The sequence below is a fragment of the Acinetobacter sp. YH18001 genome (assembly GCF_013416975.1).
Lineage (GTDB): Bacteria > Pseudomonadota > Gammaproteobacteria > Pseudomonadales > Moraxellaceae > Acinetobacter > Acinetobacter pseudolwoffii.
On sequence record NZ_VPEU01000018.1, the window covers coordinates 1 to 54679 of the forward strand.

Consider the following 54679-nt stretch of genomic DNA (forward strand, 5'->3'; position numbering starts at 1 on the left):
GGTAAACGCCATAAGAATGAATGAGTCTACAAATAGTTTATGAGTGACAAACGAACCCATTGCCCTACCTGTTCCACCACCTACAAGGTCATAGTTTTCAATCTCAGAGTAGAAAGAACAACAAAATAGAAAGGATTAATACCCCTTCTCTTCTTCGACAAAAGTCTAATAACTAAATCTTGCTCTGGATAGTCATTTTTTCACCATTTTAAGACTTTTTTTATATCTAATAATACTTTTTTAATATCAAAATTTTTTATTTATACATTTTAGCTCTTAATATTTCAGTTTAAAAAGATCAAGAAATTATAGATTTCTACATTATTTACACGTTTTATTTGCCAGCCTATTGACTGAATGGCCGAACAAGAAGAAATTATGCGATTCTCCACATATGGCTTTTACTTAATCTGTGCTTATGCTAAATAAATTCATTGGCGAATCTGCATTTAAACTTGCGGGTTGGCAATATCATGTCGAACCAGATGTACTCGAAGACAAACAGGTCATTATTGGCTTTGAACATACTTCAATGATGGATGCGGTGCTGTCGATTGCCCTCTTCCAGATTTATGATCTTAAAGTTCATACCTTGATCAAAAAAGAACTATTTAAAGGACCTTTCAAACCGCTATTAAAAGCTGTCGGCGGTATTCCTGTTGACCGCAAGGCCAATAAAGATATCGTGACCCAGATGGTGGAGCATTTTCAGAATAATGAAAAGTTTAATCTGGTGATTGCACCAGAAGCGACACGTGCCAAGCAAGGTGAAGCACGTAAACCGATCCGTACCGGCTTCTGGCATATTGCCAAAGCTGCCAATGTGCCGATTGTGTTGCTATATGCCAATTCCAGAACCAAACAAGGTGGCATTTTAGGCAAGATTTATCCAACAGATCTGGCTCAAGATCTGGCCTTAATCAAACAGCTCTATAAAGATAAAGTGGATCTGGATATTGTCATTCCGGAATAAGCTCAGTAACAGTGCTCGACATGAACAGATCCTTTGCTGTTCATGTCCTCCTAAAGCATTTGTATAAATTTGAAAAATAAAATCAAAAACTGCACTATAGCATTCCCCTTTTCTATCAATTTAATACAATTTTTTTGTTTTATCCTGAAATCTCAAATCCAGACACTTTTTTTTAAAAAAAAGCTTATGGTAGAATTTCGGCATTCTGATAGGCATACAGCCAATCTACAAGGAGCAAAGTTCGCATGGCGGGTCATTCCAAGTGGGCCAATATTAAGCATCGTAAAGCAAAACAAGATGCGAGTCGTGGTAAGCTTTTTACCAAATATATTCGTGAATTAACCACTGCGGCAAAACTCGGTGGTCCAGATGCAGGTAGCAACCCTCGTCTGCGTGCGGTGGTTGAAAAAGCATTATCTGTAAATATGACACGTGATGTGATCAACCGTGCCATTCAACGTGGTGCGGGTGGCGAAGATAACGACGACCTGAAAGAAGTGACCTATGAAGGTTATGGTGTAGGTGGTGTTGCTGTTCTGGTAGAGACCATGACAGACAACCTGAATCGTACTGTTCCTGATGTTCGCCATTGCTTCTCAAAAACCAATGGTAACTTAGGTACTGCCGGTTCAGTGGCTTATCTGTTTACCAAACGTGGCGAGATCACTTTTGAAGATGTTTCTTTAGAAGATCAAATCATGGAAGTAGCTTTGGAAGCAGGCGCGGAAGATATTGAAATTGCTGAAGATGAAATTCTGGTAATTACCACGCCTGAAAGCTTTGGTGATGTACAGGATGCGCTCACTGCAGCAGGTCTGAAGTCTGACAATGCTGAAGTGGTGATGAGCCCTTCAACCAAAGCTGAAATTACAGATGTTGATCAAGCCAAAATGATTTTGAAAATGATCGATATGTTTGAAGATTTAGATGATGTTCAAAACGTATATACCAACGTAGAGTTTACTGATGAAGTGATGGCGCAATTAGACGCTTAAGCTTGATCAAAACTAAAAACGCACCCTTGGGTGCGTTTTTTATAGTTGTCTACTACTCTCGCCTAGGATCAAACTTTATTGAGTAATCCGCTACAGTTAAAGACATTATATTCTTTAATGACAAAGCTCGAATGCAGTGCAACCACATGCTCAATTTTCCCGATACGCTTGAGTAAAATTTCACTATAATTTTCCATATCTCGCGCCACTACTTCGACAATAAAATCCGCAGACTGGCCGGTGACCAAAAAGGCATTAATCACTTCGGGAATACTTTCCAGTTCTTCCAGAAATTTAGCAAAAGTATCACTATCATGTTTACTTAGCGACACCTGTAACAGTACATGCAGCGTGAAACCTAATTTCTGATAATTAATTTCACGCTTTAAGCCACTGATAATATTGTGATCGATCAAGTGTTTGATCCGGCGATGGACTGAACTCACAGATAAATTTACCCGCTCTGACAGTTCATTCAGATTGACATCCTCATGGGTCAATATTTCTAGAATATGTTTATCGAAACGATCCAGTTCCATTTTTATACTCTTTCTTAATAATCAATAAAAATAGCAAAATATTGCGCTCTCCCTGTTATACAATATTTATTTATTTTTCACAAAGTTTTCATATTCTGAAAATATTTTCCAAATCTTCTGCCATTTTATAAAGTAACTTTCAATCCTGAACCAGATAACCGTTAATCATATAATTCTAAAAAATGACCAATGGTAATTTCTATTAATTATTTATTTTTTAATAGTTTAAGTTTAATTAGTCCAGCAAAATACAAGCCAGACCTTCAAGTACCCGCACAGTTCAGCCACTTATCTTTTACAAGTGTATAGAAATAGATTAAAACAAAGCCGCACTAAAAATAAAAATAGCATTTTTCAAAAATATTAAATAAGGAATGCTCATGGCTTCTAAAATTTTAAGTTTGATTAAAACCAAGGTGAGTCCTGTCTTAACGGCTGAAACACAAACTAAAAGCCTGTTAGGTGGCTTATTCGCTGGAACAGCCTCAGGTACGCTTAGCAATCTCATTGGCAGTCTAAACAGCTCTAATTCACAACCTTCCGTGAGCTCATTATTAAACAGCCTTCTCTCTGGACATAGTCTGAACAGCGCAAATCTGAGCAATTTATTAACTCAGTTGTCTGGTTCAAATGCTTCGAAGTTAGATATTCAGAGTCTGATCAGCAGCTTAACCCAATCCAATGGGGGCAGTTTTAATATTGGCCAGATCACCAATTTGTTGAATGGCCTAATGGCGAACAATAGCAGCAATCTGGATATTGGTGCTATTTCCAAACTCGTCGGCGGTCTCATCGGCGGTAATGGCGAGATTGATATTACACAAATCGTTCAGCTGGTCAGCGGCCTGATCGGCGGTTCTGGTGGTTTAGGTAATATCGACATTGCTGCAATTGCAGATCTGGTCAGCAAGCTCATCGGTGGTAATGGCGAGATTGATATTGCACAAATCGTTCAGCTGGTTGGTGGTCTGATTGGTGGGTCTGGTGCACTGGGTGATATCGACATCGGCGCGATTGCAGATCTGATCGGCGGTTTAATCGGCGGCAATACAGGCAATGATTTTGATATCGGTGCTATCACAGATTTAATTAGCGGTTTTGTCGGTGAGAATGCAGCGGGGGATTTTGATCTCGATGGCTTTACCGATTTACTCAGCGGCCTGATCGCGAATGGCTCAAATGGCATAGATTTAGGAGGATTATTGGGTAATCTCAATCTAGATAGTGATCTGGATCTGGGTACTCTGATCGAAGGAATTTCCTCTGCTTCAAACGGGTTTGATCTAGGTAGCATTGTCGGAGGCATTGGGCAATTGATTGATAATAGCTCTTCGATTGAATTACCTGATCTAGGTGATCTGGTCCAAGATGTGGGTGCCACAGATTCCAATATTGACTTGTCTGCTATTCTGCCTGACACTCAAGATACGATTCAGAATATTGGCAGTGGTGGTGGTTCATCCAGCTTTGATTTTGGTTCACTTCTCAATAATTTTACTAAAAATATTGATATCGACCAGACTAATCCTTGGGGTTAGTCATCATCTCATTAAAAACGCGCTTAATGCGCGTTTTTAATTTTAGGATTTGCCTTGAAGCTTATACACCACGCCAGTCTACCCGTGCATTACGCTCAGTCCGATAAATACGACAAATATATTCACCCAAAGGCAACGCATTTAAATGTTGCTGATAATCACGATATTCTTCGGACAAGGTTTCAAAATTTTCTTTTTCCCACGGCGTCCCCGGAATCGCCAATAATGGAGCAAGCATAGAGCAGACAGCAATATCCGCCAGACCTAAACGATTTCCGACAAAATAATATCCACCTTGACTAACCAGCATCTGATTGAGTTGCTGTACAGTGACATCAATATGCTGTTTGGATTCCGCCACAGTTTCCTCATTCAATGCATAACCCTTGGCGACCATCGCTTTTAATAAAGGTTTAGAAAATTTTTCAAACTGGCGCAAATAGCCCTGCTCACCAATTAAAATATCGAGAGATTCATGATCGGAAGTCAGCGCTTGAGAGAGCATCCAGCGGCGGACATGACGACCCAGCTCCAGAGTAATTTCATTAATTTCTAAGGCTTTATTTCGAAAATGTCCTTCAGCATACAATAAACGATGTTCTGGATAAGTATCATCCAGATAAAGCGCAATCTGGGTTGAATCTGCAATCCATTTGTCCTGATCGCGCAAAATAGGCAGACGATTCTGTCCTGTTTTCAGTCGGGCAAAAGCCCGATGTACGCCGGGAATCAGGTTGTGAGCAACATAGTACAGCTCTTTATGGTCCAGCATCCAACGTGCTTTTTCGCAAAAGTGAGATAAAGGAAACTGGTATAAAGTTCGCATGCATGCTCCATGTTTATCGTTATTGGATCAGGGCGTATAGGCCGCTGTTTTATTCAGATACTTTAGTCACTCAATTTTAGAAAAACAATGTGATTTTTATCCAAAAGTACAATACTGGCTGATTATTCCTCTATATTCGGCGGACTCATAATAAATCCGGGAAAGCTCAGCGGAGCTTTTAAGTTATAAGAAGCATTTGATTGCAATAAACCACAAGTGCATGACCTGACTTTAGCCGTGCTTTCATGTAAAATCGGGGGCAATTTTTATATAACGCTTTTGTGAGTTATTTCATGGGTTTTAATTGCGGTATTGTCGGCTTGCCGAACGTTGGCAAATCTACACTTTTCAATGCTTTAACCAAAGCTGCTATTGCTGCAGAAAACTTCCCGTTCTGTACCATTGAACCAAATACCGGCATCGTGCCTGTTCCTGACCCACGTTTAGACAAATTGACAGCAATTGTTAAACCGCAGCGCGTGATTCCAACGTCTATGGAATTTGTGGACATCGCAGGTCTGGTCGCTGGTGCTTCTAAAGGTGAAGGCTTAGGTAACCAGTTCCTGGCCAACATCCGCGAAACTGATGCAATCGCTCACGTGGTACGTTGTTTTGAAGATGAAAACGTCATTCATGTGAATGGTCGTATTGATCCACTGGATGATATCGCCACGATTAATACAGAACTCGCGCTTGCAGATCTCGACGCGGTGGCGAAAGCGATTACCCGTTTGACTAAATCTGCCAAAGGTGGTGACAAAGAAGCAATTGCTACTAAAGCAGTATTAGAAAAAATCCAGCCTTTACTCGATGAAGGCAAACCGGCTCGCGCAGCGGATCTGGATGATGACGAACGTAAACTGGTACGTGGCTTTGGCTTAATGACGCTTAAACCAACCATGTATATTGCCAACGTTGCTGAAGACGGTTTTGAAAATAACCCGCATTTGGATGCAGTGAGAAAATTGGCTGCTGAAGAAAATGCAATTGTCGTACCTCTTTGCAACCAGATTGAAGCGGAAATTTCATTGCTTGAAGATGAAGACCGTGCTGAATTCCTGGAAGCGATGGGCATGGAAGAACCTGGTTTAAACGTGGTGATTCGTGCAGGTTATTCACTACTTGGCTTACAAACTTACTTCACCGCAGGTGTACAGGAAGTTCGTGCCTGGACTGTGAAAGTTGGTGCAACTGCACCGCAAGCCGCTGGTGTAATTCATACCGACTTTGAAAAAGGCTTTATCCGCGCAGAATGTATTGCTTATGATGATTTCGTGCAGTACAACGGCGAAGCGGGTGCAAAAGAAGCCGGTAAATGGCGTCTAGAAGGTAAAACCTATATCGTTCAGGATGGCGACGTTTTACATTTCCGTTTTAACGTCTAAGTATTTGCTGTGTGAAAAAGCCCCTTCTGGGGCTTTTTTATTACCTAGGAAATAAGATGACCGAGCGTAGAAAACTTACAGGCAACGCATAATTCACACATATTAACAATAATGATAATTATTCTCATATAAAAATATTAAATTCAGGCGTATGTTAAATCTAATGAAAAATAACATGACTTCATTCTAGCAAAGGAATCCTGACCATGAGCTATACCCTGCCTGTACTGCCATATCCCTATGATGCCCTAGAGCCTCATATCGATAGCAAGACCATGGAAATTCATCATAGCAAGCATCATCAAACCTATATTAATAATATCAATGCAGGGATCGCAGGAACCGAATGGGAAGATTTATCGGTCGAAGCCTTAATTAGCAAATTCAATGAAGTACCGCAGCAATTAAAACAGAACGTGATCAATAATGCCGGTGGACATGCCAATCACTCCCTGTTCTGGACAGTCATGAGTCCAGACGGTGGCGGCCATCCAGAAGCTGAAATTGCAAAGGCCATTGAACATGAATTAGGCGGATTCGAGGCATTTAAAGACACCTTTACCCAGGCAGCACTGAGCCGTTTTGGTAGCGGTTGGGCCTGGCTGAGTGTTGCGCCAGATCAAACACTTATTGTAGAAAGCAGCGCCAATCAGGACTCTCCACTGATGCATGGCAATATTCCCATTTTAGGTCTGGATGTCTGGGAACATGCCTATTATTTGCACTATCAAAACCGTCGTCCGGAATATATCTCGGCTTTTTTCAATGTCGTGAACTGGCAAGAAGTGAATCGTCGTTATCTGGAAGCATTGAACACGCTTTAGCTTTAAATATTTAAGGAGATCGACCATGTCTACACCTATTCTGATTAAACGCATAATTGGCAGCACACTCCTGATCTGTGGTGTATTTGTGATTTTATTAGAACATGTGTGGATACCCTCTTTTTAGAGTCTTGCTGTTGTCTCATCCTAAAAAAGCCAGTCTGAATGACTGGCTTTTATGCTTATAACTAAATGGCTAAAGGTTTATTGCATATTAGCAATCGCGGTGCCTTTTTGTTTGGGATCAGTATTTCCCAATTCAGGATTATCAATCGCATTCTGACATTGCAGTTTATCCCGCTCATAATCCGCCTGCTTTTGTTCCAGACTGCTGCCATTGTCGATCACGGTACGCGCCCAGATTTCCAGACTGGTTAAGGCTTTACGGCACAAGGCATATTTACCTTCAGTCACCGAATCGGTCATTTTGACATTAATACGCCAGTCTGTGCTCAGCTTACGTGCCGGTTGACGCACCTGGGTTTCCAGCTGATCCACTTCTTTATGATAAACCAGTGGATCGACTTTATTGATCAGTTGCCATGCCGCATTGGCATAGGTGGTCGCATCATTCGTCAGTTTAGGTGCCGGTTTAATTTCTGGCTTATCAGTCGATTGACTGTCATTCCCACACGCTTGTAACAACAATGCAGTGCTCATTAAAGCAGCTGTCAGCATCGTACGTGTCTTGAACATCCACATATCAGGCTCGCCAATTTAAACATTTCGGCACTATGCTATTAAATTCACGTAGAATACACAATCTTCATTTGACCCATCGTTCAACTCTCCTTCAAGGTGTGTCGTGTCTGAACAGAATCAACTCGCTACGCAACCTGCTGGCTTCTGGCAAGGTGCAAAAGATAGCCAAGCGATCATCTTCACTTATTTACCAGTGTCGTTTGCTTTTGGCGTTTCAGCCACTCAGTTTGGCTTTACGGCTTGGGAAGCGCTATTTCTTTCCTGCTCGATGTATGCAGGTGCCAGCCAGTTCCTTGTGGTCGCACTTTTAGGCAGTGGCACATCTATCTGGATGACGGCATTAACGGTGATTGCCCTAGACATTCGGCATTTGCTCTATGGCCCTGCGCTGCAAAACCTGATTCAAGACCGGCTGAATTTAAAGAAAACCGCGATCTGGTCTTGGGGTCTGACCGATGAGGTTTTTGCTTCCGGCATGATCAAGCTCTCGCAACGGCGTCAGGAATGGTCTGAATCCTGGATGCTGGGTTTAAGCCTGTTTAGCTGGATGTCCTGGGCATTGGGATCTTTTCTCGGTGGTTTATTTGCCGATCAGGTCAGCAATCTGCCGCAATTCTTGCAAGCGGCTCTAGACTTCCTGTTACCTGCGCTGTTCCTGAGTTTCCTATTGGCTGCTTTTGAGAAGAAACATACTTTTGTTGTGGCTGTCACCATTCTGGTTTCTGCTGTGGCCTGTTACTTTATTGATCTGTCTGCCGCGATTTTCATTGGCATCAGTTCTGGTATTTTTGCCGGCCTGTTCAAGCACTATATCTTAAAACAGCCAGATCCTGAACATGCAGGAGATCAAGCATGAATCTAGAGATTATTCTGGTCGGCATTGTCGTCGGGATCGCCAATTTCGTCTCACGCTTCGGGCCTTTTTTTGTGATTCAGAAATTTCAGCAAGGCTCACAAAAACGCGGAGCATTGTGGCTAAAAATTGCCTTGGGTTCAATCGGCATTGCGGCAATCAGCTCCATGCTGGTAGTTGCTACCTTACCGCCATTATTAGCAACACCGAATAAAAGTATTGCGATGCTGGTCGGATTTATCGTACTCACTGCGCTTTACTTTAAATTCAAACGCATCGTGATGGCGACCCTGACCGCAGCACTGACCTATGGTCTGGTTTATACTTATGTGCCGATGACGTTTTAAGCTTGAACTGACTGATCAATCAAGATAAAGACTTATGCTATATGGAATAGCATAGGTCTTTATTATATAAAAATAATTAGCTGATCCCTATTATTTTTCCTGAAAGAAAAAGCTCAAATAAAATCATTTCCGTATTCTTTTATACTTTTTTAATACTCGACCAGTTGTAGATAGAAAAAAGCTATTGCCAAAACAGGATATACCGTCTTCAAATCAGTCTGACAGATCAGTGACATGACAATTACGCCTTACTTACATCCAGAAAAACTTTATAAATAAAACTGTTGGACAATATCACAATTTTGTATGAATCTTGGCTTAACTGCCGGCTCAGTTCTGCTATGCTAAAAGTCCATAAAATCAAGCATGGATGACACACATGAGCGTGACTATTGGTACTCCCCTGCAAGCTTCTGCCTATAAAGTTCTATTATTGGGTTCTGGTGAACTGGGCAAGGAAGTGGTGATTTCACTACAACGTCTTGGGGTCGAAGTTCATGCTGCTGACCGTTATGAGCATGCACCTGCCATGCAAGTCGCGCATTATTCCTATACCTTGAATATGGCCGATGCTGAAGAATTAAAACAATTGATCCATCAAATCCAGCCACATTTAATCGTTCCTGAAATTGAAGCCATTGCCACACAAGTACTGGTTGACGTTGAAGAACAAAATATTGCGACCGTCATTCCTTCGGCTAAAGCGGTCAATCTGACCATGAACCGCGAAGGCATTCGCCGTCTGGCCGCAGAAGAACTGGGGCTGCCAACTTCAGCGTACCGATTTGCTGACAGTTTAGAGTCCTTCCGTGCTGCCTGTGATGATGTCGGCTATCCAAACTTTGTCAAGCCGGTCATGTCCTCTTCTGGCAAAGGCCAGTCTCGGGTAAAAAGCTTTGCAGAGGTAGACGCGGCTTGGGAATATGCGCAAACTGGTGGACGCGTCAATCAGGGTACGGTGATTGTCGAATCGCAAATTGACTTTGATTTTGAAATTACCTTATTGACTGTTCGTGCAAAAAATCCGGCAACCGGCGAGATCGAAACCTCTTATTGCGATCCGATCGGACATCGTCAGGACTCGGGCGATTATGTCGAAAGCTGGCAACCTCAGCCGATGACTCCGGCAGCGCTAGAGGAATCTAAACGCATTGCCCACAAAGTCACCACAGCACTGGGGGGTTGCGGAATCTTTGGTGTAGAACTCTTTATCAAAGGCGACCAAGTATGGTTTAGTGAGGTTTCTCCTCGTCCACACGATACCGGACTGGTAACACTTGCCTCTCAATTCCAAAGCGAATTTGAATTGCATGCACGTGCGATTTTAGGCCTGCCGGTCAATACCACACGGCATAGTGTGGCTGCCAGCGCGGTGATTTATGCCGGGGTAGATGATCGTAATCTTTCATTTTCTGGCCTGAATCTTGCTTTAGCAGACGGCAATACTGATTTGCGCCTGTTTGGCAAACCTGAAGGCTTCGAACGGCGTCGCATGGGCGTTGCGACTGCACGTGCTGAAAGCATTGAACAGGCACGCGAACTGGCACTTCAGGTCGCAAATCAAGTTAGCATTAATCAAAACTAAGCTGAAATACCAACGGACCACTGTTCATGATCAATACCTTACCTCTGCTGAATTACATTAAAAGTAACCATGACATTAAAGCCATCAATCAATGGCGTAGTGATGTCGAAAATCAGCTACAGGAGAGTTTTGAAAATGGACAGTCGATTCGGGATATTATTCTGGCACGTTCCAATCTGATTGATGAAGCACTGCAATTTCTCTGGAAATATGCCGAACTGGATCAAACCGATTTGGCCCTGTTTGCTGTCGGAGGTTATGGTCGCCGTGAAATGCTGCCTTATTCTGATGTCGACCTCATGATCCTGTCAGAAGACGAGATTAGTCCAGAGCAGGAACAGCTGATTTCTACCTTCATTTCATTACTCTGGGATGTCGGTAATTTCAAACCGGGGATCAGCGTGCGTACCATCAATGATTGTGTCAGTCAGGCCAGTAGTGATCTCACCGTTGCCACTACGCTAATCGAAGCACGCCTGATTATTGGCAATGAGAACCTGTGCAAATGGCCACGGCGCATCGTGTCACGCACCTGGACCGATAAAACCTTCTTTGATGCCAAAATGGATGAGCAGCATAAACGCTATGCTCAGCACAACAATACCGAAAGCAATCTGGAACCGGATATTAAAAATGCACCGGGCGGTATCCGCGACATCAACCAAATCGGCTGGATTGCCAAACGACATTTCCGCGTCAACCGGATTTATGATCTGGTACATCTGGGTTTTATTTCAGAATTTGAACTGGGTGTGCTCGAAGAAGCTGAAAGTTTTCTCTGGGAGATTCGCCATCACCTGCACCGCCTGACCAAGCGTGACGAAAACCGCTTATTGTTCGATTATCAGCGTGATATTGCGGCTAAATTCGGCTATGTGCGTGATGAGGCGCATCATCCGAACTATCCGATCGAACAGTTCATGAAGCGCTATTATCGCAGCGCACAGCAAGTCTCTACACTCAATGAAATGCTGTTGGCCTACTTCAATGAATCTGTGATTACCCCACGTTTACCGCAATATGAACGCCAGATTGAGGAAATTAATGAAAATTTCAAACTGGTCGATGGCAAGTTAGCAGTTCAGCATCACAAGATTTTCTCGGAAAATCCAAGCGCGATTCTGGAAATTTTCTACCTGTTGGCCAATCGTCCTGAAATTCAGGGCATTCGTGCGCGTACCTTACGCCTGCTGACCTTGGCAGGAAAACGCATTGATCAGGATTTTCGTGATAATCCGGTGCATCAGGCGCTGTTTATGGCGATTATCCGCTCACCGCATCGACTCTACGACACCCTGGTGACGATGAAGCGTTATGGCGTACTGGGTAATTACATCCCGGCCTTTGGGCAAATTCTGGGCCTAATGCAATATGACCTGTTCCATATCTATACGGTCGATGCACATACCTTATTGTTGCTACGCAATTTAAATCGCTTTAAAGCACCTGAATTTGCCAAGGAATTTCCTGTGGTCAGTTCAGTGTTCCAGCGCCTGACCCGTCGTGACATTGTATATCTGGCAGCTCTTTTTCATGATATTGCCAAAGGTCGTGGCGGTGATCATAGTGAGCTTGGAGCAGCCGATGCCATTAAATTCTGCCGTAGCCATGGCTTTACCGAACGCGAAAGTAATCTGGTGGCCTGGCTGATCCAGAATCATCTGGTGATGTCTGTGACTGCGCAGAAAAAAGATATTTCCGACCCGGATGTGGTCAAAGAATTCGCAGAAAAAATGGGCGATATGGAGCATCTGGACTATCTGTATACCCTGACAGTTGCTGATATCAATGCCACCAATCCCAAGCTCTGGAATACCTGGCGCGCATCCTTGATGCGTCAGCTCTATACTCAGGCGCGTGATGTGATCCGTTCTGGTCTCGGCCGTCCGGTCGATTATCAGATGCTGATTGAAGACACCAAGTTTGAAGCCAGTGAACGTCTGGTCGAGCATTTCTCGCTCTATGATGTTGAAAAAGTCTGGCAGGAACTGGGTGATGATTATTTCCTGAAAGAAACCGCGGATGAAATTGCCTGGCATACCCGCGCCATTTTACAACATGGCGATAATCCTGCGCCTTTGGTGCTGATGCGGGCGCATCGAAAATATGCTCAGGATGCGGTACAGATCTTTATTTATACTCAGGATAAACCGAACCTGTTTGCGACCACAGTTGCCATTCTGGATCGTATGAATCTGGATGTTCAAGATGCGCGGATTATTACCGCGACCAAAGCTTTTAGTCTGGATACCTATGTGGTGCTGGATCGCTTTGGTACCTTACTCACCGACCCTGAACGGGAAGCCACCGTCATTGAAGCCCTGAAAGACGCTTTGAGCCATTCAGATGAATATCCGGGTCTGATGCAACGCCGCATTCCGCGTCAACTCCGTCATTTCGATATTGAAAATACAGTCGATATTACGATGAATGCGGCTCTGGATCAGAATATGGTCGAAATTGCGACTCTGGATCATCCTGGTTTACTTGCCAAAATTGGCGGTTTATTTATGATGCAAGGGCTGGATATCCACTCTGCCAAAATTGCCACACTTGGCGAACGTGCTGAAGATATTTTCTTTGTCACCAAAAAAAATGGCATCCCGATGAGCCCGACTGAGTCTCAAGAATTTGCAGCTGCACTTAAAGCTGCCCTGGATGAGGCTTCGCATCAGGTCAGCGGTCAACACTAACACTCTGCTCGGTAACATATTTCATGAACTCTAGCTTGTCTTTATTGCACCCTTATCCCTTTGAAAAGTTAAATCGGCTTTTTGCGGATATCCAGCCTGCAAATATGCCATTAATTCCCCTGTCGATTGGCGAACCAAAGCATCCTGCACCGGAGTTTGTGAAACAGGCGATTATTGATAACTTTAAACATTTATCGACTTATCCCAACAGTAAAGGTCTTCCCGAACTACGTGAAAGTATTGCCAACTGGTTAAGCCGCCGCTTTAAGCTGAATAGCATCAGTGCAGACAGCAATATCCTGCCCGTTTCCGGTACACGTGAAGCAATTTTCTCTTTTGTACAAGCCTTGGTGAACCGAGAAGAGGCACCTTATGTGGTGATGCCGAACCCGTTCTACCAGATTTATGAAGGTGCGACGCTGCTCGCAGGTGCCAAACCTTATTTCATCAACTGTACTGAGGAAAATAATTACCTCGGTGACTTTGATGCCGTTCCGGCAGAAGTCTGGGAAAAAACCGCATTATTATTTGTCTGCACGCCGGGCAATCCAACGGGTGCGGTGCTGTCTAAAGAACAGTTTAAAAAGCTGATTGCGCTGTCAGATCAATACAACTTTGTCATTGCTTCAGATGAATGCTATTCGGAATTGTGGTTTGATCAGGCACCTGTAGGTTTACTGGAAGTTTGTGCTGAAATCGGTCGTGATGACTATAAAAACTGTGTGGTATTCCACTCGCTGTCTAAACGTTCCAACCTGCCGGGCATGCGTTCAGGTTTTGTCGCCGGTGACGCAACTTTACTAAAACCGTATTTGCAGTATCGTACTTATCACGGTGCAGCGATGCCGGTACAGCACCAACTGGCTTCTATTGCTGCCTGGAACGATGAAGCCCATGTGGAAGACAACCAGGTGCAATACCGCGCCAAATTTGATTTGTTCCAGCAAGAACTCGGTCACCTGCTGCCACTGAAAAAACCGGATGCCGGTTTCTACTACTGGCTCAAAGTCGACAATGATGAAGCCTTTGCCAAAATGCTGATGGAAAAAGCCCATATTAAAGTTCTGCCGGGCCGTTATCTGTCTCGTAATACTGAACAAGGTAATCCGGGTGAAAATCATGTACGTTTAGCTCTGGTTGCTGATCTGGCACAATGTGAACAAGTCATTCAACGTCTAAAAGCGATTCTCTAGATTTAAGTCATAATCAAAAAAACCACTGTAAATACAGTGGTTTTTTTATAAAAATGCAATACGATCAATTTTAATCCAGCACTCAAAAATTCTTTCATGTCTCAAAATAAAGTTTAGAGTACTTTTTCGATTTCAACTTCAAGATCTTCAGGCTTGGTCGTCGGTGCAAAACGGCTCAAAACCTTACCATCACGTCCAATCAGAAACTTGGTAAAGTTCCATTTAATCCCATTTCCTAAAATACCTTTGGAATTATTGGTCAAATAACGGAAGATGGCATGCGCTTCAGGGCCTTTAACATCCACTTTGGAAAACATCGGGAAAGATACCCCGTAATTTTTCTGGCAAAACTCACCAATCTGTTCATTGGAACCTGGATCCTGACCGCCAAACTGGTTGCATGGAAATCCTAAGACCTCCAGACCTTGATCTTTATATTTCTCGTAAAGCTTCTCTAATCCTGAGAATTGTGGGGTAAAGCCACATTTACTTGCTGTATTCACGATTAAAAGTACCTTGCCTTCATAATCTGCAAGCTGTTTGCTTTTACCATCTAACAATTCAGCTTCAAACTGATAAATGCTGGTCATGGATAGGTTTCCTCATCATTTTTTTCTTGTGTTTCTAATTCTAAAGAAGCCGAGTTTACACAATAACGTAAGCCCGTCGGTTCTGGACCATCAGGGAAAACATGCCCTAAATGTGCGTCACAATGATGACAAACAATTTCAGTTCTGACCATCCCGTGTGAAGTATCAGGTAATTCTTCTATGACTGAACTGCTCAGGGGACGGTAAAAGCTTGGCCAGCCACAACCACTGTCAAATTTGGTTTCTGAAGTAAATAAAGGTTCACCACAACAGCGACATACGTAAACACCATCTTGTTTGGTATTCCAGTATTTCCCGGTAAATGCGGGTTCGGTTCCCTTTTGGCGTGTAATACGGAACTCTTCAGGTGATAACTCTCTTTGCCATTCTCTGTCTGTTTTATTGAGTTTTCCCATGATTGCGTACCTTTTTATCTTGCTATTTAAAATAGGATAATCCTATATTTACGTGATTCAATTTAAAAATTCTAGTGTTTATTTAACAATTTACAAAAGACCTATAATAGCCAAAAAAGCAAAAAGTAAGCAAATATGCGGAAACAAAGTAAGCAACTTATGTACTAAATACTTTTTTGTGAGCAAATTTAGTGTTAAGCTTAGTCATATTCTTGCTCAGGATTAAAAAATGTCGCAAAAAAAGAGCGTGATTTTTAAAAATCTGTTACCTGTGATTAAACAGTATCAACAGCTAGGATTCACCCATGAAAGAATTGTTGCTTTACTCAGAGATGAACATCATCTCGATCTGGTAACAACTGAGACATTTAAAAGTTATTTATACCGTTATGCAAAAGTGACCTCCACTCTTTCCGAGAACATCAAAATGCCGAACACTCTCCAAACCCCTCGCGAAATTAAGAAATCGTCTAAGCTCGAGCATGTTTGCTACGACATTCGCGGGCCTGTGTTACGAGCGGCCATCGAGATGGAAGAAGCGGGTCATAAGATTATCAAACTGAATATCGGCAACCCCGCCCCATTCGGTTTTGAAGCACCACAAGAAATCATCAATGATGTGGCTTTAAATCTGCCAAATGCCATTGGCTATACAGATTCTAAAGGGATTTTCCCGGCACGTAAGGCGATCTGCCAGTATTACCAGCAAAAAGGCATTCTGGATATGCACGTCAATGACGTCTATATCGGTAATGGTGTGTCTGAACTGATTGTCATGGCCATGCAGGGCCTATTGGATGATGGCGATGAAATGCTGATTCCAATGCCGGATTATCCGCTTTGGACTGCGGCAGTCAATCTGTCTGGCGGTACGGCGATTCATTATAAATGTGATGAAGAAAATCACTGGTATCCCGACATTGTCGATATGGAAAGTAAAATCACGCCAAATACCCGTGGTATTGTGATTATTAATCCAAACAACCCGACCGGTTCGGTTTATCCGCGTCATGTCTTGCAACAGATCGTGGACTTGGCCAAGAAGTATGACCTGATTTTATTTGCTGACGAAATCTATGACAAAATCATCTATGACGGTATCGAGCATGTCGCTGTAGCTGCCTTGGCAGGTGATCAGATTTGTGTATCATTTAACGGTTTATCAAAGGCTTATCGTATTGCTGGCTTCCGTTCTGGCTGGATGGCCATTACCGGCAATAAAACACGTGCAGCAGACTATATCGAAGGTCTGGACATGCTGGCATCTATGCGCCTGTGTGCCAACCATCAGGCGCAATATGCAATTCAGACTGCACTGGGCGGCTATCAGTCCATTAATGACCTGATTCGTCCGGGTGGCCGTTTGTATGAACAGCGTAATATTGCCTGGGAAATGCTGAACGAGATTCCTGGGGTGTCCTGTGTCAAGCCTGAGGGTGCGATGTACTGCTTCCCGAAACTGGATCCGAACGTTTATCCAATTCAGGACGATGAAAAGCTAATGCTGGACTTGTTACGTGCCGAGAAAGTACTTCTGGTTCAAGGTACAGGCTTTAACTGGCCGACACCGGATCATTTTCGTGTGGTGTTCCTGCCGGCTGAAAATGAACTGCGTGAAGCGCTTACCCGTGTTGGCCGTTTCCTTGCCAAGATGCGTTAACTCCTGAAATAGACAACATAAAAAAACCGCATTTCTGAATGCGGTTTTTTTATTTCTCTCCATATTCAAAGTTTCGACTTATAACATTTTAAAAAGTACAAAGACTTCCTGAAGCACAAATTCCTGCACTCAACGGTTTCTTATCAAGTGATTTCTCCTTAATCACGAAGATTCATGTTATTTTTTAACCAAATATAAAACTTTATGAGTACACGGATGTCCTCACACACAATTAAACTCAGCCTGTTTCTCTGCCTTAGTATGTGCTTGGGGATTGGCATTCTTCGTTTCTCTTATACTGCGCTGTTACCGGGTACACGAGAAGCCTTTGGCTGGAGTACAGATTTTGCCGGGCTTTTGGGCAGTGCCAATTTACTGGGCTATTTAATCGGTGCCTATACCGCCATGCGTCTGCCTCAAGACCGCAGTATGAGCAGGTATATTCAAATTTCAGCTTTTGCCGGTATGTTCAGTCTGATGTGCTGTGCATTTTCTGGTTTCTCTGAAGTTTGGTATATCTTTTGGCGCGTGATTTCAGGAATCAGCGGCGGGCTGATGATGATCTTATCGCCAAGTGTAGTTGCGCAGTGCTGTGAGCTTCAGGATCGTCTTAAAATCAACTTTATCGGTTTTAGCGGAATCGGATTAGGTGTATTAATTGCAACCCTGTTTCTGCCTTATCTGGATCAGATTTCCATACAGACTGCCTGGCTGATCTTATGTGGCTTTGCCCTGCTCATTTGTCTATGTTTAAGTGGACTTATCCAAAAATTTAAGCCTTATTTGTCCGTACAAGCACCTTCGACTACCTCCAAGATATCTTTGAGTAGCGTCTTTTATAGCTTACTGGCTGTCTACGCGTGTAGCGCCTTTGCCTATATACCGCATTCGCTCTTCTGGATTGATTATTTAAGCCAGCAGTTGGAATTGAGCTTGTTCTGGATTAACTTCAACTGGATTCTTTATGGATTTGGTAGTGCTTTAGGTGCCTTCAGTGCTTATGCACTGGCCAGAAAATTCGGTAATTTTGCTGCCCTAAAAATTCTTTATAGTCTTTATATTGTGGCTATTTTTATTGCGACTCTAGAGGGCCAAGCATTGCTCACGTTGAGCTCTTCCTTTTTGACCGGCATGCTAAACCCTGCTGTGGTCTTCCTGACCTCTTATACCATTTTGCAACTGTATGGGCTGGCGTATAAAAAACTCTGGAGCATTGCCACCTTGTGTTTCGCCTCTGTTCAGCTGATTGGCGGACTCAGTTTTAGTGCGCTGCAATATTTTGGTTTGAGCTATCATCAACAGTTCATATTAGCTGCATTTGTTCTTTTATTAGGAACATTGCAATTATTCTGGTGTACCCGTCCTGCCAGATTCACTCCTGAAACACAACCCCATCCAGTTTCTGCTCAAGGAGAAGGCACGAAATAAGGATATGGATTGGTCGCCCCTTGCCCGCTCAGATAAATCCCGTAATGTAGATGTGGCGGAGTATTTTTGGCATTTCCAGTATTGCCGACATAGGCAATCACTTCGCCCGCTTCCACCCAGTCGCCTTCCTGAATATGCTCAGCATAATCATTCAGATGCGCATAGTAATGCTGACTCATATCAGGCCCTGTCACCCAGATAACTTTCCCGCCCAGATTATTGGTGCCAATTTTACGTACAATCCCTTGGGTGGCACTTAAGACAGGTGTGCCACGTCGAGCAAAAATATCTGTCCCTTCATGTTTACGGCCTGCACTGCGCGCGGCTCCCCACGTATCATTAATTTGACGGACTGTAATACCTTCGACCGGAATCTGTAACGGTGCTTCTAATTGAGTCTTTTTCAGTTGCCAATAAAGATAAGGACTTTTCCATCCTGCTGCTTCACCTGAAGGTGGTGGCTGACAGGCGGTCAAGACAAAGCATACAGATAAAATTAAGCTTAAAATCCGAAAAAATTTCACCAATATTATTCGCATTTATTTTAGAAAGATGGTTTTTATCTTAAGCAGAACAGCACAATTTAAAGTCGTAATCTTGTAATTTTTTGAATGATATTTTTATAAAATCAATGATATAACAACGCCCTTATGTAAGGGCGTTGTTATGGAAGGTAGCTAGCAATTACTTACGTTTTTTTGCACGGGAGGGTTTGGCTGGTTGTTGCTGTTGCTGTTGTTGCTCTTCATTCTGAGCGCTGTCCTGCTTGTCCTTTTGTTGGACCTGCTTATGTTTCGCTTTAGATTTGGCCATATTATGTACTCCTTCGGAGAAACGTCTCTATCACTGGAAGTTCCATTGATCACTCTAACGTTTTTGGAAAATATGCCAATCATCGAGCTGTATCCAAATACGTCAATGTAATAATAGGTTGGCTAAGTGATTCAACTCAGAACAAATCCTGTTCTGGCTCACTACAATCTTTACGCAAAGTTGCAGCTTGATACTCATTTTAACTTTTGGGCGTTTATCAATCAGAATTTAAGAAAATTTAATTCCCCTGAGAAACCTGCGATTAATATAGGTTTTAATTAGGAGAATCAGGCTTTAATGAGTTAAGTATATCTGCAATAGTAGGATGATCAAATTCAAAAAAAGCTCGCAGTCTTGCGCTTGACCTCCAGCGCAAGACTGCGTGAATGTTCGCTCTTTGGCTATTTTTTTATAGCTAAAATCTTCTTTATGATCAGGTCAGGACTTCTTTCTAGTAGTTCATGTTTAACGCACAATTTAGTTCAAGGTGATTCTAGTCATGTCCATTTTTTCTCTTTGATTAACTTGATAACCTTTTTTACTTCTGACAGATTCGATATCTATCTGATCCAAGCATTTGAGGGCTTACTACTCTATGCTTTTAAACTGCAACATCTACCACAGCCTGCATTGTTGGTGTAATATCAGCACCAATTTCATTCCCTTTGATACATGGGACAATTAGATTATTTGCTAGGTTGAGGGACAGGTTTGCATTAACGGTAATTTGGCACCATCCGCAGGTACTACGATCTTTTGATATTCTATTCTTCATATTTTTCCGAATGCTACTGACAAACCTAAAAATAATTGCCAATTAGGCAATACTTTCAACTGTTCTTAACGCATAATATTCTAATCCAGATTCGTTGTTTTTGAGATTTATACGGGAAATAACCAAATTTCCCTTTAAAATAAGCCTCTACATTTTTTAAGTTTATGTAATTATAGAAGTTATTTCCTATGAAAATCGTCATTTTAAACAAACCCTATGACGTCCTCTCCCAATTCCGCCCAGATGAAAAACACCAAACCATGGCTGATTTCATCGACGACAAAGATTTACGTCTTGCTGGTCGTCTGGACATGGACTCAGAAGGTCTGGTTTTTTTAACAGATCACGGTGGTCTGAACCAGTACATCACCAATCCTGCCAATAAAAAGTTTAAAACCTATATGGTGCAGGTTGATGGTGATGTCACCGAAGAAGCACTTGAGCAGCTTCGTAAAGGTGTGGAACTTAAAGATGGCATGACCCTTCCAGCCAAAGCTGAAAAAGTATCTGAACCGGAATGGTTGTGGGAGCGTAATCCTCCTGTACGTTTCCGTGCATCTGTCCCAACGTCTTGGGTTGAGATTTCAATTTGTGAAGGCCGTAACCGTCAGGTTCGTCGTATGACCTCTGCGGTGGGCTTCCCTACACTGCGTTTAATCCGTACTAAAATTGGTGATATTGACCTTGTACGTATGGATATTAAACCGGGTGAAACCAAAGAAATTGAACCTTTACTTTATCCAGATTTCCAGAATGTTCCTGCTGAAGAGCCATACCGTTCACGTTCTTATGTGAAAAAACCGGGTGGTACGGGTGGTAAGCCAATGGTTCGCAAGAACAAAGATGGTTCAGTGAAAAAATCAGGTACCAAACGTATCTGGCAAATGGACGAAAGCGAAAAGCCGAAACGTCGTACCAATGGTACAACTCGTCCAAATACCAAAGCACCTCGTGGTCGCGGACGCGGTCGTGGTTAAAACCCAGTCTGCTCATCAGGTAGGGACAGGCTAAAGATCACGCCAGACGGTGTATTTTCTACAGTTGTCTGCCCCTGATGGAGCTGCATGATCGACTGTACAATGGCAAGGCCCAGACCACCCGTCTGGGCTTTTTCGTGCCGGCTGTCATCGATCTGATAAAAACGCTCAAATAAATGCGGATGGTGCTGCTCTGCAATCCAGACTTCTGGCGTCAACACTGATATTTTAATCCTGTGGTTGAGTCGCTGTGCAGACACAATAATCTCACTCCCAGGCTGACCATAAGTAATGGCATTGCTGATCAGATTGGCGACTGCGCGCTGTAACAATACGGTGCTGGCTGTCAGACTTAAATCTGGCGGAACATCCACTTTTAAATGCATCTGCTTCTCTTCGGCCAGAAAGCTGAAGTACTCAAGCAATTCTTGCAGCATGTCATTTAGATTGAAACGCTGTTTTTCAATCGCATATCCGCCATGTTCTACCCGGGCGATAAACAGCATACTTTCAATCATCTGGCTCAGGCGTTCGTATTCTTCCAAGTTGGAATAGAGCAGATTTTCCAGCTCAGCAGGTTCGCGCGACCGCGATAACAGAATCTGTGTCTGCCCGATTAAATTGTTTAATGGGGTGCGAAGTTCGTGTGAAATATCCTCAGAAAAACGTGCCAGCTGCTGATACGCAGCCTGAATATTAGCGAGCATATCGTTCATGGCCTGACGCAGCTCTTGAACCTCAAGCGTATTACTCTGAACATCGATGTGCTGATTGGGCTGCTGAATATTGACCTGTGCTGTAGCCAGCATCAACTGGCGCATGGACTTGAGAATATAGCGTCCTGCCAGCCAGGCCATCAAGGTCGAGAGCAGTATGCCAAGCAGACTATAGAGCACCAGTTTTGATAAATAGCTTGCCAGTATCCTTTGTCCCTCTGCCAGCTGCTTACCAGCCACCAGTTGATAACTGCGACCATCAAACTGCACCTGTTTAAAAGCCAGTCGTGTCGAAGGCTGTTCAGCCTGATTATTCTGAAACTGTAAGGCAGAGGTATAGTGCAATGCCGGAATATGAATCTGCAAAGGATTGATTTCAATCAAGCGATTATTCTGATGTTGCAGCAGCAGTAGATTATCTTCTTGCCCCAGCATGTTTTCATATAATTTGGGATGCTGAACCAAAAGCTCGAAACTCTGGGCATCTTCAAGAAATATTTCAATTCGGGAAATACGTGCAGCCAGTGCCTGATCCTGCTGAGCCTGAATCATCTGTTGCATATTTTGATAAGACAGTAACGCCACACTCAAAAAAACCACGCAGGACACCAATGCAAACGCAATACTCAAGCGTGTTGCCAGCGGTAATAAGATAGGATTGTTCATGGGTATTCATCAAGTTTATAACCCATACCGCGTACGGTATGAATCAGTTTTGGCGTGTAATGATCATCAATTTTGCTCCGCAGCCTGCGAATGGCCACATCCACCACATTGGTATCGGTATTAAAATTGATATTCCAGACCATGGAAGCAATCTGGCTCCGGGTCATCACCTGCCCCTGATGCTCCATCAACAGTTGCAACAGCGCAAATTCTTTCTGGCTTAATTCGATCTTTTGTTCATTACGATATACTTCATGCTTTAGGCGGTTCAATACCAGACCTGCAACCTGATAGGCCTCCTGCTCCAGTCGCGGCACACGGCGCAACAGACTTTTGATCCGGGCCAGTAACTCAATATAGGAAAAAGGTTTGGTCAGATAATCATCGGCGCCAAGCTCCAGGCCTTTCACCCGATCCAGCACATGATCGCGTGCAGTGAGCATCAATACCGGAATCTGGCTAAAAGTTCGCAAGGTTTTCAGCACCTGCCAGCCGTCCAGATCTGGCAGCATTACATCCAGCAGTACCAGATCAAATGACTGTTGCTGCAAACAGGCCAATGCCAACACGCCATTTTCAGCAATGGCCGTGCTATAACCTGACTCACTCAGTCCTTTTGCCAGATATTCAGCAATCTTGACTTCATCTTCTACAATTAAAATATGCATGTCAGTAGTTTAGCTGTTTTTAGCTATGCCTAGATTACAAATTGGTAATCTGATTGTCATGCTGCACTGGCGTATTTCTTTCTACAATAGCAACAGTATTCAATTGCATGAATGACAAGTATGAAAAATTCAATCGCCAAAACAACCTTAGCCTTGCTCAGCAGCTCATTACTACTCAGCTCACTGGCACATGCAGAATTAAAAACAGCACCAGTCATGTCGCTAGAAGCAGCAAAGCTTATGGCCAGCAATGTCATGTTGGCCTGCCAGAAACAGGCCAAGCCCGCAGCAGTCGTGGTTCTGGATCAGGGTGGTAATCTGCTGGCTAGTCAACGCCATGAATCTGTCGGCATTCACAACCTGATCGCAGCAGAACGCAAGGCCTTTACCGCGTATTCAACGAAAACCAGTACGCTGGATTTTATGCGCAATGCCCAGAACAATCCGGACGCACAGAACCTTAATAGCCTACCTGAACTGCTGTTACTGGGCGGCGGTGTACCTGTTATGTACCAGAATCATATTTTAGGTGCTGTAGGTGTTGCGGGTGCAGGCGGTTCGGAACAAGATCATCAATGCGCCAATAGCGGCATTCAAAGCACTTTAAAACAGCTTTACTCTATTTAAATAAGTCTTATTGGTTTCTTTTATTCAATATTGCTTCATCCATCTACTGAGGAATACAACATGAAAAAAATCCTGCTAGCAACCCTTGCGAGCACCGCAGCCACGCTTTCCTTTGCACAGAATCCACTTAGTGTGCATATTTTGAATCAGGAAACAGGTTTACCTTCTGCAAATATTGCAGTTATTTTGGAAGCACAGCAAGGTGAGAAATGGGTCAAGCTCAATGAAGCTAAAACAGATCAGAATGGCCGTATTAAAGAGCTATATCCAAAAGATACCAATCTGCAAAAGGGTATTTATAAAGTGACCTTTAAAACGGGTGACTGGTTTAAGGCCAATAATCAGCGGACATTCTTCCCTGAAGTACCGGTGGTCTTTATGATTGATGGCGCTTTAGAACATTATCATATTCCACTGTTATTGAGCTCTTATGGTTATTCGACTTATCGCGGTAACTAAGCTCTTTCACTTAAGGCCCATCTTATTGGGCCTTATTCTTTTACTTGTTATTCTTGTGCTGGAATGCTATTCATGACTCATATTAAATGAATTTAAGAAATAAAACGTATCTCAAACAAGGAGCTTTGCAATGGATCAGCAAGTCAACCAGATGTTTAATCAGGATCGATTAATCCAGCATCTTGGTGCACACCTTGTTGCTTATAGTCACAATCACGCAAAAATTTCGCTGAAAGTCACTGAACAACATTTACAGGGTCACCAGACCTGTAACGGCGCAGTGATTTTCGCGCTTGCAGATGCGGCATTTGCCATTGCCTGTAATACAGGTGAACATCCGGCTGTTGGTCAGCATTGTGGAATTCATTACTTAAAACCGGCAGTTCTTGGCGATACATTGACTGCTGTAGCAGAACATAGGGCCAGCAGTGGCCGTAGTGGAATTTACGATATTCAGGTGATAAATCAGCATGATCAAATTGTGGCAGAGTTCCGCGGTACCTCTCGACTGATCATCAGATAATTTTCAAAACTTGATAAAAAAACCGGTGTATAAACACCGGTCGTTTAAGTGAGTCACTCTTAATCAGGCTTTCAACCATTGTTCAGCTTTGGCTTGATCTTCAATTTTCAGTTCAACTTCGGTCAGTTCAGAACCAGCTGCCTGAACTTCAAAGCTCATCAGCTCGTCACGACGAAAAGCATGCATGGTATAAACACCTTCCTGTTTTGCATAACTTTCCATTAACTTCATCGTTGCTTTTAAACCATCAACGGCAATAATCACATCATTGGCAGAAAGGCCAGCTACTACAGCAGTACTATCACGACGCGCCGACTGAACCAGTACACCTTCCGGCTTATCTACCAGTTTTAAACCGAAAGGCAATGACTTGTCATTTTTCAGGTTATAACCGATACCAAACTCAGGCAATAACTGATCCAGTGGCAATTCATCTGTGGTATTAATCAAGTGATTAATCTGCTCTGACCAATCATCACCGGTCAGCTCTTTGCATAATTCAAAGATCGTCCGCTCATGTACCTGAACACCCTTTTGTGCATTTTCATACAAACGGCGCATCAAGGCATCCAGACTTGAACCGCGTAAACGCAAACCTAAGTCTAGGCACAATGCAACCAAACAACCTTTGTTGTAATAGCTGGTGCCGGCATTATTCGAGTTTTCATCCTGACGGTAGAATTTCACCCAGGCATCAAAACTGGATTCAGACACCGACTGAATCGCACGACCCGGATTCTGCAAGTAACGATCAATCTGCGCTTTTAATAAAGCAATATATGATTCCTGGTTAATCACGCCACTGCGTAGCAAAATCAAATCATCATAATAAGAAGTGAAGCCTTCAAAGATCCACAGCAAAGACGTATAGCCTTCACGGTTCAAATCATAATTGACAAAATTTTCAGGGCGAATAAATTTCACCAACCAAGAATGGAAATATTCATGGCTACATAGGCCGAGGAAACGCTGATAATCTTTGGAAGGTTCTTCAGGCTCATTGGCCTTCGGCAAGTCATCGCGCGGTGAAATCAGGCTGGTCGAGTTTGGATGTTCCAGACCACCATAACTATTTCCGGTTGCCATGGTCATAAAAGTATAGTCAGCAAATGGCGCTGAACCGAACATGGAGATTTCTGTGCTACAGATTTTCTCAATGTCCTGCTGCATACGTGCTGCATTCATCGCATGCTTGCCGGACACCACAAACTCATGCGGAATACCATTCGCTTCAAAACTGAAACGGGTTTGCTCTGCCAGTTCAAACGGTGCATCAATCAATTCAGCATAGTTTTTGGCTTTCAGGGTGAAACGGCCCTTGACCAGACTTTTGGATTGCATGCCGGTTGCCAGTTGGAAATGCTTTAACTCATCTGGCAGGAAGATTTCTAATTCAATCTCTTTATTTTCCTGACCTTCTAGCCCCAAGCATGCACAGGCCGGGTTGACATAGAGACGGTTTTGATCCACATATGCACCACGAACAGACAGGTCGTAGGCATAGACATCATATTCAACCGTAATCAGCTCATGATCGGTATTGAATAAACGCCATTTGTTCTTTTCAAATTTCTGGATTTGCAGTTGACGTCCATCTTCATCATAAGCTTTGACCGCCTCAATGTGTTTGGAAAACTCTCGAATCAAATAACTTCCCGGAATCCAGGTCGGTAATGATAAGATCTGCGTCGGGTCTGCCAGAAAGCGAACAGTCACGTGAATAAGGTGCTGACGATAATCGTCAAATTCGATTTGATAATGCAACATAATGGGCGATATAAAATGAAAATAAATGAGGTATAGCTTAGCTTAGCATTTTTTAAGCCAAGATGGTTTAGCTGTCTTATTTGTCTACATTTACGACTAGCTATCTGTATAAAAAAGGCATAGCATGCCTGAAAATTTAATCGTTCAACGCCCGACGGGTTATTAAGGAACATCCTTGAAATACATCATCTCACTGATTGCGGTATTCAGCTTATTTATTTCTGCATTTTCACATGCTGCCTTACTCAATATTCTGCCTGAAAGCGTTGAAGCTGAAGCCTGGACTATTCTGGATTCACAGTCTGGTCAAGTTATTGCAGAACACAATGCCGATGTGCAACGTGCGCCGGCTTCGCTGACCAAAATGATGGTGGCTTATATTGCCTTAAAGGAAATTGAGGCCGGAAAATTAGATAAAAATGAAGTTTTAACTGCCACATCTGTGGTTAAAAATGTCATGTGGGATGAGTCACAGATGTATCTGAAAGAAGGTGATCTGATTACAGTCGATCAGCTTCTGGCGGGTTTGATTATCATGTCTGCCAATGATGCAGCGTTGACGCTGGCTGAGAAAATCTCGGGGAGTGTTCCCCAGTTTGTAGAACGGATGAATCAGGAAGCCAAAGCACTGGGCATGCAGCATAGCAATTTCCAGAATCCGGCCGGCATTACCATGCCCGAGCATTATTCGACTGCTGCCGATTTGGCCCGACTCTCTATGGCGGTGGTGAATGAAACCCCGGATTATCTGTATTATTCCAAACAGCCAAGTTTCACTTATAACCAGCATTTTCATCGTGCCACCAACCGTGTACTTCAGGTCGACCCAAGCGTAGATGGTTTAAAAACCGGTTTTACCCGTGCGGCCGGTTATAACCTGGCGCTGACAGCCAATCGTGTTACAGCAGACTTTGAAATGCCGAAGCGCCGTCTGATTGTGGTAGTGCTAGGCACTAAAAGCGCCACAAAGCGCGCTGAGATATCGCATAAACTGATGAATCTGGCTTATACCTATACCCGCAATGAAGTCGCGATCAAAGATCAGCAACTGTTGGCTGAATTACCTGTAATTAAATCCACCTTAAAAATGTTTAAGGTACAAACCAAGCAGCCGCAGATTATTACTACCTCGCTTTATGATCAGAGCTATAGCATTGACCTGAATCAGTTTGATCAGGCCCATCAGCGCGTCATGCTAAATACAGGTGATGGCGCTTTAAAAAGTATCGAGCCACTTCAGGAAACCCAGACCCATATCAATGTTGAAATGAAGGCATCTGAACTCATTGCGCCCTTAGCCAGCATGATGCCTTTGGCCACGATTCAGATTTATCAAAATAATCAGTTAATTCGCACCATTCAAATTGAAGATCATGTCGAAATTGAAGAAGCCAACCCATTGCAGAAGTTCTTTAGCTGGCTGCAAGGTTTATTCAGTTTCTTTTCAGACTCAACACCCGGCGTAAAACTGTATCCTCTAGATCAATAATCCTCTCAATATCAAGTAATTCTTCAAGCTAGAAGCGCTGATGTAGCCTTCTAGCTGATTCATGATCTATCCCAAATGAGGCACCCCGCCCGAAACGCAGCAATTATTACCCGCTCTCACAGAATTGCTACGTTTTGTAATGTGTATAACAATTTTAATCAAGACGCGATTTAGCACATGCCATAGTATATTTTCTCTCTATTTCTCTTATTTTTATTAAAAAAATAAACAGGTTAAGAACGCATGACAGTACATAAAATCGTGATTGTGGGTGGTGGCGCTGGTGGTCTGGAACTGGCGACACAACTGGGTGATAGCCTGGGTAAAAACGGCAAAGCCCAAATTATTTTGATTGATCAAAAACTGACACATCTCTGGAAACCGCTGCTACATGAAGTCGCCGCAGGTACCTTAAATCCACATCAGCAAGAAACCAATTATTTTGCCCATTCTGCCGCGCATCATTATGAGTTTGTTTTGGGGACATTCACAGGTCTGGATCGCGAAGCGAAACAGATCATCGTCGAAACAGAATATTTCTCTAAAAAAAGTGAGCCCAAGAAAAATCAGCGTATTGGCTATGACACACTGGTACTGGCTTTAGGTTCAACCTCAAATGACTTTAATACCGAAGGGGTCAAACAGTTCTGTCATTTTCTCGACAGCCGTCAGCAGGCAGATATCTTTCAGCAGGATCTGCTGCACCTGTATTTAAATGCTCAACATGAGACTTCAAGTCGTGAGCTGAATATTGCTATTATTGGTGCCGGTGCGACTGGGGTAGAACTGGCAGCGGAGCTGGTAGAAGCCAAACAGAATTTCTTTCAATATGGCTTAAACAAGGTCGATCCCAACAAAGTCAAAATCACCTTGATTGAAGCCGCGGATCGTATTCTGACTGCACTCTCGCCTAAAGTTGCTGCAAATACCATGAAACAGTTAGAACAGTTCGGTATTGAAGTCCTGACCAGTCATCGAGTGGCCAAGGTCGATGAAGACAAGATTTATTTTGCCGATGGTTCCAGTCTGGATGCTGAAATCAAAGTCTGGGCTGCAGGGATCAAAGCACCGGAAGTCTTGGCACAACTCGACGATATAGAAAAAGACCATATTCATCGGCTCAAAGTTTATGCCACGCTGCAAACCAAATCTGATCCAAGTATTTTTGCATTTGGTGATTGTGCGCATTGCCAGCCTGCGGCAGATCAACCGGTATTAGGGCCGCGTGCTCAAGTGGCCAGCCAGCAAGCCAGCTTTCTGGCCAATGCTTTAAAAGCCCATGTCAATGGAGATAGCTATTTGCCGATGTTTAAATTTTCTGACAAGGGCTCCCTGATTTCCTTAAGTCAGAATAAAGCTGTGGGGGAATTGCTGGGTCAGGTCAATGTGCAAGGCTTTGTCGCCAAAACCATGTATGTCTCTTTATACCGGATTCATCAGGCGGCCATTCATGGTTATGCCCATGCCGGTATTTTGACTGCAAAAGATTTAGTTACACGAAAAATCTCTCCAAAGCTGAAATTGCATTGAAATTCCAGAATTTGGCCCAATCAATGAAAAAATCGTCAATAAAATTGTCAAATTGCGTTTTTTTGCTAATTTTAGTCTACAAAAATGCAATTTCACTTTATGATGTACCCTTAAAAAATTGAATGGATCAATTCACATGACTGCTATTGCAAATAACCTCGTGGTTTCTTTCCACTACACATTGACTAACGCAGAGGGTGAAACTCTCGACCAATCTCAAGGTGAACCACTTGCCTATTTGCACGGTGCAGGTAACATCATCCCAGGTTTAGAAAACGCGTTAGAAGGCAAAACTGTGGGTGAAAAATTCACTGTTAATGTTCCTGCTGCTGAAGGTTATGGCGAATATAACCCTGACCTCGTACAAGAAGTTCCTGCGCAAATGTTCCAAGGCGTAGACAACATTCAAGCAGGTATGCAGTTCCAAGCTCAAACTGATGACGGCGTGCAAATCGTAACTGTTAAAGCAGTTGAAGGCGACAATGTTGTTGTAGATGCGAACTTCCCGCTTGCTGGTCAAGACCTGACTTTCGAAGTTGAAATTGTATCGATTCGTGAAGCTTCTCAAGAAGAATTAGATCACGGTCATGTACACGGTGCAGGTGGTCACCAGCACTAAGATCTTCTGATCGAGTGTAAAAAAGGCAAAGTGAAAACTTTGCCTTTTTTATTGTCGCCAAAATATTCATTTTAAAATGGGAAATAAAACAGCAGGACCATGGCCCTGCTGTTTCAATCCAATCAAGAGATTCTTTTAGAGAATAATCGCTGGATTATTTGCGTTGATTATAAATCTGCATGGCTGCTGGTAACTGTTGACGCATTTGTCCAATACGCTGGCTGTTCGATGGATGCGTAGACAGGAAGGTTGCGCCATTACTGCCACCAAGTTTGTTCATTTTTTCCCACAAGGTAATCGCTGCATTCGGGTTATAACCTGCGCGTGCCATCAGCATCAAGCCACCCTGGTCAGCACGGCTTTCCAGATTACGCGAGTATGGCAGGCCAATCCCGATCTGACTTCCTAATTGCGCTGCTGCTGCGCCACCCTGGCCCACACCAGCTGCATTCAGACCAATGCCTAAAGCCAGGTCGGTGAGCGCCTGAGCACCAATTTTCTGCTTAGAATGCTCTTCTAAGGCATGTACCATTTCATGACCCATAATTGCTGCAATTTCAGCATCGGTCAGATTCAGCTTATTCACAATACCGGTATAAAATACCACTTTACCACCCGGTGCAACAAAGGCATTAACCTGATCGGACTTGAGCACAGCCAATTGCCACTGGAATGCTGTACCAGTCTGGTTCATTTGGTTCGCAATCGGCTTTAAACGGTTAAATACGGTATTAATACGTTTATAGGTCGCTGAACTGGTGTCCAGTTGACCTTTATTTCTGGCATCAGTGACCATGGCATTATAGCTTTGTGTCGCAGATGCATTTAAGGTCGCAGAATCAGCCCCGGCAATATCCGCAATAGTGGTACAACCCGACAATGTCACGGCTGCGGCAGCCGCCATACCCAATAAAAATTTATTCTTCATTATAATCAACTCTACCTTAGCCCAAGCTTAATTTACATTGTAAAAATTATAAGTGAAAGCATACAGGAGCTAAACGCTTAATTACTCCATCTTCTTATAAATTCTGTAATTTTTAAGCCAAGTACTGTATCGCCAACCAATAAATCAGACAGATAATGTTCAAGCCCAGATAAACCTGGCTTAAGGGTTTTATTTTTTGTTCCAGAATTTCATCTTTACGTTTAAAAAATAAATAGGCGTTTTGCAATAAAATAACAGGCACCAGCATACAGGCAATAATGACACTCAGGCCGACCAGTGCATTATAAATAATCTCAGGATTTTGAGTTTGTGCGCGAATAATCATCATAGCGATGGTGGGTGCCCCGCCCATGGCGAACAACAATGAATAAAACATGGTCGCCGATATATTTTTTTGCATCCTTTCGCTCATTTTTCTTTCTTTATATACGGCTATGTTAAAGCACATTTTGTCACAGCACCGATGCAACTTTAGTCTTGGGCCAAATTTATAGTTTTTGGATATAAAAAACCCATCCGGAGATGGGTTTTATCATTCAAACTTTAACCAAATGAAGATCAAGCATCGAACGGGTGGCGAAGAACGATAGTTTCTTCACGGTCTGGACCGGTTGAAATGATGTCGATTGGACATTCAATCAGTTGCTCAAGACGTTTTACATAGTTCAATGCAGCTTGTGGCAACTGATCCAGCGATTTTGCACCGAAAGTTGACTCAGACCAGCCTGGCATTGTTTCGTAAATTGGTTTTAAAGTTTCGAATGCAAGCGCATCAGAAGAACCGACACAACCAGAATCTGCAGCTTCATAACCGACACAGATTTTCACTTCTTCTAAACCATCAAGAACATCAAGTTTAGTCAGGCAAATACCAGACAGTGAGTTTACATCTACTGAACGACGTAGAATTTCAGCATCGAACCACCCACAACGACGTTGACGGCCAGTAGACGCACCAAATTCATTACCAATGGTACCAAGGTGTTTACCAACCGCATCACCCACATCGTTTGCAGCGTCATAAACCAATTCCGTTGGGAATGGGCCTGCACCGACACGAGTGGTATAGGCTTTGGTGATACCCAGTACATAATCAAGGTGCAAAGGACCCAGACCTGAACCTGAGCTTACGCCACCAGCAGTGGTGTTTGAAGATGTCACATACGGGTATGTACCATGGTCAACGTCAAGAAGTGAACCTTGCGCGCCTTCAAACATGATGTTGTCACCGTTTTTACGGTAGTTATGCAGTTCAGTTGTTACGTCTACAACCAACGGCGCAACAACCTTACGCCATTCGTCGCAAAGTGCCAGTACGTCTTCTAGCTTAACTGCTTCAACACCATAGTATTGAGTAAGCTGGAAGTTATGGTAATCCAGAAGCTCAGTTAACTGGGCAGTAAGATGTTCACCGCCACGTACCAGATCAGCAACACGAACTGCACGACGCGCCACTTTGTCTTCGTATGCAGGACCGATACCACGACCTGTTGTACCAATCTTCGCATTACCACGTTTTTTCTCACGTGCTTGGTCCAGTGCGATGTGGTTTGGAAGGATCAGTGGACAGTTTGGAGAAATACGTAAACGCTCTTTAACAGGAACGCCTTCTTTTTCAAGAATGTCCATCTCTTTGATGAGCGCTTCAGGAGAAAGAACAACACCGTTACCAATTAAGCACAATACGTTTTCACGTAAAATACCAGATGGAATGAGGTGTAAGACAGTTTTCTTACCACCCACCACCAGAGTGTGACCTGCGTTATGTCCGCCTTGATAACGAACGACCGCTGCCGCTTGATCTGTGAGCAGGTCGACGATTTTACCTTTACCTTCGTCGCCCCATTGGGTACCAAGTACCACAACATTCTTGCCCATAATAGCCTCATTGCATCATGCTGTTAAAGTTGAAAGCCCCGCTCAGTGACATGAACACTGAGCCAAGCAATTTAAATCGTTTTGACTGTCCACTCACCATCTACGTTCACCAGCTGGTGCGTCGCATATGGAATTGAGTTTAAATCATCATTACCGAGTAACTGAATTACACTTAAGCCTTGTGCTCGAATACTCTGAATCGCATTCAGAAGTTCTGCATCGACACCTTTAGGTGCAACTACCACGTGTACAGCGTCAAACTGACCTGCGCTTAACGCATATAAGTCACAAGAGAAACCTGTGGCAGGACGCGCACGACCGAAATGTTCACCAATGCCATCATAACGACCGCCTTGTGCCAGTGCTGCTGCACGATTCGGTGCATAGACTGCATACATCAGACCAGTATGATAATGGTATGAACGCAATTCAACCACATCAATCCCAATACTCAAGTTTGGCCAACGGGCTTGAACCTGATCTTTGGTAATTTGTAAGGCATCAAAAGCTTGCTTGAAGGCTGGATTCGCCAACACTTCAGCACTTAAATTTGCCTGTAATGCGTCCAGATCGCTGGCATAGCGGCCCAGTGCATAAAAGTCCTGACCAAATTTCAGTTCTGCCGTAAATTCTTCCAACTCTGGCAAGGCCTTACGTTGGTATAAATCAGACAGTTTACGTTCAGCAACTTTGTTCAAACCTGCTTGAGCCACCAGACTGCGGAATAAGCCGACATGACCTAAGTCCAGATGGATTCCGTCTGCCAGACCTGTTTCCTGAATCAGACTGATCATTAAATCGACCATTTCTACATCGGCATCGATGCTGTCTGAACCAAACAGTTCGGCGCCTAACTGCAAAGGCGCACGCGAGGTATTAAAACCGCGTGGTTTGGTATGCAGAACGGTACCTGCATAGCAGTAACGCGCCACACCTTCCACTGGATGTACATGTGCATCAATACGCGCCACTTGTGGTGTCATATCGGCACGCACACCAAGCAAACGACCAGAAAGCTGATCGATGACTTTAAAAGTGGCTAAGTCTAAATCTTGATTCGATTCTGAGAGAGAAGAGAGAGATTCGATGTATTCAATGAATGGCGTGTACACCAACTGATAACCTCGAGATGCAAGGAAATCCAGTGATTTACGGCGCAAACTTTCAATGACTTGCGCTTGTTCTGGTAATACATCAGCTACACCATCAGGTAATAACCATGTCTCTGAAATGGGCATGTTGTAAACCTAAATTCTTGTCAGCGCGGAACGAATCCGCATAAAAAAATCGGGAGCACACCCGATTTCTCCTAGTCTAACACGATAGTTTTGGCTGTGCATCGCAAAATTTTATAATTTTTACTCTCTTATGCAATGAGCCACAATTGCGTCAACTATCAGCGTTTTATCGTGTATGACCAGCACGCGCTATAAACAAAAAATCATTTTAGACCAATGGCAATGCGGTGGTGCTTTTTACCGTTTGCAATGGAATTTCAGTTTTTACACTTTGGATGCAGGGAATTTGAGTCAAATGATGAATCTGAAATTTACGGTAGGCATCCAGATCAGCCACCACAATTCTTAAAAAGAAATCACAATCTCCCGCCATTAACTGGCATTCCACCACTTCCGGCATCTCCTTGATGGCTTCAACAAATTGATCGACCACGGCGGCTTCTTGAGATTTAAGCCAAACCCGTGCAAATACACTCATTGCCAGATTGACCTTTTGCGGATTGAGTAAGGCGACATACTGCTCAATGACCCCATCATCTTCCAGTTGCTTGACTCTTCTTAAACATGGAGATGCAGACAGGCCAATCAGTTGTGCCAGTTCATTATTTTGCAATTTTCCGTTCTTTTGCAGTTCATGCAAAATGCGTTTATCAATTTGATCCATCTTGTTATTTTAGTATTTAAAACCCCTTAAAGCTAATTTAGCGTAATTTAATTCCAAATCAAATTTAAATTGCATGCACTACAACAGCAAATAGCCCGATTATCGCTATAAAATACGGCTCAATATTGAAGCCCTCAGGTCACTGACATGCTTTTGTTTAGACAAAGCACCGCGGCGGTAGTTGTCCCTACCGATTTCAGCGAATTTCAACGTGGCATGAAAGATTCTATTCCCATGCTTTTAGGGATTATCCCCTTTGCGCTGGTGCTGGGTGCAACGGCAGTACAGAAAAATTTCAGCTTGCTCGAAGTGCCATTACTGACAGGTTTGAACTTTGCCGGCGGTTCTGAATTTGCCATTCTGGAAGTCTGGAGCAGTCCACCAAATTTACTCATGCTGATGTTCATTACCTTTCTGGTAAATAGCCGGCATCTGTTGATGGGCGCCAGTTTGGTTCCGTATTTAAAGCATCTCCCGAATCGTAAAGTTTTTCCGGCGCTGTTTTTTATGGTCGATGAAAGCTGGGCACTCGGTCTGGCTGATGCACAAAGGAAACAGGCGCAACTGGGTTATCGTGCTGCGTTTAGCATGCCCTACTATGCCGGTTTATGTTTCTGTCTTTATCTGATGTGGGTCGGTTTTACCACACTGGGCGCGATGCTTGGACCTGTTTTAGGCGATATCAACCGCTGGGGCTTTGATATGGCCTTTCCTGCTGTATTTCTGGTGTTGATGCGAAGCATGTGGAAAGGTTTTGAGGCTGCCCGGCCATGGCTGGTCAGTTTAGTCTGTGCGGCTTTGGCTTATTTATATTTACCTGCGGGCTGGTACGTGCCAATTGGCGCCTTGTCTGGAATCGCTTCGGCATTTTTCCTGATTCAAGAGGATCAAACATGATCCAGATGAGCACCTTGGTGGCTATTATCCTGATTGCTGCGACCACCTATTTAACCCGGATCTTGGGCTATGTCTTATTAAAAAACAAACCGCTGACACAGCGCCAGCGTAAAATTCTGGAAGTAGTCCCCGGCTGCGTGCTGATTTCAGTCATCGCACCGTATTTTGTACGCGACAACCCTGCAGATCTGATCGCTTTGGCTTTAACGCTGTTCGCCGCTACGCGTTTTGGCTTGCTCCCCACAGTTGCCATCAGCATGGTGTCTGCAGCCGTCTTAAGAACTCTTCTCGTCTAGCCCTCAAACAGAACACTTTATATGATTTCTAAAGGGATTCTGTTTATTTCTGTGGGTCTACGACCTTGGTGAGCAGGCTGACCAGCTCTGCATTTTGCAACTCGACCTGCTGCAGTTTGGTTGTGGTCTGATCCAGCACTTCCTGCTGTACATGCATTTTTTTAGCCAAGTCCTGCATAATTTCCAGGGTCTTTTTTAAATTTTCTTCCAGATGCGCGACTTTCTCTTCTACCGGCACGCCCTCCACAACACCTGAACCATCATTCTGATTGAACTGCAGCCAGATTAGAAAAATCACTGCCAATGTGAGCAGTATAATAAATCCCCAAACCAACATCATATGCTTGCTCTTATTTCATTTTATTGGCTTTATCTTAACGAAAAATCATGCAGATGATGCAAATAATTCAAGCACTCACGCTGCTTTTCGATCAATTACGCGCAAATTCTATTAAAACAACGCATATCAAGAATGTTTAAAGCAAAAAAAGCACCGTATATCGGCACTTTTCAGGCTTAGCAAAGTCAAACTTAATGAAAAGATTCACATAAATCCAGCAAGCGGTTGGCATAACCCCATTCATTGTCATACCAGGCAAAGACCTTGGCCTGTTGTCCCACCACTAGGGTTTGGGTCAGGTCAACGATCAAGGAATAAGGAGAATGATTAAAATCACTCGACACCAAAGGTTCATCCGTCACTGACATGATTTCGGCAAAATCCTGTCGCGCCGCCTTAATTAACACTTCATTCAGTTTATGATCGGTAATCGGTGACTGGGAAACAAAGGTCAGGTCAATTGCTGCGACATTAATGGTCGGCACCCGAATTGAATAACCGTCAATCCGATCTTCCATTTTTGGCATAACCCGCTTTAATGCACCCAGCGCACTGGATGTGGTGGGAATAATATTGTGTCCTGCTGCCCGTGCACGACGCAGATCGCGATGCGCCTGATCCAGCACAGATTGATCTGCGGTCACCGCATGGATTTCGGTCATTAACGCACTGCTGATGCCAAAAGCATCATCGAGGATTTTGACCAGCGGTACTAGGGCCTGAGTGGTACAGGACACACTGGAAATGATCTGGTCGGTGGCTTTAACTTCGTGATGATTGATACCATACACAATCGCAGCATCGACAGTATCAAAGGGTGCTGCGCCAATAATCACCCGTTTCGCCCCTGCCTCAATATGCTGGGTCGCAGCTGCACGGGAACGGAACAGCCCGGTACATTCCAGCACTACATCTACTTCAAGTTTTTGCCAGGGAAGCTGCGCCGGGTTGGCTTCACACAAAACCTGAACTTTTAAGCTGGCATCCTGATAGCTGAGATGCAGATAAATATGTTCGGCATCATAGCTGACGTCTACCTGTCCCGGAAAACGGCCATGGGTTGAGTCATATTTAAACAGATGAATTAAGGTTTCAACATCAGCAATATCGTTAATGGCAACGATTTCAAATTTAAAATCTTTCGGATTTTCAAACCAGGCACGCAATACATTACGTCCAATACGCCCAAATCCATTGATTGCCACTCGTTGCATGACTCAACCTTTTATATGCCTATTTTAAAACTCCTCTATGTTAAAGGATTTCTTGCGCAGTACATGAAAAACTTCAGTGAAAATATTGATTTTCGATTATTTTATTTCTGATACATCGCCCAGTATTCAGATCTTTTAAAATTCTGATGCTGTGTAAATAGATGGATATAACCGAATTGTTCTGAATAGAAAATTCATTTTATGAATTCAGCACTAAACCCGAGTCAATAATTCCTTGGCAATTGGTTTTAAAATGATTGGTGCATACCGCTTTTTCCGTTATAATTTGGCGTTTTAAATTTTTAAGCCCCGCATTGCAGCAGAGCTCTCATGTGCTTGTCAGACTGTGGTGTTTTAGCCAAATCGGAAATTATGGAGTGACTTGGTTGTGAGTACTCGTTTTATGACATCAGCTGAAATTCGTGAAGCATTTTTGCGTTACTTTGAATCGCAAGGGCATACACGTGTCGCGTCGAGTTCACTAGTACCCGCCAATGATCCAACTTTACTGTTCACCAATGCGGGTATGAACCAGTTTAAAGATTGCTTCTTAGGTCTAGAAAAACGCGATTATGTCCGTGCCGTATCATCACAAAAATGCGTACGTGCAGGTGGTAAACACAACGACTTGGATAATGTCGGTTATACCGCGCGTCACCATACCTTCTTTGAAATGTTAGGTAACTTTTCATTTGGTGATTACTTCAAACGTGATGCGATCAAATTTGCCTGGGATTTTTTGACGGGCGATGACTGGTTAGCGCTACCTAAAGATAAGCTTTATGCCACTGTTTATCATACCGATGACGAAGCATTCGACATCTGGAACAAAGAAATCGGCCTAGATGCATCTCGCATTATCCGTATTGGTGACAACAAAGGTGGTCAATACGCATCAGATAACTTCTGGGCGATGGGCGACACAGGTCCTTGCGGCCCATGTTCTGAAATTTTCTTTGACCATGGCGATCACATCTGGGGTGGCCTGCCGGGCACACCTGAAGAAGATGGCGACCGTTTCATTGAAATCTGGAACAACGTTTTCATGCAGTTTAACCGCACGAGTGATGGCGTACTTCATCCGCTTCCAGCGCCTTCTGTAGATACTGGTATGGGTCTTGAGCGTATTTCTGCAGTTTTACAGCATGTCAACTCAAACTACGAAATCGATTTGTTCCAGCACTTACTCAAATCTGCGGCTGAGATCATTGGTCTGGATACTACTGCACTTGAAGCTGAAGCGGCTGAAAAAGGCACACCTGTACAATACCCTGCTTCACTTAAAGTGGTTGCTGACCATGCACGTTCATGTTCATTCCTGATTGCTGATGGCGTAAATCCATCAAATGAAGGTCGTGGTTATGTACTGCGTCGTATCATCCGCCGTGCAGTGCGTCACGGTAACAAACTGGGTGCGACCGGTTCATTCTTCCATAAAATGTTGCAGCCGCTTATTGAAGTGATGGGCGAAGCATATCCAGAACTTGCAGCACAACAAGCACGTATCGAAGCTCAACTGCTCAAAGAAGAAGAACAATTTGCCAAAACACTTGAGCAAGGTTTGAAATTGCTTGAAGGCGAATTGGCACAATTAAAAGGTTCTGTGATTCCGGGTGAAGTGGTTTTCAAACTTTACGACACTTACGGTTTCCCGACGGACTTAACTGCGGATATCGCACGTGAACGTGACTTAAGCATTGACGAAGCTGGCTTTGAAGTTGAAATGGCAGCACAGCGTCAACGTGCGCGTGATGCAGGTAAATTCGCGATCGATTACAACAGTGTTGTCAAAGTTGAAGGCGAAACTCAATTTGATGGTTATGATGCAACTGCAGGCGAAGGCCAAATCATCGCAATCTATAAAGATGGCGAGCAAGTAGATGAAGTCGTTGAAGGCGACGAAGCTTTAATCGTACTCAACCAGACTCCTTTCTATGCAGAAAGCGGTGGTCAAATCGGTGATACAGGTATTTTCAAAAACTATACCGGGATTTTCGAAGTTCAGGACACGAAAAAATCTGGTGGTGCATTTGTACACCAAGGCATCGTGACCATGGGTAACTTGAAAGTTACTCAAAATGTAGAAGCAACAGTGCAAGCCGAGATTCGTGCAGCAACTGCACGCAACCACTCTGCAACTCACCTACTACATGCTGCGCTGCGTCAAATTCTGGGCTCACATGTACAACAAAAGGGTTCATTGGTCGCATCTGATGTGTTACGTTTTGACTTTGCCAATGATCAACCGGTTAGCTTTGAACAGCTGCAAGAAATTGAACGTCTGGTCAATGCTGAAGTAATTGCCAATACTGCGGTGTCTACTGAACTGCTGGATATTGAATCTGCCAAAGCCAAAGGCGCGATGATGCTGTTCGGCGAAAAATACGGTGACGAAGTCCGTGTATTGTCGATGGGTTCAGTGATTGAAGAGAAAAATTTCTCCATCGAGCTTTGCGGTGGTATTCACGTAAAACGTACCGGTGACATCGGTCTGTTCAAGATCACTTCTGAAGGTGGTGTTGCAGCAGGTATACGTCGTATTGAAGCAGTGACAGGCACCAAAGCAGTTGAAGTTGCACAAAAAGCCGATCGTGACATCAATACGATTAACGGTTTGCTCAAAGCGCAAAAAGACCAGACTTTAGAAAAAGTTGAAGCGTTAGTTGATACTGCCTCTGGCTTGCAAAAACAGATCGAACAACTGAATCAGAAACTTGCTAGCCTGCAAGCCGGTGAACTTCTAAGCCAAGTTCAAACCATTGCAGGTCGTGCAACCTTGATTACAACCGTTGAAAATATGGATGCGAAAGCACTACGCAACCTGCATGACGGTGTGAAATCAAAATTAGAAAATGCAGTCATTGTGCTTGCAGGTGTAGAGGGTGACAAGGTGAGCTTGATCGCATCTGTAGCAAAAGACTTTACTGCATCTATAAAAGCGGGTGACATCATCAAACATCTGGCAACCGAGCTGGGTGGTAAAGGTGGTGGTAAACCTGACTTGGCACAAGGTGGCGCGCCACTTAACGAGAAGTTTGCTCCGGTGATGGCAGATTTAACTGCCTGGCTGGCAGCAAAATAAAACTTCAATTTTGTGTAACTGACCCTGATAGGACTATCAGGGTCATGGCTTATATGGAACAACTATGGCACTAATCGTTCAAAAATATGGCGGTACCTCTATGGGTACTCCCGAGCGCATTTTAAATGTTGCTCGTCGTGTGAAACGCTGGCATGACCATGGCCACAAGGTGGTTGTGGTTGTATCAGCGATGAGTGGCGAAACCAATCGTCTGCTTGCTCTCGCGAAAGCCATTACCGAAACCCCTGACCCACGTGAACTAGACCAGATGGTCTCTACGGGTGAGCAGGTTACGATTTCTATGTTAGCGATGGCGCTCAACTCTATTGGCGTTGAAGCAAAATCACTGACAGGTCGCCAGGTTGGCATGAAAACCGACAGCTCATTCAATAAGGCACGTATCGAATCAATTGATACTGAAGTCCTGAACTCGAATCTGGATGCTGGCCGTGTACTTGTAGTTGCAGGTTTCCAGGGTTTTGACGAGCATGGCAATACCACCACTTTAGGCCGCGGCGGTTCTGATACTTCAGGTGTCGCGATTGCTGCTGCACTAAAAGCCGATGAATGCCAGATTTATACAGACGTTGATGGCGTATATACCACTGATCCACGTGTTGCACCCAAAGCCAAGAAAGTTGACCGTATTTCCTTTGAAGAAATGCTTGAAATGGCGTCACTGGGTTCAAAAGTCCTGCAAATTCGTGCAGTTGAATTTGCCGGTAAATATCAAGTACCTTTACGCGTATTATCCAGCTTCGACAATGACAATGATGGCGCATTCGACGAAGAATTTAAGCAAAACGTGGGTACACTTATTACGACTGAATTGGAAGACAATATGGAACAGCCAATTATCTCCGGTATCGCATTTAACCGTGACGAAGCAAAATTAACGATTTTAGGTGTACCTGATGAACCGGGCATCGCCTCTAAAATTTTGTGCCCGATTGGTGATGCCAATGTTGAAGTGGATATGATTATCCAGAACGTTGAAGAAGATGGTACGACTGATTTTACTTTTACAGTCAACCGCAGCGAATTGAACAAGGCCAAAGCCATTCTCGAAGCAACCGCTCAGGAAATTGGTGCACGTGAAGTCGCTACCCGTTCAGATATCGTCAAAGTTTCTATCGTCGGTGTAGGCATGCGTTCACATGCAGGTGTTGCAAGCAAAATGTTTACCGCACTGGCAGCTGAAGGTATTAACATCCTGATGATCTCTACTTCTGAAATCAAAATTTCAGTGATTATTGAAGAAAACTATCTGGAACTTGCAGTTCGTTCACTGCATACCGCCTTCGGTCTAGACCGCGAACAAGGTGAATCAAGCGTACGCGCTTAAGAGGAATGACAAAATATTGTCATTGTTTGACAGTATTCTATAAATCTCTACAAAAATTCAGAGCCACTATAGTTTTTTTTATAGTGGCTCTGTTATATTAAGCCTGAGGATTTTTAAAAAACTGAGATAGATTAAAATCTTTCACCCAGATGACAGAATTTCTATCCAGATTTTATTTTTTAATTTTTGGTTGTGTTTTTGTTTTATATTCAATAGATTGCAGGTTTTGCATTTTGCAAGGAGAGAAACATGCTGATTTTGACTCGACGTGTCGGGGAAACTTTAATGATTGGAGACCAAGTCAGCGTGACTGTGCTTGGTGTAAAAGGTAATCAGGTTCGTATTGGGGTCAATGCTCCGAAAGAAGTCTCTGTGCACCGTGAAGAGATTTACCAGCGTATCCAGCATGAACGTGCAATGCATGAACATCTTCAGCATATCGATCAGGATTTCCAACCTTCGTATGAAGATGAAAACCAAACACAAAATAACTTTAACCGTTAATTTTTGTGTAAATCATAAAGCGGCTTTGAAGCCGCTTTTAATTGATCTATACTTTAATGAATACACATTTCAATATTCAGAACCTTTAAATTAAATAAGAATTAAAGTTCTGCGCCCTGCTGTTCCAGCAATGCTGCAACTACCTTTTTTACCGGCCCAAAACTACGACGGTGCTCATCAATCACCCCATGCAAGGCAATCGCTTCAAAATGTGCTTTGGTTGGATAGCCCTTGTGCTTGGCAAAACCAAATTGTGGATGCTTTAGATCCATCTCAATCATTTGATGATCACGGGTAACTTTGGCCAGAATACTAGCAGCAGAAATTTCTGCATGCAAAGCATCGCCACCAATGATCGCGTCACAGCTCATCGTTAGCCCCTGAGGGACTTTATTGCCATCGACCAGCACATGCTCAGGTTGAATCGCTAAAGCTTCTACAGCACGGCGCATTGCCAGTAAGGATGCCTGCAGAATATTATGCTCATCAATTTCTGCTGCTGACGCCTCAGCAATTGCCCAAGCCAGCGCTTTTTCCTGAATTTCGATAAAAAGTTTTTCACGCTTCTTTTCAGTCAGTTTTTTAGAGTCATTTAGACCTTCAATCGGGTTATTTGGATCTAAAATTACCGCGGCCGCCACCACTGAACCGACCAGCGGTCCACGCCCTGCTTCATCTACACCAGCAATTTTCATGTCATTTCCCATAAAAAATAGGCTGAACCTGTCAGCCTATTTCAATTTAATCTTGGCTTAGTTTACAGCTTCAGCCACACAAGCGTTAATGGTTTTTGCAACCACATTGCCCACGATTGTGGTACGTGCCACCGGATCAATCGCAGCAGTCGCCAAATCAACCGCTGTCACATTTTGCGGTGCTTTTTCGCTGACACAGCCACAAATTTCAGACTGGATATTTTGCTTTTGTGTTGTGGTCATTAAACGTGTTGCCGTTTGCCACGCTGGAATATTATTCAGTTCAGTGGTGCATTTTGCATTGATCGCGATTTTAAGCGCAGTGCCGCCCAGTTGTTGAGTGGTACTTGGCGCCTCAGAAGTGCCTGTCGCTGTACACGCTGATAAAACCAGAGTCAGTGGTGCAAGTACAGCCAATAATTTTTTCACAGATATATTCCTTATTCATTCATAGATGAAGACTGTCGCTATTGTGCCGAAATTCACCTGAATAAGAAATCTAAAAATCACTAAGCATGTTTAATCTACAGCCAACCAATTTAATAGATGTTGCATGAAAGCCACCATAGCGTTGCAGATTTGGAATTGCTGAATTGATTCACCCTTTGCTAAGGTTCGGCCTTATTGAAGAGCAACGGAATATCTAGATGAATAAATCACTGTATTACACACGAACAGCGCAATGGCTGCATTGGATCATGGCGGTTATTTTTATTGCGGCCTGGCTCATCGGTTTTTATAGTGGTAATTTTTTAAGTTATGAGGTTGATGGCAGCTTTAAGGGTGATGTGATTTCACTGCATAAAAATATTGCAACCACCATTATTTTCCTGCTCGTTGTTCGAATTTTCTGGCGCTATACCCATCCGGCGCCGTCACTGCCTGAGAGTATGTCACCGCGGATGAAAACGTTGGCACATGCTGGTCATCTGGCGCTGTATTTCATGCTGATTGCCCTACCCCTTACAGGTTGTTTGTATAGCTGGAGTTTGGGTTATCCAGCACCGGTGCTGTATTTATTTAACCTGCCACCCCTCATTGCCGAAAACTCGGCTGTGACCGCTATTGTTAAGCCCTTGCATATCTGGCTTTCCTGGGCAGTCGGCGTTCTACTGGTTGGCCATATTGCCGCAGCCTTTAAACATCATTTTATCGATAAAGATCATGTATTAAAAAGTATGACCCAACAGGATAAATAATTAGACCATTAATATGGGCTAAATAATGTTCTCAGTCTGTGCTTGCAGGCTGTTTCATTAAATAAATTCCTTGAGACAACTTCTGAGACTGTTTGCAATCGCTTTTTGCGTCAGTTCTTTTTTGGCTGTTTCATCAACTGTGGCTTGTAACAAAGTTTTGGCAGGCACATCTTTTAACGCATGCTCACCCACACATGAACACACATTTTTCTCAAGTTCAACTTTACTGGTGTCCTGCATTAAGTAGGTCGAAACTTTCCAAACTTTGGAATTTTGCAGCTCTTTACTGCATTGATATTCAATCAAAGGTTTTAAAGTACGCTGTGTCAATGTCATATCCGCACTAGAACAGGCAGAAATCAACAATATGCTGAGGATCAGAAGTAAACTTTTCAATTTCATATTGGCCTATAAAAATGATAAAGGCAGAGCGAACTCTGCCTTTTGTAAAAACTTAAACCAAGGCACGGATCTGGTTGATCCATTTCTCTTTTTCAGCCTCTGGAATAAACGACGCTTCAAAGGAGTGCGTTGCCAACTGCTTTAATTCCTCGTTACTCAAGTCTAGCGCTTCAGCAATGGCAATAAAGTTGTCATTCATATAGCCACCAAAATAGGATGGATCATCTGAGTTGACTGTAACATGGACACCCTGCTGCAAGAGACGACGGATATTATGCTGCTGCATATCCTCGACCACACAAAGCTTCAGATTTGACAGCGGGCACACCGTTAAGGGCATTTTTTCGCGAATCAACCGTTGCATTAACTCAGAATCTTCTTCTGAACGCACCCCATGATCAATACGATTAACTTTCAGTAAATCCAGAGCTTCCCAGACATATTCTGCCGGGCCTTCTTCGCCCGCATGTGCTACGACCAAAAACCCTGCTTCACGCGCTTTGGCAAAGACACGTTCAAATTTAGAAGGTGGATGCCCGACTTCACTTGAATCCAGACCAATCGCAATAATCTGGTCTTTATAGGGCAATGCCTGCTCCAGCGTTTCAAAGGCCGCTTCTTCACTTAAATGACGCAGGAAACACATGATCAAATGTGAGCTGATTCCAAGCTTGGCCTTGGCATCATCGCAGGCTTTTTGCAGGCCATTGATGACGGTCGCAAAAGCAATTCCACGGTCGGTATGCGTTTGCGGATCGAAGAACATTTCTGTATGCACCACATTGTCTTCGGCACATTTTTCAAAATAGGCCCAAGCCAGGTCATAAAAGTCCTGTTCATGGATCAGTACATTGGCCCCGGCATAATAAATATCCAGGAAGGACTGAAGATTATGGAAATTATAAGCCTGCTTAACTTCCTCGACAGATTTATACGGGATGGCAATCTGATTACGCTGAGCGATTGCAAACATTAGCTCAGGCTCAAAAGTGCCTTCAATATGAACATGAAGCTCGGCTTTTGGCAAAGCGCGAATCAACTCAAGACGGTTCATCACTTCTCCTCGTGAAACCTTTAAATAATAAAAAAGGGCGCAAACTCAGTTTACACCCTTTCTGAATGTAGAAAAATTAGCCACCAAACAGTGCGAATTTAAGCGTCCATAGAACAGCAATAATCCAGACCATATACGGTACAGTCGCAGCCTTACCAGTCAACAACTTGATCAGTGCATAGCTGATAAAGCCCATCGCAATACCATCCGCAATCGAATAGGTAAATGGCATAAATACGATGGTTAAAAATGCCGGTACTGCCTCAGTAATATCTTCCCAGTCAATATGGACGATACCCTGAATCATCAACACACCAACAAATAACAATGCTGGCGCAGTGGCAAAACTCGGAACTGATTGTGCAAGCGGTGCCAGGAATAAACAGGCAATAAACAGCAATCCAACCACCACGGCGGTTAGACCGGTACGACCACCTGCTGCCACACCCGCAGAAGATTCAATATAAGGCGTAGTTGAAGAAGTACCCAGTGCCGCACCAGCAACAATCGCTGATGAGTCAGCAAATAAGGCTTTCTTCAAACGTGGTAATTTCCCGTCTTTTAACAGACCTGCACGATGCGAAACACCAACCAACGTCCCGGTAGAGTCAAACAGATCGACCAGGAAGAAAACAAAAATCACTCCAATTAAACTGGCAGTAAAGAGGCCTTCAAAATCCATTTGCATGAATGTTGGAGCCAGCGATGGAATATGACCCACTACACCTTGGAATTCGTTATAACCTAGTGCCGTTGCAATGGCAGTCACCACCAGAATACTGATGATAATCGCACCACGGACTTTAAACTGGTGCATTACCACAACCAACAAAAAGCCAAAAAGTGCTAATAATACAGAAGGTTGTTTCAGATCACCCAAGCCCACCAGTGTGGCTGGATTATCCACAATAATTCCGGCATTTTTCAGTGCAACCAATGCCAGGAACAAGCCAATACCACCACCAATCGCGAGCTTGAGCGACATTGGAATTGCATTGACAATGGCTTCACGTATTTTAAACAGGCTAATGGCAATAAAGACCAGACCTGAAACAAAAACTGCACCCAAGGCGGTTTGCCAAGGCACCCCCATTCCCAGACATACAGAATAGGTAAAGAAGGCATTTAAGCCCATGCCTGGTGCCAGCGCAATTGGATAATTCGCAATCAGGCCCATGACTAAACAGCCAATCGCAGCTGCAAGACAGGTTGCTACAAAGACAGCCCCATGATCCATCCCTGTTTCGGACAAGATCATTGGATTGACAATAATGATGTAACACATGGTTAAGAATGTAGTTACACCAGCCAGAACTTCTGTACGGAAACTGGTTTTGTTTTCACTCAGTTTAAACAGACGTTCAAGCATATTTTCTGAAGATGGATTAGGAGTCGTCATGACCTAGCCCCTATTGAGTAAACTTTATGCTTCAAGCACGCCGTCAAATAAATGAAATTTCACAAAAAATTCATTTATTTTGAGGATGTGTTAGCAACGAATATGCCAGTATAGCCATTTGACGGGTTCAAATGTTTGAACAGCTTACAGCCCCAGGGCTATGCTATAAAAACCCCAAAAAATCTAAACAAAAAAGCTGCATAACTTTTATGCAGCTCTATTTAATGATATAAATCAAATGCTTAGAAAGATGAAGTTTGCTTCATCTTTATAGGTGGCAAATTATAACACATTGATTTCTGATTGCTTCTTTGATTTTATACTTTATTTAAAATCAATCTATTTAATTCGAATATTTTTAATATTTTATTATATTTATTATTGAGTTAATTTTATTAATTACGCTAAATTGAAAAAAAAGAAAATTGATGCATGTGTTAATGTCGATGCCGATTAGAGTCTAACAATTTGCTGGAGTCACGCGCTTCATTCAAGACATGACGGATTTTTTCGTATTTTCTGATTTCTGCCTGTTTATGCACGCAGAATCCTAATACACTGACCATTAACACAAAAACAGGAATAGCATGTATTTTCATTTTTATTATTCTGCTTTGTAACACTGTGCAATTATGCTAACAAAAAACCTAATAAACTTGTGACTTACTTTACATTTAACCCGATAGAATGCACTTCTTAAACCGTTTAGCGATATTTTTCTATCGTTTTATTTATTATTACTTAATTAATTTTTCATTCTTTCTTCAAATGTGCAGCAACCGCAGTACGGGTTTGCGTCAGCATATTCTTTAACTCTATATTTTTAGCATTTGGAATCAACTGCTTGTCGAGCATTGTCACCACTTTACGATGGACTTCAACTTGACTCATCATATAGTCCTTATCTGTTACGGATGACTGACTCAGTTTGGCCACCACCTTATCACTATCATTTTGCAATCCAGTACTGAGAGTGCTGGTTTGTGGCGTTAAATTTAAACGATTTGCCAAGGCTTGAGCTTTTTTCTCATTTGCTGAATGATCATTAATCATCATTTGGGCATACTTGCGGGCTTCATCTGTCTTCAGTTTAGGCAGGGCTGTTTTTGCCTGCTTAATCTCACCGTTGTTCGCTGTACTTAATACCTTAATCACCTGACTGTCAGTTAAAGTCACACGACTGTCATTCGACACTTGGGAATGCTGTTGAGCAGTATTCTTAGATTGTTGATTCATTGCCATAGTTTGGCCTGCAGCAAAAACCAATACACCACTGACTGCAGCACACTGAATCATCTTCTTCATTAAAATAGCTTTCATAATGGCATCCTTTTAAGGTTTTATTGATTAATTTTGCCTTTATAAAATAGGTGAATTAGATTAAAAACAGTGTAATGTTTGAGTTGTTTTTTTAAGCAATATATAAAGCGTTTATTAAGTTAAGCAAAGACTGTTAGTGATTAGTTTATTTATTTCAGGTCAGTAAAAAATGGACTTATTAAAATAATCAATATGCGAATGGCAAGTTTTATATATTTTGACCCAGATTTCAAAATATACCAATCACCTGTCGTTTTTTTATTTTCTAGACACATAAAAATAAAGTAACTTTTAATGCTTTGAATTAAAATACTTTTGTCATACTCACCCCCGCACTCCAATGACGCCCTTCCGCCGGCTCATAGAAACGACCATTACTTTCATTGACAATCACCGAACCGGAATAATCTTTATCAAACAGGTTATCGACACGCGCAAAAGTATTCACTGCCCAATCCTGCATTTTCCAGTTATAGCCAATATTTGTACCAGCGACTGTGTAGCTTGGTGCAGTATCAGAATTTAAGTCATTCACATAAATCTTGTCGGAGTAACGCACATCGAGTCCTGCATGTAAGCCTTTTTCAGGCTTCCAGCCCAGACTGAAAAATGCCTGATTTTTGGCAATCCCCGGAATATAGTTCCCCGATGCTACTCTAGATACTACAACCTCTCCTTCATCATTCCGAAGTTCAGGAATATCTGCATCAAAAGTGGCATCAATATAGCTATAGCTGGCTTGTGCAGTCAGATCTCGCCACAGGTTTTTGTTCCAGGAGAGCTCTACACCTTCTCTTAAGGTTTTATCTGCATTACGAAAAGTTGCGCGCCCACCCTCATTTCCCGCAGAAACAATGTCATTTTCGGTTCTGGTCTGAAAGGCGGCTACGGTGAAATCCCCCCAAGCATTGGCAAATTTCAAACCGACTTCATAGCTTTCACTTTCTGCTGCTTTTAAACTCAAGCTGCGGTTTTCAGCAGTATTTGCCGGATAAGACATTTCGGTAAATGTGGGGGTTTCAAAACCTTGGGCATAACTGGCATAAGCCATCAATTCGGGTAAGGGCTGCCAGCTTAAAGCTAAAGAGGGCAATAACTTTTGATAATCGGTTTTACCGGAATTATCGCCATTGGACAGGAATTTATCTTTAGATTTAAAATGCACATTGCTATAACGCAAACCAGCATCGAATGTCCCGTTTGGCAAGAATGCATAGGATGCTTGTAAATAAGGATCAAGATTCCACAAGCGATTGTCTTCATCCCGGCGTAGTTCACCTTTTACCCCCAAGGTATCACCGACAAAGTTTTGGTAGCCTTTGCGCTCTTCGCTCATGGCATCCACGGCAATACCAGAAATCAGTTTAGTATTTGGAAAAATATCTTTACCTGTCCAGCGCAGGTCAGTGCCGTAGAAATGACGGTCAAAATCAATCACGCCACCGGCATGATTGACTCCACCTTGCGCTGTACGAGGAATCGACTGGTACTGGGTCACTGCCCGTTGTCCCCAATAGGCCATCCCGTAGAGTTCATGCTGATCATTGATCGGTTTATTCCAGGTTATCCCGGTTTGCAGCTGTTCAGTTTCCTTACGTGCATTATATAAAAGGACATTCGCAGCGACCTGTTTAGGATTGGCTTGCCACTGTTCGCGAGTTAAACCACCGGGATCATCTGCAGCAATTTTAACGTAATTATTAATCCAGTTAATTTTAGAGCCGTCCTCCAGATCCCAAGTCAGCTTGGCATTACTCAGGACTTTATGCGCACCGCTATGATCCCGAAAACCGTCAGTATCAAAATAGGATGAACTGATCATATAGCTCGGCTCATTGGCATTTTCTGAACCGCCCTGCAAAACCAGCTTGGTCTGACCTTTATGTTGACTGCCGGCAGAATGACCCAGTTCGATCGAATCAGCACCTTGCCCTTCCCGTGTGGTGGTTAAAATTGTCCCTCCAGAAGAATTACCATATAGCGATGAAAATGCACCGCCTAAAACTTCAATATGCTCCAGACTGTTCAAGTCAATATTCGAGGTTTGCCCCTGCCCATCCGGCATGGTCGCCGGAATTCCATCGACATATAAACGCACGCCGCGTACCCCAAAACTGGAACGGGCACCAAAGCCACGCATTGAAATTTGCAAATCTTGGGCATAGTTTTCACGATTATTGAGCTGTAGCCCTGGAACACCCTTTAAGGTTTCCGAAAGATTCACATTCAGGCTGTTCTGTTGTTCCTGATTGAGATAATACACTGAAGCGGGTGTGCTTAAACGCTCCCGGTCAGTACGGGTCGCCTGCACGATAATCGGTGCGAGTTTTTGTACTGCTCTTGCCGAATTTTCAGCATACAGCGTCTGGCTCATACAGCCGATGAAACAGGACAATGTGATCTTTATAGGAAAATATTGAAGTCTATGCTGCATAATTTTTAGTTCCTGTTTCTACATGAGCCAGACAAAGCCCTAACGAACGGAGCGCACTAGATTATTTATTCTATAAGCCGGCTTGATCTTCAGTGATCTACAAACTCTGGATCTGATTATCAAAATACAGAGATAAATGTTTTTTTAAACCTCTTGATCGAGTGAGTTTATTCAGCACAACAATTTATAAAAGTCTTTCCTTGAGTTATTCAAAATTATGCCCCTTAATTATTTGTTTAATATTTTATAGGGTTATTAGTGCACTTATAAGCTCATAAAACAAATCAACATCATTTCTATACAGGCTTAACTGCTGTATTTTCTGAAGCAGTATCCATCATCAAAAATGATGCATCAGAGCTTATTGCAAGGTGTTAAAGACTGTTTGTTCAAAACTAAAATCATGCCGATAAAAAACATTCACTTTCACGTAAAAATTGAAGTGCTTTTATCCTAAAGTTGCTGAAAATGTATCAAGCCTTAAGTCACTTTTTTGCTCTGGGAGTTAATTTCCATTTAGATGGATAGACACTCCAGTCGAGATCAGGGTGAAGAGTGTGACAGCAGTCTTGGCCGCTTGTAAAAATATCCGCACAACGCTTAGATAAACTTTTCCTGCCATATATGGCGTAAAGAATTTTGATTGTTGATGCTATTTTATGTAATTTAAGTAGTAGAAATCGGGGCGATTAAGACAGTTTGAGCGATGAAATGACGCGTGAACAAGCCATTCCATGCAGTCACTCTTGTCCCAAATCTGAGCGTTGGTATTCATCGCTTGTATAAGGCAGAACGTTGTAGCTGATGGCAAGTGCGGGTATTTACCCTCATCGCATTCTTGTAAAGATGCAGCTGCCAAGCAACTGAAACCTGACAAGAAAATAATAAATATATTGCTACAGCCAAATAACCAAGTCTTACAAATCCGGTCTTCATGCAGGCTTGGTTTATGGCTTATTTAATGGGTAAATATCAGCAAGATAAGAACATTTCCATGCTGCAAGATCAATTAGTAAAATTTCCCGATGCCCTATGGGTGCAAATCTATAAGGACAAAATGCAGTTGATGAATGTCGATGGCACGATTACGCATACGTTACTGCCCGAGGTGCCTTATGCCCATCCACGGAGTATCATCGCGGACTTTGATGCAGCTGCGGTGACACTAAAGCAGCTCTTGCCGACCTCTATGATGCAGAAATTATTTAGCTCTATTGCGTTGCTGCAAATTATGGACTTGCCTGAAGATGGTTTGACTGAACTTGAAAAACGAGCTTTGCTAGAACTTGGTTATGAAAGTAGTGTGCAGAATGTCATTCTGTTTGACCATGCAGGCAATGCCCTGACCAAGGCCAAACTTCCGCCACAACACCGAACGACCATCATTAAAATTTTGCTGGTGATCATTATTATGGTGGTGATTGCATCGACTTGGTTTTTGACGCTTTAAGTGTTGGGGGCTAATCCAGTAGCCTAAACCTGAGATGGTTTGATTCTGAAGCTACATCAAAGCTATCTGAACTCATTCAGTACAGATCAACCGAAACCAATAAATCCTGATGGCAATGTTTTAAAGACCGAATGCCGGCTCCATATCTATGCTACAAGCCAAGACTATTTATTGATTAAAAATATTCGAGAATTTTTATGTATTTAACCAAAGATATCTTCCCTTCATCTTAGAAAAATTCATATAGATTATCTTGTGATTGATGTAACAGAAAGTTCTAAAAATCAGTTTAATTTTGAGCATATTTCCCCTCACCTCTGGAATGAATATTACATGTATCATGTTTATAATCTTTATAGCTTTAGATTAAGTGAAGAACTTAGCAATATTACGGAAATACGAAACTTTATGACAAGGCTAAAGCCGTACTAATCACCAGGATTGTGGCGCTATTGGCTGGTAGTTAATTTTTGAAATTTCAACAGCTCATTTTGTAAACTCATAAAAAATATAGAACTACCATGATTTTGCATAAATATACAAAAACACCTCAGTGATTTACCATATAGCTATCAATAAAAATTAAACTTAAGGCTTAATCACTTTGAAGCCGTATTATGAAACCTAGGATGCTTTCGATAATACTTCTGTTATTCTTTGGAGGGCACGCTATGAGCTTACCCGTCGTTAAAGTGAGTTTTGTATTTGCAACAAACTATGTTGAAGCACAAAAATTTGATAATTTGGATCAAATTAAAAACGAACTGAACATTTTAAATCAGTATTTTGTCACTGAAAAAAATCAACCCATTTTTAAGTTTGAGTTGAAGCAATACATTTCTTATAAGAAATTCAAGCAAATGAAATGCAATCTCAGTGAATCACTAGAAAGACCAAAGGCTATTGAGCATTCAGATATAATACAAAAATTTCAGCAGTGCTTTAAATCTAAAACTTCTGTGCCAGAAATTTATGTCTTTATTTTTAATGGCTATAACTCAAAATTAGGATTTAAAGCTGCTGATAGTTGGGGATTTCACAATAGTGGCAGACCAGTTGTGCTGCTGGATTGGGAACGGCTGAACTATAATGTCCAAGCCGCTCTCCCTCATGAGATGGGACATGCTTTTGGCTTACGCCACGTTTGTATAAAAGGAGCGAAATTTAAAGACGCTACCAATTTGATGGCCAGTAAAGGGGGATGTGATGGTAGCGGTGGTCAGCGAAATATTGGATTCAATCCTGATCAGATAAAAATAATTTTAGAATATTATACGAATTTAACCAAACGCTTGCAAAAATCTAAATAATATTCTTCTCAAAATAATAAGGCCATTTTGTCGTATTAATATAATCAAACTCATTATTAGCATAGAATTTTTGAACAGCTTTGAATTCCTCGATCTGTACAAAATCAGGTTGCCACATACTTTTTCTATTATTAGACAGAATTGGTAACAACCTTAATACCATTTTATCTTGTTCAAAAATCAACTGTGCAATTATTCCAAAAGGCAAAGCATTTGGATAGCCATCATACTCTCCATCACTATTAAAAATCCCATTCCCTATACTATACAGCACAACTTTATTTTCAAATTGCTCTATAGATTGTAAGGTATGAGCTCCATGACCTATGATTAAGTCTGCGCCGTAATTAAATAACTGCTTTGCGATATGACGTTGATAATGTTGCGTTGGCAAAAAATCTACCCCCCAATGTGCCAATACAATAACCATGTGTTCAGGATAATGCTTTTTTTCGTATTGGACTGCTTCACTAAGCATACTTTCTAAAGTCGCCACACCAGGCTGTGAAGGGGTCGCATAGAATTTAAATATTTTTTGGTTAGTTGCTCGATGCCAATAACCTGAATAAAAAGAAATAACACGGCCATTAATTTTTATTCGAATTGGCTTGCATGCATCTACCTCATTCATTCCTGCACCACAAGCATGAATGCCTGCTTGCTTAAGGGTTTTGAGACTATGCCAAACTCCCAGATCCCCATAGTCAGCGATATGGTTATTAGCAAGCGATAAGTAGTGAATATTGGCTTTTTTCAATGCATCTACAGTAGGTTTGTCTTTGGCACCTAAAATAAATTTTTTCAAACCTTTCAAGGGTGACTGAATATTATGA

Annotated in this window: 52 protein-coding genes and 1 pseudogene; 27 read left to right on the forward strand and 26 right to left on the reverse strand. The window is 42.8% G+C overall.

Features of this window, described 5'->3' with window-relative positions:
* Positions 1–418: 418 nt before the first annotated feature.
* Both FTV48_RS07630 and FTV48_RS07635 read left to right on the forward strand, forming a co-directional pair.
* The gene (locus FTV48_RS07630; RefSeq protein WP_005097390.1) at positions 419–973 is read left to right on the forward strand and encodes a 1-acyl-sn-glycerol-3-phosphate acyltransferase; all 555 of its coding nucleotides are present in this window, start codon (positions 419–421) and stop codon (positions 971–973) included.
* A 245-nt stretch (positions 974–1218) separates the two neighbouring features.
* Positions 1219–1968, forward strand: coding sequence for a YebC/PmpR family DNA-binding transcriptional regulator (locus FTV48_RS07635; RefSeq protein WP_005097391.1), 750 nt, complete (start codon positions 1219–1221; stop codon positions 1966–1968).
* 68 nt (positions 1969–2036) lie between these two features.
* Here the strand turns inward: FTV48_RS07635 and FTV48_RS07640 are convergent, their stop codons facing one another.
* Positions 2037–2507, reverse strand: a complete 471-nt coding sequence (locus FTV48_RS07640) for an Lrp/AsnC family transcriptional regulator (protein ID WP_005097392.1) — start codon at positions 2505–2507, stop codon at positions 2037–2039.
* 380 nt (positions 2508–2887) lie between these two features.
* Between FTV48_RS07640 and FTV48_RS07645 the strand changes: the two genes are divergently transcribed.
* On the forward strand, positions 2888–4045 hold the full coding sequence (locus FTV48_RS07645) for a hypothetical protein (RefSeq protein ID WP_179999905.1): 1158 nt from the start codon (positions 2888–2890) through the stop codon (positions 4043–4045).
* 61 nt (positions 4046–4106) lie between these two features.
* On the opposite strand, the gene FTV48_RS07650 is transcribed toward FTV48_RS07645, so the two are convergent.
* Positions 4107–4871, reverse strand: coding sequence for a glutathione S-transferase family protein (locus FTV48_RS07650; RefSeq protein WP_005097394.1), 765 nt, complete (start codon positions 4869–4871; stop codon positions 4107–4109).
* Positions 4872–5164: 293 nt separating this feature from the next.
* Here FTV48_RS07650 and ychF point away from each other — a divergent pair, with 293 nt between their 5' ends.
* Both ychF and FTV48_RS07660 read left to right on the forward strand, forming a co-directional pair.
* A complete protein-coding gene (gene ychF, locus FTV48_RS07655) occupies positions 5165–6256 on the forward strand; it encodes a redox-regulated ATPase YchF (RefSeq protein ID WP_005097395.1) in 1092 nt (363 codons plus the stop codon).
* A 206-nt stretch (positions 6257–6462) separates the two neighbouring features.
* Positions 6463–7080: a superoxide dismutase gene (locus FTV48_RS07660; protein WP_005097397.1), complete on the forward strand. Its 618-nt coding sequence runs from the start codon at positions 6463–6465 to the stop codon at positions 7078–7080.
* Positions 7081–7284: 204 nt separating this feature from the next.
* Here FTV48_RS07660 and FTV48_RS07665 read toward each other — a convergent pair whose 3' ends face one another.
* The gene (locus FTV48_RS07665) at positions 7285–7782 is read right to left on the reverse strand and encodes a hypothetical protein (protein WP_005097400.1); all 498 of its coding nucleotides are present in this window, start codon (positions 7780–7782) and stop codon (positions 7285–7287) included.
* Positions 7783–7885: 103 nt separating this feature from the next.
* Between FTV48_RS07665 and FTV48_RS07670 the strand changes: the two genes are divergently transcribed.
* The 5 genes from FTV48_RS07670 (at position 7886) to dapC (ending at position 14453) form a co-directional block, all read left to right on the forward strand.
* A complete protein-coding gene (locus FTV48_RS07670) occupies positions 7886–8638 on the forward strand; it encodes an AzlC family ABC transporter permease (RefSeq protein WP_159138591.1) in 753 nt (250 codons plus the stop codon).
* Positions 8635–8982 carry an L-valine transporter subunit YgaH gene (ygaH, locus tag FTV48_RS07675; protein WP_100328993.1) on the forward strand — a complete coding sequence of 116 codons (348 nt, stop codon included), beginning with the start codon at positions 8635–8637 and terminating at the stop codon, positions 8980–8982. Before FTV48_RS07670 ends, ygaH begins: the two co-directional genes overlap by 4 nt.
* A 370-nt stretch (positions 8983–9352) precedes the next feature.
* Positions 9353–10567 (forward strand): formate-dependent phosphoribosylglycinamide formyltransferase, encoded by a 1215-nt coding sequence (purT, locus tag FTV48_RS07680; protein ID WP_171063324.1) that lies wholly within the window; start codon positions 9353–9355, stop codon positions 10565–10567.
* Between the two features lie 26 nt (positions 10568–10593).
* A complete protein-coding gene (gene glnD / locus FTV48_RS07685) occupies positions 10594–13260 on the forward strand; it encodes a [protein-PII] uridylyltransferase (protein WP_005097404.1) in 2667 nt (888 codons plus the stop codon).
* A 23-nt stretch (positions 13261–13283) separates the two neighbouring features.
* On the forward strand, positions 13284–14453 hold the full coding sequence (gene dapC, locus FTV48_RS07690) for a succinyldiaminopimelate transaminase (protein ID WP_179999907.1): 1170 nt from the start codon (positions 13284–13286) through the stop codon (positions 14451–14453).
* 113 nt (positions 14454–14566) lie between these two features.
* On the opposite strand, the gene FTV48_RS07695 is transcribed toward dapC, so the two are convergent.
* Positions 14567–15043: a glutathione peroxidase gene (locus FTV48_RS07695; protein WP_005097407.1), complete on the reverse strand. Its 477-nt coding sequence runs from the start codon at positions 15041–15043 to the stop codon at positions 14567–14569.
* On the reverse strand, positions 15040–15459 hold the full coding sequence (msrB, locus tag FTV48_RS07700) for a peptide-methionine (R)-S-oxide reductase MsrB (protein WP_005097408.1): 420 nt from the start codon (positions 15457–15459) through the stop codon (positions 15040–15042). The genes FTV48_RS07695 and msrB overlap by 4 nt, the downstream gene beginning before the upstream one ends.
* A 229-nt stretch (positions 15460–15688) precedes the next feature.
* Here msrB and FTV48_RS07705 point away from each other — a divergent pair, with 229 nt between their 5' ends.
* Positions 15689–17119, forward strand: a complete 1431-nt coding sequence (locus FTV48_RS07705) for a pyridoxal phosphate-dependent aminotransferase (RefSeq protein WP_100357731.1) — start codon at positions 15689–15691, stop codon at positions 17117–17119.
* A gap of 216 nt (positions 17120–17335) precedes the next feature.
* On the forward strand, positions 17336–18547 hold the full coding sequence (locus FTV48_RS07710; RefSeq protein WP_100357730.1) for a YbfB/YjiJ family MFS transporter: 1212 nt from the start codon (positions 17336–17338) through the stop codon (positions 18545–18547).
* Here FTV48_RS07710 and FTV48_RS07715 read toward each other — a convergent pair.
* The 3 genes and pseudogenes from FTV48_RS07715 to FTV48_RS14930 form a co-directional block, all read right to left on the reverse strand.
* The gene (locus FTV48_RS07715; RefSeq protein WP_074383288.1) at positions 18526–19086 is read right to left on the reverse strand and encodes a M23 family metallopeptidase; all 561 of its coding nucleotides are present in this window, start codon (positions 19084–19086) and stop codon (positions 18526–18528) included. The genes FTV48_RS07710 and FTV48_RS07715 overlap by 22 nt on opposite strands.
* 145 nt (positions 19087–19231) lie before the next feature.
* Positions 19232–19360, reverse strand: a complete 129-nt coding sequence (locus FTV48_RS14925; RefSeq protein WP_005170281.1) for a hypothetical protein — start codon at positions 19358–19360, stop codon at positions 19232–19234.
* Between the two features lie 604 nt (positions 19361–19964).
* Positions 19965–20128, reverse strand: a pseudogene (locus tag FTV48_RS14930) (NADP-dependent isocitrate dehydrogenase); the annotation flags it as partial.
* A gap of 195 nt (positions 20129–20323) precedes the next feature.
* On the opposite strand from FTV48_RS14930, the gene FTV48_RS07720 reads away from it, so the two are divergent.
* Positions 20324–21112, forward strand: coding sequence for an rRNA large subunit pseudouridine synthase E (locus tag FTV48_RS07720; RefSeq protein ID WP_005170277.1), 789 nt, complete (start codon positions 20324–20326; stop codon positions 21110–21112).
* Here FTV48_RS07720 and FTV48_RS07725 read toward each other — a convergent pair.
* Positions 21109–22494 (reverse strand): heavy metal sensor histidine kinase, encoded by a 1386-nt coding sequence (locus FTV48_RS07725; RefSeq protein WP_100357729.1) that lies wholly within the window; start codon positions 22492–22494, stop codon positions 21109–21111. The genes FTV48_RS07720 and FTV48_RS07725 overlap by 4 nt on opposite strands.
* The gene (locus tag FTV48_RS07730) at positions 22491–23162 is read right to left on the reverse strand and encodes a heavy metal response regulator transcription factor (protein ID WP_005097421.1); all 672 of its coding nucleotides are present in this window, start codon (positions 23160–23162) and stop codon (positions 22491–22493) included. The genes FTV48_RS07725 and FTV48_RS07730 overlap by 4 nt, the downstream gene beginning before the upstream one ends.
* Before the next feature lie 120 nt (positions 23163–23282).
* Here FTV48_RS07730 and FTV48_RS07735 point away from each other — a divergent pair, with 120 nt between their 5' ends.
* The 3 genes from FTV48_RS07735 (at position 23283) to paaI (ending at position 24771) form a co-directional block, all read left to right on the forward strand.
* Positions 23283–23789 (forward strand): heme-binding protein, encoded by a 507-nt coding sequence (locus tag FTV48_RS07735; RefSeq protein ID WP_005170271.1) that lies wholly within the window; start codon positions 23283–23285, stop codon positions 23787–23789.
* Positions 23790–23849: 60 nt separating this feature from the next.
* Positions 23850–24248 carry a hydroxyisourate hydrolase gene (gene uraH / locus FTV48_RS07740; RefSeq protein WP_005170270.1) on the forward strand — a complete coding sequence of 133 codons (399 nt, stop codon included), beginning with the start codon at positions 23850–23852 and terminating at the stop codon, positions 24246–24248.
* A gap of 130 nt (positions 24249–24378) precedes the next feature.
* Positions 24379–24771: a hydroxyphenylacetyl-CoA thioesterase PaaI gene (gene paaI, locus FTV48_RS07745; protein WP_005170269.1), complete on the forward strand. Its 393-nt coding sequence runs from the start codon at positions 24379–24381 to the stop codon at positions 24769–24771.
* A gap of 63 nt (positions 24772–24834) precedes the next feature.
* Here paaI and FTV48_RS07750 read toward each other — a convergent pair whose 3' ends face one another.
* Complete coding sequence (locus FTV48_RS07750; RefSeq protein ID WP_179999908.1) at positions 24835–26538, reverse strand: M61 family metallopeptidase; 1704 nt, start codon at positions 26536–26538, stop codon at positions 24835–24837.
* A gap of 175 nt (positions 26539–26713) precedes the next feature.
* Between FTV48_RS07750 and FTV48_RS07755 the strand changes: the two genes are divergently transcribed.
* The 3 genes from FTV48_RS07755 to slyD all read left to right on the forward strand — a co-directional run bounded on the left by FTV48_RS07755 (position 26714) and on the right by slyD (position 30176).
* A complete protein-coding gene (locus tag FTV48_RS07755) occupies positions 26714–28027 on the forward strand; it encodes a D-alanyl-D-alanine carboxypeptidase PBP6B (RefSeq protein ID WP_005170266.1) in 1314 nt (437 codons plus the stop codon).
* A gap of 243 nt (positions 28028–28270) precedes the next feature.
* Positions 28271–29557: an NAD(P)/FAD-dependent oxidoreductase gene (locus FTV48_RS07760; RefSeq protein WP_100355849.1), complete on the forward strand. Its 1287-nt coding sequence runs from the start codon at positions 28271–28273 to the stop codon at positions 29555–29557.
* A 136-nt stretch (positions 29558–29693) separates the two neighbouring features.
* Positions 29694–30176 (forward strand): peptidylprolyl isomerase, encoded by a 483-nt coding sequence (slyD, locus tag FTV48_RS07765; protein ID WP_005097432.1) that lies wholly within the window; start codon positions 29694–29696, stop codon positions 30174–30176.
* A gap of 154 nt (positions 30177–30330) precedes the next feature.
* On the opposite strand, the gene FTV48_RS07770 is transcribed toward slyD, so the two are convergent.
* From FTV48_RS07770 to FTV48_RS07790, 5 genes are all read right to left on the reverse strand, one after another.
* Positions 30331–31104, reverse strand: coding sequence for a M48 family metallopeptidase (locus FTV48_RS07770; RefSeq protein WP_005097433.1), 774 nt, complete (start codon positions 31102–31104; stop codon positions 30331–30333).
* 112 nt (positions 31105–31216) lie between these two features.
* Positions 31217–31525: a hypothetical protein gene (locus FTV48_RS07775; RefSeq protein WP_179999910.1), complete on the reverse strand. Its 309-nt coding sequence runs from the start codon at positions 31523–31525 to the stop codon at positions 31217–31219.
* A gap of 158 nt (positions 31526–31683) precedes the next feature.
* Positions 31684–33003: an adenylosuccinate synthase gene (locus FTV48_RS07780; protein WP_005170258.1), complete on the reverse strand. Its 1320-nt coding sequence runs from the start codon at positions 33001–33003 to the stop codon at positions 31684–31686.
* Between the two features lie 71 nt (positions 33004–33074).
* A complete protein-coding gene (locus tag FTV48_RS07785; protein ID WP_005170256.1) occupies positions 33075–34241 on the reverse strand; it encodes an ATP phosphoribosyltransferase regulatory subunit in 1167 nt (388 codons plus the stop codon).
* A gap of 208 nt (positions 34242–34449) precedes the next feature.
* Positions 34450–34905, reverse strand: a complete 456-nt coding sequence (locus FTV48_RS07790; protein WP_005097437.1) for an Lrp/AsnC family transcriptional regulator — start codon at positions 34903–34905, stop codon at positions 34450–34452.
* 147 nt (positions 34906–35052) lie between these two features.
* Between FTV48_RS07790 and FTV48_RS07795 the strand changes: the two genes are divergently transcribed.
* Positions 35053–35802 (forward strand): AzlC family ABC transporter permease, encoded by a 750-nt coding sequence (locus FTV48_RS07795; protein ID WP_179999912.1) that lies wholly within the window; start codon positions 35053–35055, stop codon positions 35800–35802.
* On the forward strand, positions 35799–36098 hold the full coding sequence (locus FTV48_RS07800; protein ID WP_179999913.1) for an AzlD family protein: 300 nt from the start codon (positions 35799–35801) through the stop codon (positions 36096–36098). The genes FTV48_RS07795 and FTV48_RS07800 overlap by 4 nt, the downstream gene beginning before the upstream one ends.
* Positions 36099–36141: 43 nt before the next feature.
* Here the strand turns inward: FTV48_RS07800 and FTV48_RS07805 are convergent, their stop codons facing one another.
* Both FTV48_RS07805 and gap read right to left on the reverse strand, forming a co-directional pair.
* The gene (locus tag FTV48_RS07805) at positions 36142–36438 is read right to left on the reverse strand and encodes a hypothetical protein (protein WP_005170248.1); all 297 of its coding nucleotides are present in this window, start codon (positions 36436–36438) and stop codon (positions 36142–36144) included.
* 191 nt (positions 36439–36629) lie between these two features.
* Complete coding sequence (gene gap, locus FTV48_RS07810) at positions 36630–37652, reverse strand: type I glyceraldehyde-3-phosphate dehydrogenase (RefSeq protein ID WP_005097441.1); 1023 nt, start codon at positions 37650–37652, stop codon at positions 36630–36632.
* Between the two features lie 388 nt (positions 37653–38040).
* On the opposite strand from gap, the gene alaS reads away from it, so the two are divergent.
* The 3 genes from alaS to csrA all read left to right on the forward strand — a co-directional run bounded on the left by alaS (position 38041) and on the right by csrA (position 42583).
* On the forward strand, positions 38041–40734 hold the full coding sequence (gene alaS, locus FTV48_RS07815) for an alanine--tRNA ligase (RefSeq protein ID WP_171304331.1): 2694 nt from the start codon (positions 38041–38043) through the stop codon (positions 40732–40734).
* Between the two features lie 64 nt (positions 40735–40798).
* A complete protein-coding gene (locus FTV48_RS07820; RefSeq protein ID WP_005097443.1) occupies positions 40799–42079 on the forward strand; it encodes an aspartate kinase in 1281 nt (426 codons plus the stop codon).
* 249 nt (positions 42080–42328) lie between these two features.
* Positions 42329–42583, forward strand: a complete 255-nt coding sequence (csrA, locus tag FTV48_RS07825) for a carbon storage regulator CsrA (protein ID WP_005097444.1) — start codon at positions 42329–42331, stop codon at positions 42581–42583.
* 101 nt (positions 42584–42684) lie between these two features.
* Here csrA and rnhB read toward each other — a convergent pair whose 3' ends face one another.
* Both rnhB and FTV48_RS07835 read right to left on the reverse strand, forming a co-directional pair.
* On the reverse strand, positions 42685–43278 hold the full coding sequence (gene rnhB / locus FTV48_RS07830; protein ID WP_005170243.1) for a ribonuclease HII: 594 nt from the start codon (positions 43276–43278) through the stop codon (positions 42685–42687).
* Between the two features lie 57 nt (positions 43279–43335).
* Positions 43336–43707 (reverse strand): hypothetical protein, encoded by a 372-nt coding sequence (locus FTV48_RS07835; RefSeq protein ID WP_005097446.1) that lies wholly within the window; start codon positions 43705–43707, stop codon positions 43336–43338.
* A 218-nt stretch (positions 43708–43925) separates the two neighbouring features.
* On the opposite strand from FTV48_RS07835, the gene FTV48_RS07840 reads away from it, so the two are divergent.
* On the forward strand, positions 43926–44477 hold the full coding sequence (locus tag FTV48_RS07840) for a cytochrome b (protein ID WP_005170241.1): 552 nt from the start codon (positions 43926–43928) through the stop codon (positions 44475–44477).
* A gap of 57 nt (positions 44478–44534) precedes the next feature.
* Here the strand turns inward: FTV48_RS07840 and FTV48_RS07845 are convergent, their stop codons facing one another.
* The 5 genes from FTV48_RS07845 to FTV48_RS07865 all read right to left on the reverse strand — a co-directional run bounded on the left by FTV48_RS07845 (position 44535) and on the right by FTV48_RS07865 (position 51086).
* Positions 44535–44879 carry a hypothetical protein gene (locus tag FTV48_RS07845; RefSeq protein WP_179999915.1) on the reverse strand — a complete coding sequence of 115 codons (345 nt, stop codon included), beginning with the start codon at positions 44877–44879 and terminating at the stop codon, positions 44535–44537.
* A gap of 52 nt (positions 44880–44931) precedes the next feature.
* Positions 44932–45933, reverse strand: a complete 1002-nt coding sequence (locus tag FTV48_RS07850; RefSeq protein WP_005097449.1) for an adenosine deaminase — start codon at positions 45931–45933, stop codon at positions 44932–44934.
* Positions 45934–46009: 76 nt separating this feature from the next.
* Positions 46010–47332 carry an NCS2 family permease gene (locus tag FTV48_RS07855; protein WP_005097450.1) on the reverse strand — a complete coding sequence of 441 codons (1323 nt, stop codon included), beginning with the start codon at positions 47330–47332 and terminating at the stop codon, positions 46010–46012.
* A 753-nt stretch (positions 47333–48085) separates the two neighbouring features.
* Positions 48086–48652 (reverse strand): DUF4142 domain-containing protein, encoded by a 567-nt coding sequence (locus tag FTV48_RS07860; protein ID WP_179999916.1) that lies wholly within the window; start codon positions 48650–48652, stop codon positions 48086–48088.
* Positions 48653–48956: 304 nt separating this feature from the next.
* Positions 48957–51086 carry a TonB-dependent receptor gene (locus FTV48_RS07865; protein ID WP_179999918.1) on the reverse strand — a complete coding sequence of 710 codons (2130 nt, stop codon included), beginning with the start codon at positions 51084–51086 and terminating at the stop codon, positions 48957–48959.
* A 949-nt stretch (positions 51087–52035) separates the two neighbouring features.
* Between FTV48_RS07865 and FTV48_RS07870 the strand changes: the two genes are divergently transcribed.
* Positions 52036–52536, forward strand: a complete 501-nt coding sequence (locus tag FTV48_RS07870; RefSeq protein WP_253602704.1) for a hypothetical protein — start codon at positions 52036–52038, stop codon at positions 52534–52536.
* 671 nt (positions 52537–53207) lie between these two features.
* A complete protein-coding gene (locus FTV48_RS07875; RefSeq protein WP_253602703.1) occupies positions 53208–53846 on the forward strand; it encodes a metalloprotease in 639 nt (212 codons plus the stop codon).
* Here FTV48_RS07875 and FTV48_RS07880 read toward each other — a convergent pair.
* On the reverse strand, positions 53839–54679 hold an 841-nt coding region (locus FTV48_RS07880; RefSeq protein WP_179999923.1), incomplete at its 5' end, for a CapA family protein. The two genes, FTV48_RS07875 and FTV48_RS07880, sit on opposite strands and share 8 nt — an antisense overlap.

What these genes read in the sequence shown, in the direction of transcription:
- FTV48_RS07705 (WP_100357731.1), top strand. Translation starts at nt 15,689, where the DNA reads ATGTCGCAAAAAAAGAGCGTGATTTTTAAAAATCTGTTACCTGTGATT.
- FTV48_RS07875 (WP_253602703.1), top strand. Translation starts at nt 53,208, where the DNA reads ATGAGCTTACCCGTCGTTAAAGTGAGTTTTGTATTTGCAACAAACTAT.
- FTV48_RS07660 (WP_005097397.1), top strand. Translation starts at nt 6,463, where the DNA reads ATGAGCTATACCCTGCCTGTACTGCCATATCCCTATGATGCCCTAGAG.
- slyD (WP_005097432.1), top strand. Translation starts at nt 29,694, where the DNA reads ATGACTGCTATTGCAAATAACCTCGTGGTTTCTTTCCACTACACATTG.
- rnhB (WP_005170243.1), bottom strand. Translation starts at nt 43,278, where the DNA reads ATGAAAATTGCTGGTGTAGATGAAGCAGGGCGTGGACCGCTGGTCGGT.
- ychF (WP_005097395.1), top strand. Translation starts at nt 5,165, where the DNA reads ATGGGTTTTAATTGCGGTATTGTCGGCTTGCCGAACGTTGGCAAATCT.
- FTV48_RS07840 (WP_005170241.1), top strand. Translation starts at nt 43,926, where the DNA reads ATGAATAAATCACTGTATTACACACGAACAGCGCAATGGCTGCATTGG.
- FTV48_RS07695 (WP_005097407.1), bottom strand. Translation starts at nt 15,043, where the DNA reads ATGACCAGCATTTATCAGTTTGAAGCTGAATTGTTAGATGGTAAAAGC.
- purT (WP_171063324.1), top strand. Translation starts at nt 9,353, where the DNA reads ATGACACACATGAGCGTGACTATTGGTACTCCCCTGCAAGCTTCTGCC.
- FTV48_RS07770 (WP_005097433.1), bottom strand. Translation starts at nt 31,104, where the DNA reads ATGAAGAATAAATTTTTATTGGGTATGGCGGCTGCCGCAGCCGTGACA.
- FTV48_RS07820 (WP_005097443.1), top strand. Translation starts at nt 40,799, where the DNA reads ATGGCACTAATCGTTCAAAAATATGGCGGTACCTCTATGGGTACTCCC.
- FTV48_RS07855 (WP_005097450.1), bottom strand. Translation starts at nt 47,332, where the DNA reads ATGACGACTCCTAATCCATCTTCAGAAAATATGCTTGAACGTCTGTTT.
- FTV48_RS07800 (WP_179999913.1), top strand. Translation starts at nt 35,799, where the DNA reads ATGATCCAGATGAGCACCTTGGTGGCTATTATCCTGATTGCTGCGACC.
- FTV48_RS07710 (WP_100357730.1), top strand. Translation starts at nt 17,336, where the DNA reads ATGTCCTCACACACAATTAAACTCAGCCTGTTTCTCTGCCTTAGTATG.
- uraH (WP_005170270.1), top strand. Translation starts at nt 23,850, where the DNA reads ATGAAAAAAATCCTGCTAGCAACCCTTGCGAGCACCGCAGCCACGCTT.
- FTV48_RS07780 (WP_005170258.1), bottom strand. Translation starts at nt 33,003, where the DNA reads ATGGGCAAGAATGTTGTGGTACTTGGTACCCAATGGGGCGACGAAGGT.
- FTV48_RS07720 (WP_005170277.1), top strand. Translation starts at nt 20,324, where the DNA reads ATGAAAATCGTCATTTTAAACAAACCCTATGACGTCCTCTCCCAATTC.
- FTV48_RS07775 (WP_179999910.1), bottom strand. Translation starts at nt 31,525, where the DNA reads ATGCAAAAAAATATATCGGCGACCATGTTTTATTCATTGTTGTTCGCC.
- FTV48_RS07715 (WP_074383288.1), bottom strand. Translation starts at nt 19,086, where the DNA reads ATGCGAATAATATTGGTGAAATTTTTTCGGATTTTAAGCTTAATTTTA.
- FTV48_RS07730 (WP_005097421.1), bottom strand. Translation starts at nt 23,162, where the DNA reads ATGCATATTTTAATTGTAGAAGATGAAGTCAAGATTGCTGAATATCTG.
- FTV48_RS07805 (WP_005170248.1), bottom strand. Translation starts at nt 36,438, where the DNA reads ATGATGTTGGTTTGGGGATTTATTATACTGCTCACATTGGCAGTGATT.
- FTV48_RS07640 (WP_005097392.1), bottom strand. Translation starts at nt 2,507, where the DNA reads ATGGAACTGGATCGTTTCGATAAACATATTCTAGAAATATTGACCCAT.
- gap (WP_005097441.1), bottom strand. Translation starts at nt 37,652, where the DNA reads ATGCAACGAGTGGCAATCAATGGATTTGGGCGTATTGGACGTAATGTA.
- FTV48_RS07735 (WP_005170271.1), top strand. Translation starts at nt 23,283, where the DNA reads ATGAAAAATTCAATCGCCAAAACAACCTTAGCCTTGCTCAGCAGCTCA.
- FTV48_RS07870 (WP_253602704.1), top strand. Translation starts at nt 52,036, where the DNA reads ATGGCTTATTTAATGGGTAAATATCAGCAAGATAAGAACATTTCCATG.
- FTV48_RS07645 (WP_179999905.1), top strand. Translation starts at nt 2,888, where the DNA reads ATGGCTTCTAAAATTTTAAGTTTGATTAAAACCAAGGTGAGTCCTGTC.
- FTV48_RS07650 (WP_005097394.1), bottom strand. Translation starts at nt 4,871, where the DNA reads ATGCGAACTTTATACCAGTTTCCTTTATCTCACTTTTGCGAAAAAGCA.
- FTV48_RS07860 (WP_179999916.1), bottom strand. Translation starts at nt 48,652, where the DNA reads ATGAAAGCTATTTTAATGAAGAAGATGATTCAGTGTGCTGCAGTCAGT.
- FTV48_RS07760 (WP_100355849.1), top strand. Translation starts at nt 28,271, where the DNA reads ATGACAGTACATAAAATCGTGATTGTGGGTGGTGGCGCTGGTGGTCTG.
- FTV48_RS07665 (WP_005097400.1), bottom strand. Translation starts at nt 7,782, where the DNA reads ATGTGGATGTTCAAGACACGTACGATGCTGACAGCTGCTTTAATGAGC.
- FTV48_RS07865 (WP_179999918.1), bottom strand. Translation starts at nt 51,086, where the DNA reads ATGCAGCATAGACTTCAATATTTTCCTATAAAGATCACATTGTCCTGT.
- FTV48_RS07725 (WP_100357729.1), bottom strand. Translation starts at nt 22,494, where the DNA reads ATGAACAATCCTATCTTATTACCGCTGGCAACACGCTTGAGTATTGCG.
- ygaH (WP_100328993.1), top strand. Translation starts at nt 8,635, where the DNA reads ATGAATCTAGAGATTATTCTGGTCGGCATTGTCGTCGGGATCGCCAAT.
- FTV48_RS07795 (WP_179999912.1), top strand. Translation starts at nt 35,053, where the DNA reads ATGCTTTTGTTTAGACAAAGCACCGCGGCGGTAGTTGTCCCTACCGAT.
- FTV48_RS07630 (WP_005097390.1), top strand. Translation starts at nt 419, where the DNA reads ATGCTAAATAAATTCATTGGCGAATCTGCATTTAAACTTGCGGGTTGG.
- FTV48_RS07845 (WP_179999915.1), bottom strand. Translation starts at nt 44,879, where the DNA reads ATGAAATTGAAAAGTTTACTTCTGATCCTCAGCATATTGTTGATTTCT.
- FTV48_RS07785 (WP_005170256.1), bottom strand. Translation starts at nt 34,241, where the DNA reads ATGCCCATTTCAGAGACATGGTTATTACCTGATGGTGTAGCTGATGTA.
- dapC (WP_179999907.1), top strand. Translation starts at nt 13,284, where the DNA reads ATGAACTCTAGCTTGTCTTTATTGCACCCTTATCCCTTTGAAAAGTTA.
- glnD (WP_005097404.1), top strand. Translation starts at nt 10,594, where the DNA reads ATGATCAATACCTTACCTCTGCTGAATTACATTAAAAGTAACCATGAC.
- msrB (WP_005097408.1), bottom strand. Translation starts at nt 15,459, where the DNA reads ATGGGAAAACTCAATAAAACAGACAGAGAATGGCAAAGAGAGTTATCA.
- FTV48_RS07635 (WP_005097391.1), top strand. Translation starts at nt 1,219, where the DNA reads ATGGCGGGTCATTCCAAGTGGGCCAATATTAAGCATCGTAAAGCAAAA.
- FTV48_RS07790 (WP_005097437.1), bottom strand. Translation starts at nt 34,905, where the DNA reads ATGGATCAAATTGATAAACGCATTTTGCATGAACTGCAAAAGAACGGA.
- FTV48_RS07750 (WP_179999908.1), bottom strand. Translation starts at nt 26,538, where the DNA reads ATGTTGCATTATCAAATCGAATTTGACGATTATCGTCAGCACCTTATT.
- FTV48_RS07850 (WP_005097449.1), bottom strand. Translation starts at nt 45,933, where the DNA reads ATGAACCGTCTTGAGTTGATTCGCGCTTTGCCAAAAGCCGAGCTTCAT.
- paaI (WP_005170269.1), top strand. Translation starts at nt 24,379, where the DNA reads ATGGATCAGCAAGTCAACCAGATGTTTAATCAGGATCGATTAATCCAG.
- csrA (WP_005097444.1), top strand. Translation starts at nt 42,329, where the DNA reads ATGCTGATTTTGACTCGACGTGTCGGGGAAACTTTAATGATTGGAGAC.
- FTV48_RS14925 (WP_005170281.1), bottom strand. Translation starts at nt 19,360, where the DNA reads ATGGCCAAATCTAAAGCGAAACATAAGCAGGTCCAACAAAAGGACAAG.